Origin of the sequence: Paraglaciecola sp. MB-3u-78, assembly GCF_002835935.1 — a bacterium.
Taxonomy (GTDB): Bacteria; Pseudomonadota; Gammaproteobacteria; order Enterobacterales; family Alteromonadaceae; genus Paraglaciecola.
In genome coordinates this window covers 173,014-230,684 of record NZ_PJCF01000013.1, presented here as the reverse complement: position 1 = coordinate 230,684, position 57,671 = coordinate 173,014, and the positions used below count along the sequence as shown (strand labels likewise).

The 57,671-nt window shown below is 41.5% G+C and carries 51 protein-coding genes and 2 pseudogenes (2 of these 53 only partly in view); 30 read left to right on the top strand and 23 right to left on the bottom strand.

What is annotated here, in order from left to right; all coding sequences use genetic code 11:
- Together CXF95_RS24905 and CXF95_RS24900 are read right to left on the bottom strand one after the other, a co-directional pair.
- On the bottom strand, window positions 1-222 hold the 5' portion of the coding sequence (locus CXF95_RS24905; RefSeq protein WP_101201189.1) for a hypothetical protein. 480 nt of this gene lie to the left of the window's left edge; 222 of the gene's 702 nt are visible here — the first part of the coding sequence; its start codon is at window positions 220-222; its stop codon lies off the left edge, out of view.
- Window positions 209-553: a PadR family transcriptional regulator gene (locus tag CXF95_RS24900; RefSeq protein ID WP_101201188.1), complete on the bottom strand. Its 345-nt coding sequence runs from the start codon at window positions 551-553 to the stop codon at window positions 209-211. Before CXF95_RS24900 ends, CXF95_RS24905 begins: the two co-directional genes overlap by 14 nt.
- 648 nt (window positions 554-1,201) lie before the next feature.
- Here CXF95_RS24900 and CXF95_RS24895 point away from each other — a divergent pair.
- The 4 genes from CXF95_RS24895 to CXF95_RS24880 all read left to right on the top strand — a co-directional run bounded on the left by CXF95_RS24895 (window position 1,202) and on the right by CXF95_RS24880 (window position 6,748).
- Window positions 1,202-2,443 (top strand): site-specific integrase, encoded by a 1,242-nt coding sequence (locus tag CXF95_RS24895; RefSeq protein ID WP_101201089.1) that lies wholly within the window; start codon window positions 1,202-1,204, stop codon window positions 2,441-2,443.
- Entirely contained in the window at window positions 2,440-3,420 is a 981-nt protein-coding gene (locus tag CXF95_RS24890) for a tyrosine-type recombinase/integrase (protein ID WP_101201090.1), read from the top strand. Before CXF95_RS24895 ends, CXF95_RS24890 begins: the two co-directional genes overlap by 4 nt.
- Complete coding sequence (locus tag CXF95_RS24885; protein ID WP_101201091.1) at window positions 3,408-4,424, top strand: tyrosine-type recombinase/integrase; 1,017 nt, start codon at window positions 3,408-3,410, stop codon at window positions 4,422-4,424. The genes CXF95_RS24890 and CXF95_RS24885 overlap by 13 nt, the downstream gene beginning before the upstream one ends.
- Before the next feature lie 395 nt (window positions 4,425-4,819).
- Complete coding sequence (locus tag CXF95_RS24880) at window positions 4,820-6,748, top strand: EAL domain-containing protein (protein WP_101201187.1); 1,929 nt, start codon at window positions 4,820-4,822, stop codon at window positions 6,746-6,748.
- A 716-nt stretch (window positions 6,749-7,464) separates the two neighbouring features.
- On the opposite strand, the gene CXF95_RS24875 is transcribed toward CXF95_RS24880, so the two are convergent.
- The 3 genes from CXF95_RS24875 to ccoG form a co-directional block, all read right to left on the bottom strand.
- On the bottom strand, window positions 7,465-8,073 hold the full coding sequence (locus tag CXF95_RS24875; RefSeq protein WP_101201186.1) for a thiol:disulfide interchange protein DsbA/DsbL: 609 nt from the start codon (window positions 8,071-8,073) through the stop codon (window positions 7,465-7,467).
- A gap of 102 nt (window positions 8,074-8,175) precedes the next feature.
- Window positions 8,176-8,799: a thiol:disulfide interchange protein DsbA/DsbL gene (locus CXF95_RS24870; protein ID WP_101201185.1), complete on the bottom strand. Its 624-nt coding sequence runs from the start codon at window positions 8,797-8,799 to the stop codon at window positions 8,176-8,178.
- 278 nt (window positions 8,800-9,077) lie between these two features.
- Window positions 9,078-10,517: a cytochrome c oxidase accessory protein CcoG gene (gene ccoG, locus CXF95_RS24865; protein WP_101201184.1), complete on the bottom strand. Its 1,440-nt coding sequence runs from the start codon at window positions 10,515-10,517 to the stop codon at window positions 9,078-9,080.
- Between the two features lie 188 nt (window positions 10,518-10,705).
- Between ccoG and CXF95_RS24860 the strand changes: the two genes are divergently transcribed.
- Window positions 10,706-11,959, top strand: a complete 1,254-nt coding sequence (locus CXF95_RS24860; protein WP_101196919.1) for a DDE-type integrase/transposase/recombinase — start codon at window positions 10,706-10,708, stop codon at window positions 11,957-11,959.
- A 231-nt stretch (window positions 11,960-12,190) separates the two neighbouring features.
- On the opposite strand, the gene CXF95_RS24855 is transcribed toward CXF95_RS24860, so the two are convergent.
- Together CXF95_RS24855 and CXF95_RS24850 are read right to left on the bottom strand one after the other, a co-directional pair.
- The gene (locus tag CXF95_RS24855) at window positions 12,191-12,412 is read right to left on the bottom strand and encodes a hypothetical protein (RefSeq protein ID WP_101201183.1); all 222 of its coding nucleotides are present in this window, start codon (window positions 12,410-12,412) and stop codon (window positions 12,191-12,193) included.
- Window positions 12,413-12,441: 29 nt separating this feature from the next.
- Window positions 12,442-12,981 (bottom strand): annotated as a pseudogene (locus CXF95_RS24850) (IS1595 family transposase); the annotation flags it as partial.
- Between the two features lie 64 nt (window positions 12,982-13,045).
- Between CXF95_RS24850 and CXF95_RS24845 the strand changes: the two are divergent.
- A protein-coding gene (locus CXF95_RS24845; RefSeq protein ID WP_101198285.1) for an IS3 family transposase occupies window positions 13,046-14,214 on the top strand; the annotation gives its coding sequence in 2 pieces (ribosomal slippage) (window positions 13,046-13,292 and window positions 13,292-14,214; 1,170 coding nt in all).
- Between the two features lie 31 nt (window positions 14,215-14,245).
- Here CXF95_RS24845 and CXF95_RS24840 read toward each other — a convergent pair.
- Window positions 14,246-14,665 (bottom strand): annotated as a pseudogene (locus tag CXF95_RS24840) (transposase); the annotation flags it as partial.
- Window positions 14,666-15,105: 440 nt separating this feature from the next.
- On the opposite strand from CXF95_RS24840, the gene CXF95_RS24835 reads away from it, so the two are divergent.
- The 4 genes from CXF95_RS24835 (at window position 15,106) to CXF95_RS24820 (ending at window position 17,343) form a co-directional block, all read left to right on the top strand.
- Window positions 15,106-15,498: a hypothetical protein gene (locus CXF95_RS24835; RefSeq protein WP_101201181.1), complete on the top strand. Its 393-nt coding sequence runs from the start codon at window positions 15,106-15,108 to the stop codon at window positions 15,496-15,498.
- Between the two features lie 147 nt (window positions 15,499-15,645).
- On the top strand, window positions 15,646-16,026 hold the full coding sequence (locus tag CXF95_RS24830) for a hypothetical protein (RefSeq protein ID WP_101201180.1): 381 nt from the start codon (window positions 15,646-15,648) through the stop codon (window positions 16,024-16,026).
- A gap of 722 nt (window positions 16,027-16,748) precedes the next feature.
- The gene (locus CXF95_RS24825) at window positions 16,749-16,997 is read left to right on the top strand and encodes a type II toxin-antitoxin system HicA family toxin (protein ID WP_101201179.1); all 249 of its coding nucleotides are present in this window, start codon (window positions 16,749-16,751) and stop codon (window positions 16,995-16,997) included.
- 13 nt (window positions 16,998-17,010) lie between these two features.
- Entirely contained in the window at window positions 17,011-17,343 is a 333-nt protein-coding gene (locus CXF95_RS24820; RefSeq protein WP_232788028.1) for a type II toxin-antitoxin system HicB family antitoxin, read from the top strand.
- Window positions 17,344-17,585: 242 nt separating this feature from the next.
- Here the strand turns inward: CXF95_RS24820 and CXF95_RS24815 are convergent, their stop codons facing one another.
- Window positions 17,586-17,873 carry a hypothetical protein gene (locus tag CXF95_RS24815; protein ID WP_101201177.1) on the bottom strand — a complete coding sequence of 96 codons (288 nt, stop codon included), beginning with the start codon at window positions 17,871-17,873 and terminating at the stop codon, window positions 17,586-17,588.
- 250 nt (window positions 17,874-18,123) lie between these two features.
- On the bottom strand, window positions 18,124-19,899 hold the full coding sequence (locus tag CXF95_RS24810) for a bifunctional UDP-sugar hydrolase/5'-nucleotidase (RefSeq protein ID WP_198556695.1): 1,776 nt from the start codon (window positions 19,897-19,899) through the stop codon (window positions 18,124-18,126).
- A 712-nt stretch (window positions 19,900-20,611) separates the two neighbouring features.
- On the opposite strand from CXF95_RS24810, the gene CXF95_RS24805 reads away from it, so the two are divergent.
- From CXF95_RS24805 to CXF95_RS24795, 3 genes are all read left to right on the top strand, one after another.
- Entirely contained in the window at window positions 20,612-20,971 is a 360-nt protein-coding gene (locus tag CXF95_RS24805; RefSeq protein WP_101201175.1) for a type II toxin-antitoxin system RelE/ParE family toxin, read from the top strand.
- Window positions 20,964-21,254, top strand: coding sequence for an XRE family transcriptional regulator (locus CXF95_RS24800; protein WP_101201174.1), 291 nt, complete (start codon window positions 20,964-20,966; stop codon window positions 21,252-21,254). Before CXF95_RS24805 ends, CXF95_RS24800 begins: the two co-directional genes overlap by 8 nt.
- Window positions 21,255-22,157: 903 nt before the next feature.
- Window positions 22,158-23,621 (top strand): carbon starvation protein A, encoded by a 1,464-nt coding sequence (locus CXF95_RS24795; RefSeq protein ID WP_101201173.1) that lies wholly within the window; start codon window positions 22,158-22,160, stop codon window positions 23,619-23,621.
- Between the two features lie 413 nt (window positions 23,622-24,034).
- Here CXF95_RS24795 and CXF95_RS24790 read toward each other — a convergent pair whose 3' ends face one another.
- The 3 genes from CXF95_RS24790 to CXF95_RS24780 form a co-directional block, all read right to left on the bottom strand.
- On the bottom strand, window positions 24,035-24,292 hold the full coding sequence (locus CXF95_RS24790; RefSeq protein ID WP_101201172.1) for a hypothetical protein: 258 nt from the start codon (window positions 24,290-24,292) through the stop codon (window positions 24,035-24,037).
- A gap of 96 nt (window positions 24,293-24,388) precedes the next feature.
- A complete protein-coding gene (locus CXF95_RS24785; RefSeq protein WP_101201171.1) occupies window positions 24,389-25,285 on the bottom strand; it encodes a LysR substrate-binding domain-containing protein in 897 nt (298 codons plus the stop codon).
- Between the two features lie 320 nt (window positions 25,286-25,605).
- Window positions 25,606-26,730 carry an ISAs1 family transposase gene (locus tag CXF95_RS24780; protein ID WP_101197148.1) on the bottom strand — a complete coding sequence of 375 codons (1,125 nt, stop codon included), beginning with the start codon at window positions 26,728-26,730 and terminating at the stop codon, window positions 25,606-25,608.
- 153 nt (window positions 26,731-26,883) lie between these two features.
- On the opposite strand from CXF95_RS24780, the gene CXF95_RS24775 reads away from it, so the two are divergent.
- Window positions 26,884-27,990, top strand: coding sequence for a hypothetical protein (locus CXF95_RS24775; RefSeq protein WP_101201170.1), 1,107 nt, complete (start codon window positions 26,884-26,886; stop codon window positions 27,988-27,990).
- Between the two features lie 16 nt (window positions 27,991-28,006).
- Complete coding sequence (locus CXF95_RS24770; RefSeq protein WP_101201169.1) at window positions 28,007-28,504, top strand: hypothetical protein; 498 nt, start codon at window positions 28,007-28,009, stop codon at window positions 28,502-28,504.
- A gap of 8 nt (window positions 28,505-28,512) precedes the next feature.
- Here the strand turns inward: CXF95_RS24770 and CXF95_RS24765 are convergent, their stop codons facing one another.
- The gene (locus CXF95_RS24765) at window positions 28,513-29,103 is read right to left on the bottom strand and encodes a hypothetical protein (RefSeq protein ID WP_157828238.1); all 591 of its coding nucleotides are present in this window, start codon (window positions 29,101-29,103) and stop codon (window positions 28,513-28,515) included.
- A 274-nt stretch (window positions 29,104-29,377) separates the two neighbouring features.
- Between CXF95_RS24765 and CXF95_RS24760 the strand changes: the two genes are divergently transcribed.
- The 5 genes from CXF95_RS24760 (at window position 29,378) to CXF95_RS24740 (ending at window position 34,767) form a co-directional block, all read left to right on the top strand.
- Window positions 29,378-30,754 carry an IS4 family transposase gene (locus tag CXF95_RS24760; RefSeq protein WP_101198336.1) on the top strand — a complete coding sequence of 459 codons (1,377 nt, stop codon included), beginning with the start codon at window positions 29,378-29,380 and terminating at the stop codon, window positions 30,752-30,754.
- Window positions 30,755-30,938: 184 nt separating this feature from the next.
- On the top strand, window positions 30,939-32,063 hold the full coding sequence (locus tag CXF95_RS24755) for an ISAs1 family transposase (protein ID WP_101197148.1): 1,125 nt from the start codon (window positions 30,939-30,941) through the stop codon (window positions 32,061-32,063).
- 857 nt (window positions 32,064-32,920) lie between these two features.
- A complete protein-coding gene (locus CXF95_RS24750; protein WP_101201167.1) occupies window positions 32,921-33,178 on the top strand; it encodes a hypothetical protein in 258 nt (85 codons plus the stop codon).
- A 493-nt stretch (window positions 33,179-33,671) separates the two neighbouring features.
- Window positions 33,672-34,052, top strand: a complete 381-nt coding sequence (locus tag CXF95_RS24745) for a CidA/LrgA family protein (RefSeq protein WP_157828237.1) — start codon at window positions 33,672-33,674, stop codon at window positions 34,050-34,052.
- A 1-nt stretch (window position 34,053) separates the two neighbouring features.
- Window positions 34,054-34,767: an LrgB family protein gene (locus CXF95_RS24740; RefSeq protein ID WP_101201165.1), complete on the top strand. Its 714-nt coding sequence runs from the start codon at window positions 34,054-34,056 to the stop codon at window positions 34,765-34,767.
- A gap of 51 nt (window positions 34,768-34,818) precedes the next feature.
- On the opposite strand, the gene dld is transcribed toward CXF95_RS24740, so the two are convergent.
- From dld to CXF95_RS30920, 3 genes are all read right to left on the bottom strand, one after another.
- Complete coding sequence (dld, locus tag CXF95_RS24735; RefSeq protein WP_101201164.1) at window positions 34,819-36,522, bottom strand: D-lactate dehydrogenase; 1,704 nt, start codon at window positions 36,520-36,522, stop codon at window positions 34,819-34,821.
- A 62-nt stretch (window positions 36,523-36,584) separates the two neighbouring features.
- Window positions 36,585-38,195: an L-lactate permease gene (locus CXF95_RS24730; RefSeq protein ID WP_232788027.1), complete on the bottom strand. Its 1,611-nt coding sequence runs from the start codon at window positions 38,193-38,195 to the stop codon at window positions 36,585-36,587.
- Entirely contained in the window at window positions 38,134-38,289 is a 156-nt protein-coding gene (locus tag CXF95_RS30920; protein ID WP_232788026.1) for a hypothetical protein, read from the bottom strand. The genes CXF95_RS24730 and CXF95_RS30920 overlap by 62 nt, the downstream gene beginning before the upstream one ends.
- Before the next feature lie 199 nt (window positions 38,290-38,488).
- Here CXF95_RS30920 and CXF95_RS24725 point away from each other — a divergent pair, with 199 nt between their 5' ends.
- Window positions 38,489-39,394 (top strand): LysR family transcriptional regulator, encoded by a 906-nt coding sequence (locus tag CXF95_RS24725; protein ID WP_101201163.1) that lies wholly within the window; start codon window positions 38,489-38,491, stop codon window positions 39,392-39,394.
- Window positions 39,395-39,460: 66 nt separating this feature from the next.
- Here the strand turns inward: CXF95_RS24725 and CXF95_RS24720 are convergent, their stop codons facing one another.
- On the bottom strand, window positions 39,461-40,588 hold the full coding sequence (locus CXF95_RS24720; protein ID WP_101201162.1) for a DcaP family trimeric outer membrane transporter: 1,128 nt from the start codon (window positions 40,586-40,588) through the stop codon (window positions 39,461-39,463).
- A gap of 454 nt (window positions 40,589-41,042) precedes the next feature.
- Between CXF95_RS24720 and CXF95_RS24710 the strand changes: the two genes are divergently transcribed.
- Complete coding sequence (locus CXF95_RS24710; RefSeq protein WP_101201160.1) at window positions 41,043-42,188, top strand: alpha-hydroxy acid oxidase; 1,146 nt, start codon at window positions 41,043-41,045, stop codon at window positions 42,186-42,188.
- 188 nt (window positions 42,189-42,376) lie between these two features.
- On the opposite strand, the gene CXF95_RS24705 is transcribed toward CXF95_RS24710, so the two are convergent.
- Entirely contained in the window at window positions 42,377-44,098 is a 1,722-nt protein-coding gene (locus tag CXF95_RS24705) for an amidohydrolase (protein ID WP_232788025.1), read from the bottom strand.
- 448 nt (window positions 44,099-44,546) lie between these two features.
- Here CXF95_RS24705 and CXF95_RS24700 point away from each other — a divergent pair, with 448 nt between their 5' ends.
- The 6 genes from CXF95_RS24700 to CXF95_RS24675 all read left to right on the top strand — a co-directional run bounded on the left by CXF95_RS24700 (window position 44,547) and on the right by CXF95_RS24675 (window position 50,910).
- Window positions 44,547-45,845: an amidohydrolase family protein gene (locus CXF95_RS24700; protein WP_101201159.1), complete on the top strand. Its 1,299-nt coding sequence runs from the start codon at window positions 44,547-44,549 to the stop codon at window positions 45,843-45,845.
- A 125-nt stretch (window positions 45,846-45,970) separates the two neighbouring features.
- The gene (locus CXF95_RS24695) at window positions 45,971-46,402 is read left to right on the top strand and encodes a DUF3859 domain-containing protein (RefSeq protein WP_101201158.1); all 432 of its coding nucleotides are present in this window, start codon (window positions 45,971-45,973) and stop codon (window positions 46,400-46,402) included.
- A 62-nt stretch (window positions 46,403-46,464) separates the two neighbouring features.
- Window positions 46,465-47,622, top strand: coding sequence for an iron-containing alcohol dehydrogenase (locus CXF95_RS24690; protein ID WP_101201157.1), 1,158 nt, complete (start codon window positions 46,465-46,467; stop codon window positions 47,620-47,622).
- 267 nt (window positions 47,623-47,889) lie between these two features.
- Window positions 47,890-48,498: a glutathione S-transferase family protein gene (locus tag CXF95_RS24685; RefSeq protein ID WP_101201156.1), complete on the top strand. Its 609-nt coding sequence runs from the start codon at window positions 47,890-47,892 to the stop codon at window positions 48,496-48,498.
- A 175-nt stretch (window positions 48,499-48,673) separates the two neighbouring features.
- Window positions 48,674-49,303 carry a DNA-J related domain-containing protein gene (locus CXF95_RS24680; protein ID WP_101201155.1) on the top strand — a complete coding sequence of 210 codons (630 nt, stop codon included), beginning with the start codon at window positions 48,674-48,676 and terminating at the stop codon, window positions 49,301-49,303.
- A 380-nt stretch (window positions 49,304-49,683) separates the two neighbouring features.
- Entirely contained in the window at window positions 49,684-50,910 is a 1,227-nt protein-coding gene (locus tag CXF95_RS24675) for a threonine/serine exporter ThrE family protein (protein ID WP_101201154.1), read from the top strand.
- A gap of 300 nt (window positions 50,911-51,210) precedes the next feature.
- On the opposite strand, the gene CXF95_RS24670 is transcribed toward CXF95_RS24675, so the two are convergent.
- From CXF95_RS24670 to CXF95_RS24660, 3 genes are all read right to left on the bottom strand, one after another.
- Complete coding sequence (locus CXF95_RS24670; protein WP_101201153.1) at window positions 51,211-52,215, bottom strand: YhdH/YhfP family quinone oxidoreductase; 1,005 nt, start codon at window positions 52,213-52,215, stop codon at window positions 51,211-51,213.
- A 123-nt stretch (window positions 52,216-52,338) separates the two neighbouring features.
- The gene (locus CXF95_RS24665) at window positions 52,339-52,809 is read right to left on the bottom strand and encodes an FKBP-type peptidyl-prolyl cis-trans isomerase (RefSeq protein WP_101201152.1); all 471 of its coding nucleotides are present in this window, start codon (window positions 52,807-52,809) and stop codon (window positions 52,339-52,341) included.
- Between the two features lie 70 nt (window positions 52,810-52,879).
- Window positions 52,880-54,187 (bottom strand): MFS transporter, encoded by a 1,308-nt coding sequence (locus CXF95_RS24660; RefSeq protein ID WP_101201151.1) that lies wholly within the window; start codon window positions 54,185-54,187, stop codon window positions 52,880-52,882.
- A gap of 1,021 nt (window positions 54,188-55,208) precedes the next feature.
- On the opposite strand from CXF95_RS24660, the gene CXF95_RS24650 reads away from it, so the two are divergent.
- Window positions 55,209-56,252: a metal-dependent hydrolase gene (locus tag CXF95_RS24650; protein WP_101201149.1), complete on the top strand. Its 1,044-nt coding sequence runs from the start codon at window positions 55,209-55,211 to the stop codon at window positions 56,250-56,252.
- Window positions 56,253-56,266: 14 nt separating this feature from the next.
- Here the strand turns inward: CXF95_RS24650 and CXF95_RS24645 are convergent, their stop codons facing one another.
- A complete protein-coding gene (locus CXF95_RS24645) occupies window positions 56,267-56,719 on the bottom strand; it encodes a cytochrome C (RefSeq protein WP_101201148.1) in 453 nt (150 codons plus the stop codon).
- A gap of 187 nt (window positions 56,720-56,906) precedes the next feature.
- Here CXF95_RS24645 and CXF95_RS29730 point away from each other — a divergent pair, with 187 nt between their 5' ends.
- Window positions 56,907-57,671: the 5' portion of a hypothetical protein gene (locus tag CXF95_RS29730; protein WP_157828236.1), read on the top strand. The gene runs 594 nt beyond the window's last position; only the first 765 of its 1,359 coding nucleotides appear in the window; the start codon lies at window positions 56,907-56,909; its stop codon lies beyond the right edge, outside the window.

Sequence of the window (57,671 nt, the reverse complement as noted above, 5' to 3'; positions counted from 1 at the left end):
TGTTTTCACCATTGCATTTTGACCATCCCAAATTGCCAATGCGGTTTGTCGTAGTAACCAGTTGGTTGACTCTTGATTAGTTTGTTGACGCTCGGTGTATTCTTCTTCCATATCGCCAATAAGTACGTCACGGTATATAGGATTTGCTAATCGAGACAATAACCACGTAGCTACTTTGGGCATTCCAGTGCTTTGTTCTTCACTTGAATTAGTACTGTTCATGACTCTCACCTCCTACTGTAAGTACAACGCCATGCCACATGCTATCCATGGCTCGCTTAGCGTGTTTGAGCGCTGTTTTACCTTCGGCAGTCACAGAAAAAAATCGTTTAGGTCTTCCGCCACGCTGAGCGGTTGCCTCTCCAAGTTTAGACACGACCAAGCTTTTTTTCTCCATTCGATCTAGAGTTGAGTACAAAGCTCCTAGCGCAACATCTCTGTCTATCTCAGCCTGTAAAAGCTGACGAATAGCTGCGCCATAGGCATTGGATTCTAATCGCAACAATGCGAGCAATACGATGTGTTCAAATTCACCTAACGTTTTTTGATTCATAATTACCTCCTAAGATTTCCTGCAATGTAGTTTTTTAAGGAGACTTTGCAAAAGCTATTACTACATTGTAGTAATTTGAAGGCATACATAGGTATATCAAACTATACACGCCAAAATAGACGATATATTCTATAAAAGCTGAAACCTCATATCTTTTGAGATAAAAGGAAAGAAAACTCATTCTCAATATTAGAGGAATATAAGTCTGCGGTGTGCTAGAACCAGACCCAAAAAATAGTGAGAACTAGTGTCTCCAATTCGCTCATTCCAGCGTTTGAAACTCGCTTTTCGAATGTCTGCAATCTTGGGCAAAGGAGTCGTTCGGCTAAGGTCAGGTTTGTCGGAAAACTTGCCACTAGGATTCCGACCGATAGCATCCACAAATATCAAAAAAGTTAACAATATATTCAGTTTGGGCTACGACCGTTCCTCGCTCATTGGAGCCATTCGCTGAGCGTCGCAAATGTGCCACTATGTACAGCTATACATAGTGGCACCTATGCACAGAAGCTAACTATGTATAGTTGTTGTTTTTGAAAATCCAAGACTCTCTATTCTATTGGGCTTCAGGCAAGGCCATGACCCATTAACTTGACATAGTTTTACCCGTATTCTGAAGTGGTAATCCACCCACCTCAGGAGACTGAAATGAACCCCAACTATCACTCAACCACTTGGCTTCTTGAAAGCCAACTGGCGGCATACGTTGACGCTTTCAAGCGTCGCTTTACGGAAGGTCGCTACGTCCCTACAACCGTTGACAATTACTTAGCCAGCATTGCCCACTTCGCTCACTGGTTAACTCAATCTGGAATCGATATTCATGGAATCGATGAACAAATAGTTCATCAGTTTCTTTATGAGCACCTGCCGCATTGCGACTGCGCAAGTCGGGTATACCGTGTTCGCAGAACATTACAAACTGCACTCAACCATCTTCTCAGCGTCCTACGCGCAAATGCAGTCATCGAAAAGCCGGCAATTGGCATGACGCCAGCAGATGAGGAATTACGCCGCTTCGATATGTATATGAGCCATGCTCGAGGGCTTGCGCCAAGTACGTGCCGACAGCGCCTTCGAGTCATTGCGCGTCTGCTGCTTGATAAATTCGCAAATAACACTGTGATAATTTCCGCGATGAATCCCGATGATGTGCGCAAGTTTGTCGCGAAGCAGAGCGAGTTGTGCAGCACCCCACTCAGTATTACTCCCACCATCTCGGCATTGAGTGGGTATTTTCGCTATCGCGCTACGCAAGGCGATCCAGTCCATCATCTAACTGGGGTTCTATGCCGCCCAGCTAAGTGGCAACTTGCTTCGTTGCCAAAGACGCTCAATAGCGTCGAGATCGAATGTTTGATTGGGTCACTTGAGCATGACGGCCCATCTGCACGCAGAGCTGCGGCCATCGTGCATTGTGCGTTGGGTCTTGGGCTGCGAAGTGGCGAAATAGCCAATCTCGGGCTAGATGATATCGACTGGCGTGCTGCCACCATTGCACTGCGAAGAACCAAGGGTTGCCGCGAAGATGTCATGCCTTTACCTGCAGCGATAGGTCGCGCCATTGCCGACTACCTAAGACTTGAACGACCACAAACCTCCAATCGTGCTGTTTTTGTGCGCAACATCGCTCCGCGCGATCAGGCAATTAGTCATCATCTAATCAGTAAAACAATACGACAGGCGTTTGCGCGAGCTGGTCTGCCGCACACACGGCCATACCTTCTGAGACACACGATGGCAAATCGTTTGCTCGAAGGTGGTAGTTCGCTCAAGGAAGTAGCGGATGTTCTGCGACATCGCTCGCTGAATACAACGATGATTTACGCCAAGCTCGACAGTAGAAATCTCGCTGCGGTCGCGCTACCTTGGCCAGGGAGCGCATTATGATTACCCACATTACGATGCAAATGCACGCAACCAATTACCTTGAAGAACGTCGCCGGCTTGGTTTTGATCTGCGCTCGGTAGGCTATTCTGTCAATAGTTTTGCAGGCTATGTTGACTCTCTTAATTTAGAGGGGCCACTGACCATCGAGGTCATGACCGCTTGGGCACAGTGCGACAAAGGAAATAGCGGCAATCCCAAGACATGGGCGCGGCGCCTGGGCAAGTTACGTCCATTTACCCGTTACCTGCAACAATTTGAACCGCTTACAGAAGTGCCTAACGACTTCACCTTTGGCCAAACCGGGCAGAGGCCAGCACCACATATCTATATTGAGCAGGAAGTCATCGAATTGCTGGCTGCAGCACGTAGTCTCGGCCCGTTCCCTGGATTACGAGGTGCAACCTACGAAACACTGTTTGGCTTAATGGCTTCGACAGGACTACGTGTTTCAGAAGCAGTAAATTTACTGGAGACAGATGTTGACCTGAAGGCGGGTATGCTGATTATCCGGATGACCAAGTTCGCCAAATCACGCTATGTGCCGATGCACCCGAGCGTGGTCAACGTACTCAGACGTTATCAATCCTTACGCAATTTACACATTGAATTTACCGAAGAAATGCCTTTCTTTGTGGGCACTCGCGGTCGTCGTAAAGGTCATTGTTTGGGATTGCGCCAGGTACATAGAGTCTTTGCGGGCTTGCGCGATCAATTAAAATGGCTCAATCGCGGCACTAACGATGCCCCTCGCATTCACGACCTGCGACACACATTTATCGTTAATCGCGTGATGCTTTGGCATTCTCAGGGCGTGAATGTCGATCAGCAGATGCTGGCATTGTCCACATATGTGGGGCACGCAAAGGTAACCAATACCTATTGGTATCTCAGCGGTGTACCGCAACTCATGACCGTGGTGGCAAATAAATTTGAAGCGTTTACGCAAATGCAGGGAGGTGAGCCATGTCTGAAATAATAGCGCCACGCTCTGTATCATTTGCATCCTTGATTCAGCAATTTTTTACCGAGTACCTGGTAAAACAGCGTGCAGTGAGTCCACGTACTATTGCTTCTTACCGGGATGCGATGATGTTGTTTCTGGATTTCGCGCATGAACGTTTGGGCAAGTCTCCGACAGCACTTAGCCTGTCGGACTTTGATCCGGATTTGATTCTGGCATTTCTGGATCACTTGGAAATTGACCGACACAATTCGGTTCGTAGTCGAAACCTCCGGCTGACCGCGTTACGTTCATTCCTGAAATTCGCGGCACGGCGTGATGTATCCTCTTTCTACTTCATCGAGAGTGCGCTGGGTGTACCGATGAAACGTTTTGAACGACCGATGCTTGGATTTCTGTCGCGCGAGGAGATGTTGGCAGTGCTGGGTCAGCCAGGCGATACATGGACATCCAAGCGTGACCATTTGTTGTTGACTTTGCTATACAACACCGGAGCGAGAGTCTCGGAAATTATCGGCATACGTGTCTGTGATGTTGTTTTGGATGTAGCAGCCTGTGTACACCTACTCGGCAAGGGACGTAAGCAACGCTCAACACCTTTGTGGAAAAGCACTGTTCAGGAAATTCGGGCTTGGCTTAAATACAACCCAACGTTTGGGAGGGATGCTGCCCTGCTGCCAAATCGTGCTGGACACGCAATGACACGCGGTAACGTATCGCAACGCCTCAATATCGCAGTAGTCAAGGCGACCGAGAAATTCAGCAGCTTATCCAAACGAAGTATTTCGCCGCACACAATTCGGCATACGACTGCAATGCATTTACTGCAATCAGGTGTCGATTTTAGTGTGATTGCGTTATGGCTCGGGCATGAAAGCATGATCACCACCCATCGATACGTAGAGGCAAACTTGGAGATGAAAACGAAGGCGCTGGCAAAGCTTCAAGAGCCCGATACAAAAATGCATCTCTATCATCCCGCAGATGACGAACTGATGCAGTTCCTGCAGTCGCTGTAAAATTATGTACAGTTCGCTACCAGCAGTGTCTAGTAGCGTATGGGGTGACGGGCAAAACTATACATAGTTAGCTTCTGTGCATAGGTGCCAAAAGCCGACATAAGGTTCTAGTCTAGAAAAGGCTTAAATCGACCTATAGCTGTCGTAATAGAATTCAAACTATCAGACTATATTGAGCGCAAAATCATCATACGATTAATCAAACTTGACTGACGGCAATGAGCGAGAAGCGGACGGTGGGAGGTGCTTGTTTTGAATTCTGAATTACGTTTCATTTTATCTATATCACGTTGACTTATTTTGTATGAGCATAATCAACGTTTGTTATTTTCACATTCCTTGCTAAAGTTCAGGCTCATCCCCGTTTAGTTTGCATTCAAGGTTAACGCTGTAATATGACCCTGTCGATCCGCTTTAGATATTTACTAGCCGTATTTCTGTTGGCAACGTTGGCCACCGCTTATTGGTTTTGGTTGTCGAAAATAATTATCCAACACGACCAAGATGCACAAATTATCAATGTATCCGGTCAACAGCGAATGTTAAGCCAACGGATCGCGCTGCTATCCAATCGAACTGATAAAGCAGGTGAAATCGATGTTGTTAACAAACAGCTCAAGGACGCCGTCACAACGTTTGCCAGTAACCATAATAAATTGACTAACGTAAAGAACATTTCAGATGGGGCTAAATCACTCTACTTCGGTGAAATTCAATTAGACGAGCGCTCTAAGACCTTGATCAATGTTGTGAGCAGTTTCATCAAAGGCTTGACGTCGCGAGAATCTCTCGTCCAACGGATTGCCGAGGTGGACACCGGCAGGCTCCTATATGATTTGAATTTGGTTGTTAGTGTCTTTGAAAACGATGCTCAAAAACGGGTTAGCTCGTTTTATCAGATTCAAACGTGGCTATGGGCGCTCACTATGATTTTGCTTATCCTAGTAGTGTTGTTTATTTTTGAGCCAATGAAAAGACTCATTACGCGACAAATTAGCGATTTAAAGCTCGTTGCTCATTACGACTTATTGACTAATCTACCTAATCGAGTGCTACTCGCAGAGCGCTTAAGCCAAGCAGTGAACCACTGTCAACGTCGCAATCAATCATTAGCCGTTGCGTTTATGGACTTAGATGGCTTCAAAGCCGTCAATGACCGCCACGGCCATAATGTGGGGGATGAACTACTCGTTGAAGTGGCACAGCGCATGAAAGAGGCGTTACGTGAAGGTGATACGCTGGCACGTATTGGCGGCGATGAATTTATTGCTGTCATTGTTGATTTGGAAAACATTGAAGATAGTGAGCCTGTATTAAAACGACTACTAAAGGCCGCTGCTGCTCCTGTTAATTTGGGTGATGCTGCACTGCAAGTTACAGCGAGTATTGGTGTCAGCGTTTATTCACAAGAAGACCATGTAGGTGCAGACATTCTCATGCGTCACGCAGACCAAGCCATGTATGTTGCTAAGCAAGCAGGTAAAAACCGTTATCATTTTTTTGATGCCGCACAAGATAATGCGAGCAAGACACACGGGCAAAGTATAGGCGATATTCGTTCAGCGTTGGATAGACGTGAGTTTTTACTGCACTATCAACCCAAGGTAAATATGCACACTGGCGAAGTGATAGGCGCAGAAGCTTTAATTCGCTGGCAGCATCCTGTCCGTGGTTTAGTCCCACCTTTAGAGTTCTTACCCGCTATAGAAGGCCATGCCGTTAGTCTGGAACTGGGTGAATGGGTCATAAATACCGCATTGAGCCAAATAAACCAGTGGCGAAGCATAGGAGTAAACCTAGCTATCAGTGTCAACATTAGTGCCTATCAACTACAACAAGTTAACTTCACAACTCGCTTAGCAGATTTGTTGGCAGCACATCCCGGAGTGCCCCCGCATTGTTTAGAATTTGAGATATTGGAGACCAGTGCGTTACATGACATCAGCCAAGTGTCTGCGACCATGAATGCATGCCATGAGCTTGGCGTACGCTTTGCTTTAGATGACTTTGGCACGGGGTATTCATCACTCACCTATCTCAAACGCCTGCCAGCGTACTTGATTAAAATCGACCAGAGTTTCGTGCGAGACATGTTAGAAGATGCCGACGATTTAGCGATTGTTGAAGGCGTAGTTGGTTTAGCTAAGGCATTCCGGCGTGACGTGATTGCAGAGGGAGTCGAAACCATCGAACACGGAGTAGCACTGCTGAAACTGGGCTGTGAGTTGGCGCAGGGTTATGGCATTGCTCGACCCATGCCTAGTGGTGATATTCCAGAATGGATCTCTAGCTGGAAAGCGGATGATTCTTGGCAGGCTAACTGACTTGACGACTGTTCCTCACCATAAGTGACCTTGTAGAGAAGTCGTGTATGTCCGCTTAATGGGACATGGCCGACGGATAGAGGAAGGTGATGTTGAAGGGTTTTAGCAGCAAAATACAGCAATGGAATTCTTCGTTCGTATGTCTGCTATGTCGGAACACCTGCCACTAGGATTCCGACCGATAGCATCCACAAATATCAAAAAAGTGAACAATATATTCAGTTTGGGTTACGACCGTTCCTCGCTCAAAGGAGTCATACTGTCAATTTCATCGACCGTCTGCTTTCTGCTATTTGGGATCGTTCATTGAAAGACCTACGAATGACCGTTGGCACAAAACAGTCAGAAAGTTAACATCTTTATTGTAATGTTTGTGACTCTAAAACAACAATATTGTTGTCTTGGGTCCAAAGTTAACAACGCTATTAATTTGCTGCTGTTTCTAGGTTCGCCCATTTACGGGCTCAAAGTAGTATTTTGTTAATAACTTTATTGTTCTCCCACATTCTGTCTAACTAACAACTAATTAACTGATCAGTTTAATATGCTTTTGGGGGATATGACGTTGGTTAAAAGAATAAAATTACTACCACAAAGATGCACAGAGGAAAAAACAAACAAGATGTTGAATCTTTTCCTCTGTGAAGCCTTAGCGCTCCTTTTCTCTGTGGTGATAAGCTTTTATCTTTTAGCTCGTAGCCCGAAGACCGGCGTTGTTACTTCTGTGTAACTAACCAGCTGATAAGCTCAACAGATTGATCTGGGGTCATATCGCGGGTGAATATAGCCTGATATTTTTCATTGATAATGATGGTAGGTACACTTCTTACACCCCGAGCAATTTTGTCGTTTTTGGTAACTTGACTACGGATCCCAAAACTAGAAATCATTTTTTCTAGCTTGACTGTGTCTGATCCTGTCGCTGCATAAACTGCAAGGATGTCAGCTTTGCTGGCAATTTTTGTTCTTTTTTGATGGATAGCATTAAATAACGCTTTATTGAACAGCACATCGGTTTTTAGTGCTTTTGCAGCTAACATTACGGCTGTTGCATCATTCTGGGTGTCTTTAGATGTGCTGCCATTAAAATTTACATGTACCTTTTGAAAGGGAACGTGTGCGGGTAGGGCGCGTTTAATCTGCGGCACTATGGTTTCAAATGCGTTACAAGCGGGGCACCAAAATGAAAAGACCTCTTGCACTTTAGGTGTCGCGCTCGCCTCTTTGGCGATCACTTTATAATGAGTACCTTCTTGCCACTTGGCTTGGGCTAAAGAATTGAATGAAACTAAACATAAAAACACCATTAAACATGACCGGCGCATAAAAACTCTCTTAAAGTTTATTTATCAATTTTGAGGTTAAAAAGGAAAACGCCAGTTGCTAAACAACTGGCTCAAGGACTGATTATATTTACGAAAATGTAATTATTTTTTGTTTGATAAGAATACAATCAAATCAACCATCTCGTCTTGTTTCATATCGCGAGTAAAGGTAGCTTGATATTTACCATTTACAATAAAGTTTGGTACGCTACTAACGTTTTTCTTGTATTCTTGAATAGTCTTATTATTCATCTTTAACCTACTATTTACGCCAAAACTAGAGATCATTTTGTCAAATTCTTCTGGCTCTACACCATTTACCAAAAAGATATTTTTTAAGTCTGAAAGACTTGTTATAGCCGAGCGGGATTCATGTATATTTTTAAATATGGCTTGATTAAGCTCATCTGCTTTATTCAACTCTCTGGCTACCATCATTGCTTTAGTGGCATCATCTTGAATGGCTTTGCTGGTAAAGCCCATAAAATTCACATGTACTTTTTTGAATTCAACATCATCAGCCAGTTTGGTTTTCATGTTTTTGACTATAGGTTCAAAATTAAAGCAGTGTGGGCACCAAAATGAAAAGAATTCTAATACTTCTTTTTTCTCAGTAGCTTGGTCATCAATGACATTATAATGTGTACCTTCTCGCCACTTTTCCTGAGCACAAGCATTGAGCGGCAGTAATAAAGCCAAACTGAGTAACAATAATATTTTTTTCATAACGTCTCACAACTTATTTTCAGAATTATGAGCAGATTAACATAGCTACCCAAAAAATCCGATAGGACTTTGTAAAGCAATGTTAATAGAAGTAATAATTTTAAGAAGTTATAAAAAAGGTCGCAACTAGTGCGACCATTATAGGATATCGCATTATTTAGAAAACCTAACTTAATCCCACTCTAAACAAGTTGAGTCAGCACTTGGATTATATATCATCACTTAGAATCGACAACTCGGTCTTTAGTGCAATGTGAGCTCCGAAAAATTAAAAGTACTCACAAATCAGGGTACAAAAATTTACTTATTTCTTGTACCTTCACTGGGGCGTTTTCAGCATCAACTGATTCAACTCTGAAGCTAAATTCAGTGGACTCTTGAGTTAATTTATTTGGATTGATTGCGATGCTTAGAGGTAAATTAAATACTTCTCCTCCTGTAACTGTTACTTCATCTTCACCAATATAAGTGTGCCCTTCAAGATTATCTATGTATATATGATAGCGTTGTGTGCGCTGAGATTTATTCAGAATTTTTAAAGTAAATACATTCTCAATAAGTCCATAACCTGTTTCCCGGTACATAGGAACTCTGTCTTTTATAATGTCTATTTCCAAAGGTTTTCTAGATGCAATTTCGAATACCAACAGCCCCAACATTAATAATAAAACAATGCCATAGCCGATTAATTTAGGACGAAATATTTTTGTCTTACCCCCTGATAATTCTGTTTCTGAGGTAAAACTAATCAAACCTTTGGGGTAGTTCATCTTTTCCATTACACCATTGCAGGCATCTACACAGGCTCCGCAATTTATGCATTCATATTGCAAACCGTTGCGAATATCTATTCCAGTAGGACAAACTTGAACACATAGGTTGCAATCAATACAATCACCTAAGCCTTTGGCTTGATTCTCCTCATGGCTGACTTTTCGTCCTCTGGGTCCCCGTTGTTCTCCACGAGAGGTGTTATACGCAACGGTAAATGTGTCTTTGTCGAACATTGCAGATTGAAAACGTGCGTAGGGGCATATGTGGGTACACATGATTTCGCGCATCCATCCGGCGTTACCATAGGTGCAAAAAGTGAAAAATAGCACCCAAAAGACTACCCAAAAACCACTTGAAAAAGTGAAAAATTCTATAAATAAAAGGTCAATTGGTGTGAAGTAGCCAACAAAAGTTAAAGCAGTAAGTAAAGCAATCCCAACCCAAGCAACATGTTTAAGGCTTTTGCGCCACAGCTTGTCAAAGTCCATTTTTCTTTCATCTAGCTTCATTCGTTTGTGGCGACTGCCTTCAATTTTTTCCTCAAACCAGATATATAAAAAGGTCCAGGTAGTTTGCGGGCACATAAAACCACACCAAACACGACCAGCAAATGTGGTGACAAAAAATAGTGCAAAAGCGGCCACTATTAAAATCCATGCCAATAACGTCAAATCTTGTGGCCATAGTGTTAAGCTAAATATAGTAAAACGCTGTGCACCAAAATCAAATAACACAGCTTGGCTGCCATTAAAATGTATCCAAGGTAGAAGTGCAAAACCGCCTAAAAAAAACAGTCCAAAAAAGCGACGTATATTTTCCAACATGCCTGTGACCGCTCGCACGTATATTCTGCTGCGAGGAGTATAGGAATTATCATGCTTATTTTTATCTGGGCGGTGTACTTTTACGGGTGAGATGTTTTTTACGGGAATTCGCTCACTCATTGGGTGTCCTTGGTATATCAAAAAAAGTAGATGTTGAGAGTTCAACATGCTGATAACGTTAAGAGTATATCAGCATGTTAACTACCGTGCTTGATCCAGCCTTGTCCAATATGAAATGAGTCTTAACTAATTGCGTGTTTCCAAAATGAAATGCGTCTAAAGACTTAAATTCTGTTCATGATCATAAGATGCAAGCGATCATGAATATAGAAAACCTCACCACTATTGAAGAGCTTGAACGCTTTATTCAAGGTAACCAAGCCGTCGCCTTTACCGTTTTAGGTGATAAAAATCAGCGATATCAATTCATTCAAAAAACATTGATAAAATTTCGCTATATCACGTTAAAAAAAACCGACAAAGGGATCGTCAATCAATACCTTAAAAAGGTGACAGGCTACTCGCGGCAGCAACTCACTCGATTGATAAAACAATACAAGGACGTCGGCAGAATTAACTGGCAACCTTGCCGAACTAACGGCTTTTCAACCATTTACAGTACAAAGGATATTAAGCTACTGGCTGAAATGGACGCAAGGCATGATGATATCTGTGGTCATGCCACTAAAAAGCTGTTGGAGCGTGCCTACAATACGTTTGAGCAATCAGAATACCAAATGCTTGCCACTATCTCTGTTTCACATTTATATAACTTGAGGCACTCTCAAGGCTACCAAAAACAACGCAGACACTTCACAAAAACACAATCAAGACAAGTGCCTATTGGCGAACGGCGTAAACCTCAACCCAACGGCGAGCCTGGCTATATTCGTATTGATACCGTGCACCAAGGAGACCTAGATAAACAAAAAGGCGTGTATCATATTAATGCAGTTGATGAGGTGACACAGTTTGAGGTTGTTTGCTCAGTTGAACGTATTAGTGAGCGTTACCTCATTCCAGTACTAACGCAAATGATGGCCGCATTTCCTTTTATTATCAAAGGGTTTCATTCAGATAATGGCTCTGAATACATCAACAAACACGTGTGTAAATTACTCACCAAACTTGAAATAGAGCTCACTAAATCACGCTCAAGACACTCAAACGATAATGCCTTAGCAGAAAGTAAAAATGCATCAATTGTAAGAAAACAGTTTGGTTACACACATATTCCACAGAAATGGGCACCGTTAATCAATACGTTTAATTTAAAATATCTTTACCCGTATATCAATTATCATAGACCTTGTTTCTTTCCTGAAGTCACCACTGATGATAAAGGGAAACAACGTAAAACTTACCCTTACAAAAGTATGATGACGCCCTATGAAAAACTAAAATCTTTACCCAATGCCAAAACATATTTGAAAGCAGACTTTCATTTTGAAATACTAGATGAGCAAGCTATGGAAATGACAGATAATGCTTGTGCTGAATTACTTCAAAAAGAACGTAATGAATTATTTAACCAGATCTTTGAACAGAATAAACGAGCCTAAAAATTTACTTACTTAAGACTCATTTGTTAATTGGAATATACTCCCGTGGTGACAGCTGTATTTGCGGGTAGGTTTGTGGTTACTTATTTGTGGTGTTCATGAGATTTGCGAAATATTTGTCGTTAAGGTGAGTAAGTAAGCAGACCTTTGGTGCTGAACTCTGGATAGGAAGATGCGAAAGGCCTTGCCTCAACATATACTATGTTCAAGCATCATTGCGATTTTCGTGTGTCATGCGCCAAAGTCAAAATCTCTTTGGATGGTGAAATCATCAACCATAACTTGCTCTAAAGCTTCGACTGGCGGTGCTCTGGTATTGTTATCAGTGATGGGTGAGCCTTGTTTGTCTATATACGACAATATCTTGTGGATGATGGCAGGTTCAATTATACAGGCAATTATCGTCACATTATGCCTTTGACATTTTTCACATTCGGTAAAAGGGCTATCCATTTAGAGCAACCAACCACTAGATGTAGTGTTTATCTACTTTTGATTTTTTTGTAAGTGAGCGGTTTAGTTACTATTGATTGTTCGAGTAATCGATAAAATAATAATCCTCTAGAACGAGACTTTCTTCTATTAAACCTGAATGTATACTCATCCAAGTAGTAATCTAATTGTTTAGGCTGAACAGCACCTTGATAGGTTCCCAATAGCCAACGTTTCAATAAAGAAGCAACTCTGTGAACCCCAGGCATAGTTTCATGAGCTGGTTTATCTGAGCCAAGGTGAACTGTTTTCTTTCTTGAATGCCCCATCTCATTCAATGAGCTATAAGCTTGTGACCCATCAGTACAGATTTTACAGTTAGGTTCAATGACATCACTTATGAATTGTTCAATATTCTTTTTTGTTGCTCTATCTACCTGTCGTAATCTGATGCGACCAAATCCTTTTGGCTCTAATAACTCTATAGCAATTAGAACAACAGATTTTGTTTTATCTTGTTGATTTTCAGTGGAAGTTTTATGAACTATTCCACCAACGAAAGTTTCATCTACTTCAACAATACCAGATAATGACGTGGTTAACTAGATCCGACTACCTCAGTTAAGACATAATAAGCTTAACTGGAGATAGATAATGACAGCACGTAAGAAATACTCAAAAGAATTTAAATTGGATGCCATCGCATTGGTGGTAGAGCAAAAATACAGTCGAGTCGAGGCCGCTAGGAATTTAGGCCTCAGTCCTCAGATACTCGGTCGTTGGCTCAAAGAGGCCGAAGACGATGATGGTCATGCTTTTCGAGGTAACGGCACCCTGACACCCGAACAAGCCGAAATCCGCAGCTTGAAGGGGCAAGTCAAGCGTCTCGAAATGGAGCGTGAAATATTAAAAAAAGCGACGGTCTTCTTTGCCAAAGAAACGAAGTGAAGTATTCGTTTATTACCCGATATAAGAAGACCTGGCCTGTGCGCTTAATGTGCAGGCTGCTCGGTGTACAAAGTAACAATTATTACAGTTATCAGAAGCGTCAAACGAATAAACCTGATGATCTAACGCATCAAGAGATGCTGGAATGGGTAAAGGATATCGCCAAGTTCAGCGATAATACCTATGGCGAACGACGCATTCAAAAAGTATTGAATGCGCTGAGCTTTCCTGTGAGTCGCAGGAAAACAGCCCAATTGATGAAAGAAGCAGGCGTGTGGGTGCGGTATAAAAAGAAATATAAAGCCACCACCAACAGTGACCATAAAAAGCCTATTTATGACAATGTACTTAAGCAAGACTTTGTAGCACAAAAGCCTGACCAAGCTTATGTGCAAGATATCACCTACGTTTGGACATCAGAAGGCTGGTTGTATTTAGCTGTGGTGATTGATTTATATTCACGCAAAGTCGTGGGTTGGAGTATGAGTTCAAGAATGAAGGCCAGTTTAGTCTGTGACGCATTAACCATGGCGATATGGCAACGACAACCGAAAGCAGGATTGATTGTGCATTCAGATCAAGGCGTACAGTACGCCAGCAAAGCTTATCGACGCCTTATAAAGACATATGGTTTTGTAGGGAGCATGAGTAAAAAAGGATGTTGCTGGGACAATGCTGTAGCAGAAAGTTTCTTTGGAAGCCTAAAACAAGAGCGGGTGCATTGGCGCAATTACTCAACACGATTTAGCGCCCAACAAGATATATTGAATTACATGACCATGTGGTACAACAGCCATAGACTTCATTCGTACTTGGATTACCAAAGTCCTAATGACTTTGAAAGAGAAAACAATGAATTACAAAAAGTAGCTTAACTAAGGTGGTCGTATTAGGTTGACCACGTCATAACTTATCTCTTTCTGGGTTTACCATAGCATGGCGTAATCTATGCAGTATTGTCCAAGCCGTTTGGTAACTACCAAGTCCAAGTAAACGTTGCATACCAAGCGCACTGACTCCATTTTTCTGATTTGTTAAATACCAAACAGCAGCAAACCAATTTTTTAGAGGGGTTCTGGTCTTATCAAAAATAGTACCTGCTGTTACAGAAGTTTGCTTACGGCATTTAACACATTTAAATTTATTTTTTGGAAGACTATATGGAACACTTTCGCTAAAACAGTTTGGGCAAATAAAACCATTAGGCCAGCGAAGTTTTTTTAAATAACTTAGGCATGATTGTTCATCGTGAAAGCAGTTCATAAACTGATCCCAGTTTTTAGGGTAATCAATGCCTGCTTTGAGTGATTTGGATTCTTTGCTCATCACTACATATTGACACTGGTTGCTCTAAATGGATAGCCCTTATGTTTATACAGTATAGGTGTGTTTTTTTATTGTCGGTATGCGGAACTTTATAGTGCAAAGATATGGGCATTAGTGGTTGAAAAACTAATTAGCCGAATTAGCTAACGTCCGCTATAGGTCGTTTGCTGCCCTTTTGGGCTGCGAACTAGACTGACAAATTATCGCGAAAATCAGTTTAACTGTAGTGACTCCGAATGGTGGGTATTGGCACTCAGGCGACAAACAGCTTCGAGCGATATATAGTCATACGACGGAATGAAAGGCAATTGACACCTTGGCGCCCATCGCGTGCTCTGGACTTTACAATCATACAAGGTAATCTAGCTTGCTAAGTTGTCGACCTTGTAAGTTCGCACTAGTACACTGTTAGCATACTCAGCCAATAGATAGAGGAAGTCGTGGAGATTTTTACACTAGAAATATCTTTTCCTTTTGATTCAGAATACGAACCTTGGGTACGGGTAGTTGAAGTTAAAGAAAACTTTAGCCTTGGGCAATTGCATGATTGTATTCAAGAAATAGTGGCGTTTGATAATGATCACTTGTATGAGTTTTATATCGGTAAAAATAGGAGAAATAAATCCGGCGCCATTTCAGAGGATACGAAGCTGAATGAAATATATCCTATGACTGGGTTCAAGCTTTATTACCTATTCGACTACGGAGATAATTGGCTTTTCCAGATCAAAAAATCAAGAAAACGTGTTGCAGAAGATAGTAAAGTAAAATACCCGAGGATTGTTAAGTCAGCTGGTATTAATCCAGAGCAATATCCAGAATATGAAGAGTAAAAGTACTAACAAGGCTGTCAATCGGACATTTTTTGCTTCGCTCCGTTTTGGGGTGGCTTCGCCACTTTACCCCAAAACTCCACTACACAAAAATGTGCATTACAGCGGCGTTAGGTGCCAGTGTAAACTCAAGCATTCGAGACAATAATGGATAAATATGATCCTGCTAATCCAATAGGTTCAGAAGAATGGTTAGCACTAGATGAAGCTAAACAAATAGAATTGGTTCGTGACTTTCATGCAGAACTAGATCTTGAAATGCCAGTTGATGCTTTGTCGATACATTTATCCATTCATGTAATAGTTGAGAATCAATTAGCGATGGGTGTTGAGCTGATACCTGAAACAATCGCCAAACTTACAAGACAAGGCTTGAATCGCCATGAAGCAATCCATGTTATTGGAGCAATACTATCAGAAGATATTTTTGACCTCGTAAAGGGTAATATTGAAGAGTTTTCGCCAACTAAGTACAGGAGAAGGCTTGAAAAAATTACAGCTAAAAGATGGCTAAAGGGGAAATATTAAAATTAGCCCCTAACAAGAATTTAAAGCAGGACTGCTAACAGTTTGCTCAATTCCGCTTCGCTACACATTTTAGCAAACTATTATCCGTCCATTAAATAGGCGTTAACGACCGTCCGCTTTTGAATAGCGCCATAGATTAAAACGAAAATCCCTCGACTGTCCGCAATGGTGGTAAACGAGATCGTCAAAACCAGTTTTTTCGAGCCACCGCTATGGCCGCTCATAGCACAAAGTTCTCCGTAAGGTTTCAGCTCGACTGTCTGCTTTTAGGCTGTGAGTTCAATCGGTCAATGCAGTCCATCTGAACTTCCGCAAATGGCTATCTGCTGACCTTAAAATCAAGCAATAACTAATGTCTCGATTGCGCACGAAGTCTCTAACGCTTGATGAATATAAGCGAAAATTTTGCAACCACTTGGATTGTTTTAGCTGATGAATTGGCCTTCTTTATGTCAATTAAGATTTTTATAGTTACGGTCTATGGCAGGTACACCCAAAATAGAACGTCGAGTATCCACCAATACGTTTTATCTTAAGCGCCTTTCAAAAAAAGTTCTTCATATTCTTAGAGCATCAAATTACAAAAAACTTAAACTTGTAACAATTCAACATAACAAGATAAATAAAGATTTAGGGCAGCCAATAAATCTTAAGAGCAACTATATTTAGTTGCATTTAGTACGTATTATGATAGACTGAGCGTATATGGTTTAGGGATTAATATGAGCAAACAAGAAAAACTAATCGCAAGGTTTATGGTCGCGAGTACCGGCTTTAAATGGACAGAATTAGTAAAAATGCTTAAAGGGCTGGGGTATTGCGTTATCGAAGGGAACGGCTCTCGAGTTAAGTTTGATAATGATAATCCTGAGCAATTATTAAATTTGCATAAGCCGCATCCTGGAAATGAACTGAAAGAATACTCTGTAAAACAGATCAGAGAAAAACTGAAAGAATACAAGTTAATTTAATGAGAGTCATATTATGAAGATGTTAAAACATAAGGGATATTTTGGCTCAATAGAGGCTAGTATCGAGGATAATTGCTTATTTGGTAAATTGGAGTTCATTAGTCCTTTAATTAATTATGAAGGAGAAACAATCGCGAAACTTGAGGCGGCATTTAAAGAGGCTGTAGAAGACTACCTGTCGGATTGTGCTGTTAATGCTGTTGAACCTGCAACGCCTTGTAAGGGCTCGTTTAATGTTCGCATTGGCCACAAATTACACTTAGCGGCCATGGTCGCCGCAAAAGAAAACAATGTTAGCTTGAATGATTTTGTTAAACGACAAGTTGAAAGCGGTATTAATCATTAGTTTTTGCGCTGCTTTCGGCCCAATCTGATCAGTCTACGATAGGTACACCCTATATGTACTATTGGACTTAAATAAAGATTTAACGGACAGCTAGCCGAACTAATCAACGAACGGCCCTAATTAGCAGATTGCGAACAGTGAAGGAATGTATCGTATGACTCCTTTGAGCCTAATACCGGACAGTCAATGCTCGCTGGGAGAGTTATCAAGTCTGCCAATAACCGGACTGTCAGGTTTTATTCCTAAATTGCAAATGCGAACGCTTTGCTGCCACCACTCGGTAAAACCGCTACACCTCGCTGTGAATCTGCAACTTGGTTTCGAGGTGCATGACAGCCGGCGCAATGTGCTGCACCGTAAAATAAGTATTTACCTCGTGCAATGATGTCAGGATCAGTGCTTGCTGAAATAACAGGATACGGCGCTTCGTACTGGGGTGCTTGGTTATGGTAAATAAAGGCCACTGCAACAAGTACAGAAAACAGTAAAATTGTGCCAAGCCATTTGAGCGTCTTAAGAATAATGTTCATAGTCGTTGTTTTTGTAACATCAGTCGCTTATCAAGAATTTACTGTGAATTATTAAATTAAGCAAATCTAACTACTAACTTCCTAATTACTTGGCAAAAACAAAAATTGATATCTAAACCAAGTTACCAAGTTAATTACAATGACTACAACTACAACTCTATTATCACATTGTACTTGTTGATTATGCTGGGACTGGGTACTTTATTATTTTGGGTGTCTAGGTTATTTTTCAGCCCCTCTAGTTGTCGATTTAATTCAGTCTGGTGACCCTATCTTGTGACCCTGGAGCAACGGGTGAATTAAGCCCGAAGTACGTTACCAGCGCATCGAGATCAATTTCGCCACCAAGTCTATTCGTACCTTCTTTAAGAACAGAGAAATTATCACCACCTTCTGCTAGGAAGCTGTTTACTGTTACCCTATAGCTTGAAGTCAGATCAATTGGAAAGCCATTGATGACAATAGAGGCAGCATCAACTCGATCCCCTTCAACCGCATTAGCGTCCCATACATAGGTAAAACCATTGGACACCTGTAAAATTCGCGGAGAGCTCTGACCTACCCATTGTTGCTCTAACAAGGTGTCAATCTGTTCACCTGTTAAACTCATGGTTACAAGACTATTACCAAATGGTTGTGTTGAAAACGCTTCGCTAAAAGTAACTTCACTGTCAGCCTCGGGTCCACTCGTCAAGAAAAGAAAGTCATTGCGAATACCACCTGGATTCATGAAAGCGACTACCGCGTCACCAAAACCAACCAGTGCAGTCGACTGCAGTTGGGCGTCGGCGATGATATCACCAAGTGAGGATTCGCCTGCTATATTGCCTTCTCTTAGAATATCGGCGGTAATCGAGCCAATAACGGAATTAGCGAGTGTTTCAGAGAGAGCGTCGTACTTGTCTATGAGCGATGTTACCGCTGAGTCAGGAACAATACCTTCCTGCAGATTTGGTCTATTGTTGATTGACATTACAGTCATATCATTACTATGACGGTCTAATATTACGTCGATTTCGGTGAATAGTCGACCGCGATTGTCCGCCATAGTCACCCATTTCCCATCAATTTCACAGACAAACTCATCGTTGGTGTGTCCAGTGATAACTAAGTCGACAGCATAATCTAATAGCGGAACGATATCTGCTATGGGTCCGGTCAATCCAGAACCACAATCATTAAGCCCGCCATCAGATCGCCCGCCTTCGTGCAGCAGAACTACGATGGCCTCAATATTATCCTGCTGAAGTATAGGAACAAGCGCGTTTACCGTATCAACTTCATCCTGAAAAGAAAGTCCGACGACACCAGTAGGTGAAACGACTGTCGGCACTGCTTCTAAGGTCATTCCTATAAACGCTACCTTAATACCTTGGTAATCACGTATAGAATACGAAGGGAAGAGCGTCTCGCCTGTTGCATCAACAACGACGTTAGCTGACAAAAATTCAAAATCGGCTCCTAAAAATTCGTCACCGTCGAAATCACCATCAACGGGATGGCTACCACCATTCTGCATACGCAGTAATTCGTCAGGGCCTTCGTCAAACTCATGGTTGCCTAAAGCGTTGATATCTAAACCTATCAAGTTCATTGCTTCGATCGTTGGCTCATCATGAAAGAGTGAAGAGACAAGTGGCGAGGCACCGATCAAATCCCCTGCGGATACGAATATAGAGTTATCCGCCAAAGATTTTGCAGCCTGTATGTTGGCCGAGAGAAAGTCCGCACGACCTGTCCCGCCAAAGCTGCCCGATGAGGTAGCGATATTGCCGTGAAAATCATTGATGGCTAGTATTTTAAGTTCAACTTCATCAGGAAACGCTTGTTCGCAATTTCCGGCTATGTCGCCATGGGCAAGATGGGCTTTCATAGCCTTATTATTTATGTTCAGAGTATGGTAATTAGACGGGTCATCAGGCGGTATATGACACACCTCCATTTTTGTATTACCTTTAGCGTTTGCCGTGGTGGTTGTATTCAATAAAGTACTGACCAACAATAATATTATATAGCTGTATTTCATTATTCTCATCCTTTGAGAGAAAGGTGTTAAAGGAAACTGCTAGCGGGTGTTTGACCTAGACATTATAGTTAATGTTTTTTCTTTACACTTAAATCTGTGTTTTTAATTTGCAAGTTATTAAAAAATCAATGAATTACATATTGTTTGTTATTGATACTCTGTATAAATTTCAACTAATACGGCGAAACATAGCGATTTTTTACTTCCATATTGACATCTATTTTATATTCTTAAGGGAATGAAAGTCGGCTATTTATCGTCTATTACTCAACCGTTTTTACGTAATTCAGAATTCAAGACAAGCACCTCCCGCTGTTGTGCAAAACAGTAATAGCCTTGACAGTCTTCGACTGTCCTTTGATCGCTCAAAACGGAAATAAACGAAAAAAATTGCTACGTCCGGTTTCTTGGGCATAGCAGTCATTTGAGAATTAAATCAGGCAGCTCTGAGCCTAATACCGGACAGTCGAGTGTTAAACCTGAAGGAGAACTTTGTGGCAATTTTGTTCATTGAATTTAAGCGGATTTTGCGACAAAACTTACCAACAGCGGGTTTAACATAGTTGTGCGAGTTTCAAACTTTGATATGTTGATGTATGGAGCGTAATCATTTTTCCTAAGTTAAGCACTTCCCTTCAAACTTTATGTTAAATTTCAATTGACGAAGTGTACCAAAGATGGTACTTTCTTGTGAGGTGAGAATAATAACTATATGAAAAAAAGAAAGTCACACAAAAGAGTTTGTGCAAAGTTTTATAGAAGTCGTGGTGGTAGTGAGCCCGTTAGAGATTGGCTACTGGGCTTAGCAAAAAAAGACAGGGTAGCAATTGGTACCGATATTCAGACTACTGAATATGGCTGGCCAATAGGGATGCCTACATGCAAACCGATGGGAAACGGTCTCCACGAAGTTAGAACTGATTTGTCAAATAACCGCATTGCTCGGGTCTTATTTTTTATTCATAACGAACATATGATTCTGTTACAGGGATTCATTAAGAAAACCCAGAGTACTCCTAAACAAGATTTAGATCTGGCCAAAAAACGCAAAAAGGAAGTGGAAAATGAGTAATAATATTCATGTCGGTTCAAGTCTTGATGATCTACTCGAAGAGACTGGTGAGTTATGTGAGGTTAACGCTGTTGCCATAAAGCGCGTAATTGCGTGGGAGCTCAGTGAAATGATGAGAGTGCAGCATATATCTAAAGCAAAAATGGCGCTCAGGTTAGAAACAAGTCGTTCTGCACTTGATCGCTTACTCGACCCTACAAATACATCCATTACGTTGAATACATTAGATCATGCAGCCCGAACTATTGGTAAAAAAATAAATATTGAATTAGTTCCAGCTTAGGGACCTTCTGTCCCTGTTTTGCGTGTGAAATAGCGCTTTGTGTACGAGTATATTAATATTTGAAACTCAGTTCTGCTTAATAAACTGAATAGCGGGATTTGTTGTGCCTGGACTCCAAATAGCACAAACAGGTCGGATTCGATCTGTTTAAAATCCAAACTCGATTGAATTAAAACTTGAGATCGCGAATCGTGACCTCAACTTCCGATTATTGGCACCTTCCAGCCAAACAACGGCGCCAATAATAACAAAAACCTTAAGTCAGCTATCAGGCATTTTTGACTTTTACCAAGATTACTCAACGGCTCCTATTTTCAATCGCTTACCAGTCACGTTTTATTCAATCGTATGACCGGTTTTCGCTCAAAGGGACTAAAACACCATAAATAGCTACGTCCGCAATCTTGGGCTAAGCAGTCGTTCGGCTACGACTACTCGAATAACCGTTCCTCGCTCATACCCGTCTATCATAGTGAGTCAGAACTTACTATTTTCAAGCATTAGATCGAGTATGAGCTATTACAGTTAACAAGACATAGATTTTAATTGAGTCATTGTTACCTTTGGCGAACTCATATTTACCTCTGTTATTGACTACTTTTATCTATCCACTGCCGTTTTCATTTCTCTGAGCAGCGAAGCGCTTTTTCACCTATCTACTATTTTCTAGTCACTATTTACTGACGATTTCTTTCCTCTGTGAAGCGCCGCGTTCTGTGTGGTGAATAATCTTTTGTTAGTCAAATTTTAATGGTCGGTTTTTTTGATATTTTGTTGGGGTCAACTTTGTTACTCTGCCGCCATAATTTTGGCCCGCTGATAAGTCATTCGGCTAAATCAGTTAATGAAGTGTGGGATTGTTGCGCTTTATCACGCATCCCCTAACCAGAGATATACGTAGTTATGATCATCTTTTTTATCTGTATCACCATATTGTTCCTCGGTTATAAATTTTATAGCCCCTTTGTTGAAAAACAAGCTGGGATCGACCCCACTATTGCTACTCCACAAAGTCGTTTCAGTGAGGGCGTAGACTATGTGCCTATTCATCCTGTTCGGGCTTTTTTAATTCAGTTTTTAAATATTGCCGGTGTAGGGCCGATTTTTGGTCCTATACTCGGCGCGATTTATGGGCCAGTCGCATTGGTTTGGATTGTGATAGGTAATGTATTAGGGGGGGCGGTTCACGATTATTTCTCAGGTGTGATGAGCATTAAAGAAGACGGTAAAAGTCTGCCTGAAATAGCCGGGCACTATTATAACATCGTATTTAAAGGGGTGATGTTGCTCTTTACCGCTATGTTGTTGTTCTTTGTTGGCGTGGTTTTTATCATGAGTCCAGCAGGTTTATTAAGTAACCTAGACGCATTTCAAGATACCTTTTTGGCAGACAATACGTTTTGGGTGCTGGTGATCTTGGGTTACTACTTTTTTGCTACCTTGTTACCTATTGATAAAATCATCACTCGGTTTTACCCTATTTTTGGCTTATTGATGATAGTCATGACTGCAATGATCGCCATTGCGCTATTAATGGATGCGCCGCACCTACCGATAACAGGTGACTTTTTTGCTTATTTTACAACCGATCATGCCCACGATTTTTTAGCCCCGAATCCAGACGGATTACCTGTTTGGCCGCTATTGTTCATTACGATAACCTGCGGTGCTATTAGTGGTTTTCATTCCACACAGGCACCTATTATTGCCCGCTGCTTGACCAATGAAAAATACGTTCGCCCTGTCTATTACGGTGCGATGATTTGTGAAGGTGTTGTTGCTTGTGTTTGGGCATTAGCGGGTATTGCGGCTTTTCCTGAGGGGTACGCCGGTCTTAAATCCATGCTAGATGCTGGAGGCCCAGGTTTGGTAGTCAATCATATTGCCAACAGTTATTTGGGTGTGTTTGGGGGCATTATGGCGATTGTAGCTGTGGCTGTATTCCCCATTACATCGGGTGATACTGCGTTTCGCTCACTGCGTTTGACTCTCGTTGATGCATTCAACATTCCCCAAAGCATTCGCAATCGATTGTTACTTGCCGTGCCTATTTTGACCATAGCGTATTTTATGACCAAGCTTGATTTTACGGTGATTTGGCGTTACTTCGCGTTTTCAAATATGCTGTTGTCGACCAGCGTATTGTGGTTGGCAACTAAGTATTTATTTGACCGTGGTACGTTTCATTGGATTGCTAGTATTCCAGCGGTGCTGGCCACAGGTGTAACCGTTTCCTATATTATGACAGCGGCAATTGGTTTTAATTTGTCTGCTGATTTTGGGCGTCCAATCGGTGCCGCTGTTGTGGTGGTTGGTTTGGTCTTATTGGTGTTTATGCATAACAAACATAAGTCAGTAGCGGCTTAGACTTTAATCTAAGCATGGGCTGCGGGTACTGTCATTGATGGCGGTCGCAGGCTTTTTTCAAATGAAATCCATTTTATCTAACTGCCTTTTTTCATCAGTGCTAAAAAGTCAGCTACGAGTGATAGTGTCATCCAAGATAAGGGATTTTTGCTGTTGCTAGATATTACGATGATTTGTCATTCTTTGACAATATTTACAATGGGTCCATGTAAATAGCTATTTACAACCTGGCTGGTGGAAGACTAAGTGTGTCTGATGCAGGTATCTGGGTAAATTGATTTGAGCCTAGTGCGTTTCTCTATAGCCAATGTTCAAGCCGCATATTTTGGTCAAGTGACCCATGCAATACCTTGGGTAATCAAAGTGATTTATGCTTACCCAAGGCACCTTATCTGCGCGTCGACAATAGGCATTTACGCTGCCCTGCATATTGTTTGCTGAGTTTGTTTGTCCTTCATGACTAAATGATGAATTTCAGCCGTTTGTTTCATGCTTTCAATCCTGCCACTAACATAGCCTGCAATACTTAATAAGCCAATTATCAGCATAGGGTTATAAACCAATGCCTGAATAATAGAAATGGGTGTGAAAAATCCATAACTTACAACGGCTAACATTGCCGCGATACTTACCCAACGAATGGTTTCAAATGTCATAATTTTGTTGTTCATGATGCTAACTCCTCAGTTGTTTGAGCACTGACTATAGTGAAGGGTTAGATGACACACAAACGTAAAATATTCGTGTTATAGGTGAATTTGGTTCATCTATAATATTGCGGGACGCTTCACTTGCTGTTTAAACCAGCGAAGAAACACACTTATATCTTGGCGCTGTTTATCTTGGGGTAGATAGACTGCATAACAGGATTGCTCGAACTGTATTTGTTCTTTAAAGGGTTTGACGAGTTGTCCATTTTTCAGAGTCGAGTTTTCTAGGGGCAGGGCGCCAAGTACTAAGCCAAGCCCTTGTTGGGCTGCCTGAATGACTGCATCGTATGAGCCACAACTCAAACTTGACTGCAATTCAAGTCCAGTTAGTCCAACATTTTCGGCCCACGTAGACCAGGCATCTTCAATATTAGATAGTTTGATCAGTGGTACTTGGGGTATTTGGCTCACACTGGTGAGTTTGTATTTTTGTGAAAATGCAGGAGAACACATGGGGCTGACTTGTAAATCGAATAATTTTTCAGATATTACCCCCGGCCAATCACCCTTACCAAGGCGTAAGGCGATATCAAACTCATCGTAATGCAGATCAACCAACTCAGTACTGGTTTCAATACTCAATTTAATCTCAGGAAAGGCATGCTGGAATAAACTCAAGCGAGGAATAATGATATTGCTTGCTAAGGTCGAAAACGTGGCGATACGTAAAGATTGTGAATTATGCTGTTTTTTAAGTTGCATAGTACCTTGATCAAGTTTCTCGAATACCTCTTGAACCACAGCCAGATAACTTGTTCCGGCTATTGTGAGTTTGACTCCACGAGCTTGGCGCGTAAATAGCGTGGTCTCTAGGTTTTCTTCCAAGGCTTTAATCTGATGACTGATCGCCGAAGGCGTTAGAAATAATTCTTCTGCAGCTTTTTTAAAACTCAAATTACGACCGGCAGCTTCAAACAGGTGAAGCAGATGTAGCGGTGGTAATTTTCTGGCCATCGTTATTTATGCTTCCTAAGGTTAGTCTCACCCTGCTGATTACCGGTTGATGACAATGGTTTTTTCGTGCACTTTGCAGTAACTATAAACTAATTGGGGTCAGGTTTGTAAACTAATTGGGGTCAGGTTTGCATTAAATACCCATAACATCTTCGCAGGCATAACCTGCTTAAAAGCTGTCATTTATTGAGAATGCTGCCTTACGGAAATGGGCACTATTTTAGGGACCTGCTCGTCCCCTGACCTAAAACACGAGTTATAACACCACCGAGAAACCCCTTTTTGTTCCAATATTCTGCACAATATACAGGGCAATCGCATTAAAATATTTGTAGCAGTTTCAGCAAGTAATCATTATCCCAACCTGCCATTTGCCGCTTAATCTTAATACCTACCTTATTATCATTATCTGACGTTAATAAATTCAAAGATATGTGGCGTAATATTGCCATGTTTTGATCTGCATATCCTTGACGAATTCGACAATGATCTTCGTCAAATGCCATATCTAATCTCCAGTGAAGATTATTCTCTACACCCCAATGAGCACGTACATAGTGAGCAAATTTCTCTGCATCGTTATGCTTAACGCTACTAATAAAGTATCGCGTTTCTTCTGACCATTCGTTCGCAAGAAATCTTCTTGATTTGACGCTAACAATACTGGCAAGGTGTGGGTGAGTATGATGCTCAGTAAGCCAGTCAATTCGGTTGCAGGAAGTCACTGTTCTTTCTTCAATACGGCCATGCCCTGAATCAATACTCTTATAAGTATTTAACGTGCCCTCATAACTTTTAGGGGTATTTTCAAAGAATAAAATCACATCATCATGTAGGGTGCTTTGATTTCCTTTCAGTGCGGTTAAATAATCAGCGCCTTTACTCACGATCAGTTCAGCCGATTTCTTTTGTGTGTTTAATGCATCGGTTGTGATGATACTGCCTGTGATGTCTAAGTTTTTGAGTAGGGAAGGTAAGGCGGTTATTTCATTCGATTTTTCATCAACTTTCACTTGTCCAAGTGCCAGCTGATTATCATGTGACCATGCGCTAACCATATAAATAGCTGATTTATTAGATGACTTATCATGAGTGCGTCGAAGGCATTTACCGTCAATAGCGATCACATCGCCCGTGACATTTTTTACTATCTCTTTGATCCAGCTAGAAAAACAGGTTTGAAATTGCTCAGGATCAATTAAGGAAAAAATACGTCCCAAAGTATCATGAGACGGAATACCATTTTCTAGGGATAAATATTGTTCAAACCAAGTGCGTTTAATGTTGGCAAATTTTTCAATGGCAACCCAGCCATCACAGCCACAGATAACGGCACATAGGGTAATAAAAAAGATGTCATCTAATTTATGTAATTGTTTTCTTAGAAGACGAGGATCTTCAATGTCTTTGAAATGTTCGATAAGTGTGGGCTTGTATTTGGTCATATTACGTCGCGTAAAGCGAAGTAATAGATCAAATTAGGGGATCTGTGTCAAGCCATTTTTAATGCGATTGCCCTGGCACAATATAAGACATCTATTGTCCTATTAGACGGGATATGAGATCATCCAAATTGTTTATAATTTAGGGAAGAATACATGTTAAAGCGCTTGCTTATTTGTTCATGCGTTATGGCATGTCCACACAGTGTGAATTCGAAGGAAGCACCTGCCTACCAAATCGAAAATCCGTATCCCAATTTAGCCATTCACTTGTTTGGCGAGGCCCATTATTATTCAGAAGATATGAATGGCAAAGGTGATGTAGTGTCGGGTCAACAGGTCGGCCATTTAATATCGTCACTGAGTGATCACCTCACAATTTTTTCCGAAGTGACTCTTACTACAAAATCATCCAAAACAACCACAGATGTGGAACGTTTTATTGTCCGGTATGATTTTTCTGATAGGTTCAAGCTCTCATTGGGTAAATACCACACGCCATTAGGATACTGGAATTCTACTTATCATCATGGGGCATGGTTACAAACCACAATTGATCGACCGCGCGTGATGAAGTTTGGCAGCCAAATCATACCAATTCACTTTGAAGGTATTTTGCTGGAAGGCGCTGTGCCAGTTGATTCACTGAACTTTGGCTATCGAGCTGGAGTGGGTAATGGCCTTCATAATAACATTTCCGTGCAGGGTGGACACCACGATGTAACCCAAGGTGATAATGCAATTACGTTACAAACTTACATACGTTCTAGTGCGCTTCCAGGGCTAGAATTTGGTGCGAGTTATTATCAGGACACCGTGAATATGGAAGAACAAGAAGACCATTCGTCTCCCGAACATTTACCTAATATTAAGGAATCGATAACTGGATTTCATGTGGCATTAGAAAGGGAGGAGCTTGAGATTGTGGCTGAGTATATATATTGGGATCATCAGCTGGATAAGGGAGGAGAGTTGAGCAATACCGGTAGTGGTTATTATATTCAGGTGGCACGTCGGTTGGATGGCCAATTTGAAAAGTTAAAACCCTACCTACGATTTGATAAGATCAGTGCTAATCAAGATGATATTTTGTTTGCAAAAGACCAGTCATTCGAAAGCACAACTTTGGGATTGCGTTATGACATTGCCGATTATACGACGTTAAAAATGGAATATCGAAATGAGCAGGTAAGTAAGAATAAGCGATATAACAGTGTTGCTCTGCAGTTGAGTATCGTGTTACCTAATTCATTAAACTTATAATTTCATGGAGAATATTATGAAGCCGCAACGCCACGCAATAATTAAGATACTTGCATTTCTTGTGCTAAGCAATATCTCTGCTTTGGCATGTGGAGCAGCACAAGAACTTGTTGGACCATTAGCCATTATTACCCACCCAGATACCAATGTGGATGAATTAACTCAGGACGAAGTCGCTAGAATATTTTTGGCCGAACAGCAATTTTGGCCGGATAATAGTCGTATCACGCTGCTTATTCGTGCGCCTGTTTCACCTGAAAGAACTTTCGGGCTTAGGCAGATATATCAAATGTCTGAAAAAGAGTTTCGCAAATATTGGATAACCAAGATGTTCAAAGCTGAAGTCGCTTCAGCACCTAAAGTTATGTACAGTTTGAGTATGGCGATAAATTTAGTTACGGCCATTCCTGGTGCAATTACCTTTGTACCTCTTTCACAAGTCCCCGTGAATGCCAAAATTTTGAAAGTAAATGGTAAATTTCCAGATGACAAAGATTATGAATATAGGTTATAAATTATTAACTAATTTTTAGAATACAGCTCAACCTGCAATCGTAATATTTCGTTCACCTGATCATAGGCTGCTTTTAATTCAGACTCAGCTTCCAGGATGCTATTTAAGTAACGCACAGAGCTGTAATTCAAAGCTCTGGTGTTCTCTGCCAGCTCATACGTATTTTTCACCACCTCTGACAGCCCATCATTGTGGATAGTTTCTACACGTTCTTGTAACCCATAGGTTAATGAGAGTGCGGCCACCAGTTCAAAATTCATATGGGTTAATACTCCGGCACTGACTGCCGTATCCCAAGTGCTTTTTCGCAATAATGCCAGTTGGATGGAGCCGATCATTTGCTGAAAATCTTCTATTCCCAAAGGATGGTTATTTTGTTGTGTGTTAACGATGACATCTCGCACCCCCAATATATAAGGGTAAGAACTGTCCACCCATTGTTGGTTGTATCCAACTTCTCGTTGAAAGGTTAAGAGAGATTGATGAACCAAATTTCTATTTTCTTGGTCGTTGTGCCAGCTGTTGATCGCCAGAGCACATAATATACTGAACATAATAAGGGCAGATTCAAATATAAATCGTCCAATCCAAGACTTCATTGAACCGCGGCTATTTTTAGCTTTATCTAATGAAATCCGTCCTAATTTTCGTAAATATATGAGCATGAATATTTGTAAAAATAATAATATCTATAATGAACGTTAGAATAACAGAATTTAAATTGACTACGACCCGAATGGCGCTTAATTAAGGATATATTATTTAATAAACAAATGGTTAAGTTAATTGTTTATCTAAATAAAAACCAAAAAAGGCAGAGAGTCCTGTAAAATATTTTCACCACAAAAACGTTCACAAAAGCTCTCTACCTCAATGTCCATTATCTCCCAATTTTATCTTTCTCAACAGTCAAAAATTAAAAAATACGCAACAAACATCACAGCAACCGACTTTCTTGAGTTGTTGTACAATGATGAATGGCTTTCAATAGTAGAAGAGAATATCCCCGAATACAGGGAGCAAATTTACACGCCCATGCAAACATTATCTATGTTTATGGCTCAAGCTCTAAGTGATGATCGTTCTTGCAGTAAAGCTGTTAATGACCTGATTATTCAAACCCAATCACAAGAAAATTCGCGAACAATCAGCCCCAATACTGGAGCGTACTGTCTTGCCCGGCAGAAATTACCTTTAGCTTTGTTAACTCAGCTTACCGTTAAAGTGGGTAATAGTATTTCTCAAAATACTCCCCCTCAATGGAAATGGTTTGGCCGGTCTGTTCGACTGATTGATGGTACGACAATATCAATGCCGGACACTGAAAAATCACAGGTTGCTTACCCACAACCAAAGAATCAAAAAGAAGGGCTAGGTTTCCCTATATGCCGGTTACTCGCAGTAAGTTGTTTGCACACAGGTGTTATCCTTAATGCATCAATAGGACCTTGTAAAGGTAAAGGAAGTGATGAGAAAAGTTTGCTTCGTAATGTACTCGATACCTTTAACGTTGGGGATATAGTGGTAGGCGATGCTTTTTTTGGAAGTTATTTTTTATTGGTTGAAATGATGAACAGAGGTGTTGATGTGCTGTTTGAACAACTAGGCCCTCGCAAATTAATGACCGATTTTGGAAAAGGTATCGCGTTAGCTAAAAAAGACCACTTAATCGATTTCAGTAAACCTAAAATAAAACCAGATTGGATGACTCAGAAAGCCTTTCATGAAGCACCTGAAAAAATTACCATTCGAGAATTTAAGGTCGGTCAAAAAACGCTTATTACCACTATGCTAGCTGCAAAGGAGTATCCTAAAAAAGAGCTAGGTGCGTTGTTTAAACAACGTTGGCATGTTGAAGTCGATTTTAGAAACCTCAAGACGACATTAGGTCTGGTTGTACTGAGTTGTAAAACACCTGAAATGTGTCAAAAGGAGATGTGGGTGTACTTTTTGGCCAATAATCTAATCCGGTTATTAATGGCGCAAGCCGCCGTTGAGCAAGACTTACTACCAAGGCAACTGAGTTTTAAACATACGGTACAAATATGGAACACGTATTTTTTATTGGAAAAAGCGTTGGATGCTCCGATGTTTGCCTTGATAGCAAAGCGGCTCGTAGGCAACAGACCTGGAAGGATGGAGCCCAGAGCCATCAAGCGGCGACCCAAACCCTATAAGTTATTGATGATCCCTAGGTCTGAAGCCAGACAAGATATTATGAAGAATGGTCACCCACAAAAGATGAAGTAACTATTTGATATCATGTGATTTTATCCTTAATTAAGTGCCATTCGACTACGACCCCTTTTATCCCCGACCCCTTTTATCCAGAAGAGTCAAGCTATCACCACAAGGCGGTCAGGGCAATCGCATTAAAAATGGCTTGACACAGATCCCCTAATTTGATCTATTACTTCGCTTTACGCGACGTAATATGACCAAATACAAGCCCACACTTATCGAACATTTCAAAGACATTGAAGATCCTCGTCTTCTAAGAAAACAATTACATAAATTAGATGACATCTTTTTTATTACCCTATGTGCCGTTATCTGTGGCTGTGATGGCTGGGTTGCCATTGAAAAATTTGCCAACATTAAACGCACTTGGTTTGAACAATATTTATCCCTAGAAAATGGTATTCCGTCTCATGATACTTTGGGACGTATTTTTTCCTTAATTGATCCTGAGCAATTTCAAACCTGTTTTTCTAGCTGGATCAAAGAGATAGTAAAAAATGTCACGGGCGATGTGATCGCTATTGACGGTAAATGCCTTCGACGCACTCATGATAAGTCATCTAATAAATCAGCTATTTATATGGTTAGCGCATGGTCACATGATAATCAGCTGGCACTTGGACAAGTGAAAGTTGATGAAAAATCGAATGAAATAACCGCCTTACCTTCCCTACTCAAAAACTTAGACATCACAGGCAGTATCATCACAACCGATGCATTAAACACACAAAAGAAATCGGCTGAACTGATCGTGAGTAAAGGCGCTGATTATTTAACCGCACTGAAAGGAAATCAAAGCACCCTACATGATGATGTGATTTTATTCTTTGAAAATACCCCTAAAAGTTATGAGGGCACGTTAAATACTTATAAGAGTATTGATTCAGGGCATGGCCGTATTGAAGAAAGAACAGTGACTTCCTGCAACCGAATTGACTGGCTTACTGAGCATCATACTCACCCACACCTTGCCAGTATTGTTAGCGTCAAATCAAGAAGATTTCTTGCGAACGAATGGTCAGAAGAAACGCGATACTTTATTAGTAGCGTTAAGCATAACGATGCAGAGAAATTTGCTCACTATGTACGTGCTCATTGGGGTGTAGAGAATAATCTTCACTGGAGATTAGATATGGCATTTGACGAAGATCATTGTCGAATTCGTCAAGGATATGCAGATCAAAACATGGCAATATTACGCCACATATCTTTGAATTTATTAACGTCAGATAATGATAATAAGGTAGGTATTAAGATTAAGCGGCAAATGGCAGGTTGGGATAATGATTACTTGCTGAAACTGCTACAAATATTTTAATGCGATTGCCCTGACAAGGCGGTGATAGAAGGTCCAAGGCGTTTAACGCATTAAAAATCAAATGATTTCTATTTTTCAATGAACCTGACCCTGAGGGATCCCCACGAATATCATCTGATGTTAGCTGTCATTATTCGTGCTTGATGAGCAATCTTATAAAGAGATATTGCAAAATAATCACCATTCAACCTGATCCCATCGATTATGAGATCGGGATAAGCCATACCGTCCAGTACCACTATGATTGCGCCTATCTTCGTTGAACTTGCTCACAATAGCGCGCTATTCCCTCACAAGCTCGCCTCGATAAACGCAATAATAGCAGCACTGGAATCGTTCAATGTCTTCGCAAACTAATTGTCAGCATCTAACATATTGTTTTTATTGTAATTACTTCTAGGGACCCGGCACGTCCATACATCGAGTTCAGGTTAAATAATTGATCTGGCGGCTTATGCTCACCTCAATACAAAAAATGACTAAGTCGTCGAATTATTACCCCCAAAAAGTAGAGGGCCACCTCAGATAAGTCTGTTTGAATAAAAGCAGTTCATCATAATAAACCAAAGCAATATTCAAAACTGGTTTGCACAACAGTGGGAGGTGCTTGTTTTGAATTTTGAATTATGTGAAAACGTTTGAGTAATAGACGGAAAATAGCCGACTTTCACTCCCTCAAGGATATAAAAGAGAGGTAAATATGGCAAATATGAGGCATCATTCGCCTTTAATTTATAATTATTTACCAAGATTACCCATGGTAATTCTTCAGTAAATTACTATGGCTTTGCCGGTGATGCTGTTCCAGTTGGAATGTTAATTACATTGTCGGTTTTTATTTTACACAAGGAGCATCAATGTCGAATGTTTTTTCTGAAAATCTGCCTGCAGCAATTGGTGATGGAAAGTCCAAAGAAACCGCATTTCATTTTAAAAATGCAAGATCTAGTCAAGAAGCAATGAAGTTATGCTACCGATACCTAGAAAAAATTGGTTATAAAGTTAACCTTGCAGATAAACAAAATGGAGGTGTTGAAAACGGGTATGCTTTTGATATTTGGAAAACAGATGTCGGTACTATTTGGTTTAAAATTCCTTTTTTCCAAGGATTCTAGGAAAACTCCCAAGATGTATAAACTACTTGGGGTCAGGTTTGCATTAAATACCCATGACATCTTCGCAGGCATAACCTGCTTACAAACTTTCATTTATTTAGAATGCGGGCTAAGGGAATTTGGCACTATTTTGCCATTGTGTGAATAAAACTATCATCGTTTTTGGATTTCTCTCAGATCAGGAGACGTAACTTCGTAGATACTTATCGTCATTCTTTGACAATGTTTACAATGTCTATGTAAATAACTGAATTGTGCTCTAGTAGGGAATTAACAGAACAGTAATGTTAATTTTAAGGCTGCGTTTTTACATTAACTCCGACATTGATAATTTCCTCATTGCCTAGCTCATGGATAGCGTTTATTATTGATTTCTTCTTTAATAACAAAGAGTTTAAAGTCGACAACTCAAAGAAAGGGACTCATTATTTCATCATCATCCCCCCAAAGCGCAGCATCTAAATTCAGCTTTATGAAAAACCTGAGTCAATTTTTGATAGGCCTTTTTTTTCTGAGTATTTTATTTTTTGTAGCTAAATATCTGCTACTTCTGGTTAACATAAATGTTCCACCTGCTTTGCTGGGTATAGCCGTTTTGTTTTGTGGCTTGTTATGGATTAAAGGCGTGCCAAAGGTCATTTCTAATGCAGCTAATCCCTTGCTTGGGCATATGTCTCTATTTTTTATTCCAGCCATTGTCGCTATTGTGAATTTTATTGACTTAATCGCGGCGTTTCCTTTGGCCTTGTTTTTTTCTATTGTGGTGTCGACATTAGTGAGTTTGGCTGTTACCGGTTGGATTAGTCAGAAATTAATGCACAAGTTGGATCCTGCAAATGTAAACCGTGATAAACCGCCAAGGGAGGGGAGTTAAGATGCTCACCTTTCTAAATGAGATCAATTGGCTGGCGACGCTGTTGTGGTTGATGGTCACGGTTATCATTTATATCGGCGCCTTGCATTTGTATAAAATAACCAAGCCTTTATGGTTTATACATCCAGCTTTACATCCGCTTATAGTGAGTACATTGCTGATTATATTGTTGCAATCATGGACCCATACCAGCGTTTCTGAATATCAAGATTACACTAATTTGCTATCTGCTCTTTTGGGACCCGCTACTGTTGCTTTAGCGGTACCCTTATATAAGCAACTTAATATATTGATGAAAATGAGCTGGCGAGTATTAGTGCCAATATCGGTTGCTGGGGTTTTATCACCGGCCTTATCTTGGACATGCCTATATTTACTTGATACACCCCTTAACTTGCAAATGACTATGTTAGTGAAATCGATTACCACGCCACTGGCTATGGATGCGGCGGGAGCCATCGGTGGCATACCTTCATTGGCGGCGGTTTTTGTTATTAGCACGGGAATTGTGGGCGCTATTTGTGGTCCGGCTTTGTTCGCGTTAATTGGGGTACACAATCAAGCAGCTCAAGGCACCGCTTTAGGTGCGGTCTCGCATGCAGTCGGTACCGCCCGAGCCATTTCAATTAGCGAGCAGTGCACAGCCTTCGCCTCTTTGGCCCTTTGCGTGAATGGTATTGCCACTTCTTTGATTCTGCCTATATTATTTGGGTAAATTCTAGGGGGATTATTGACTTAAAGAGTCGGCTATTGTCATCATATTTGTCTAGGCACAACAAGCGCAATTGCGTTTGTGTTTATCCATTTTACCTATACCAGGATTAAAGCGATTGGTTGGATCCAGTTTTCGGTAGAATTCCTGTAATGGCGCTTCCGCTTTATATAAATGCCCAACGTTATGCTCAGCTGGATATTTAGCGCCACGAGTGTCCAGTAACGCTAACATTTGCTGTTTCAAAACGTGTGCATCAACGCCTTTTTTTAATACATAATCCTGATGGAATACATGGCAGAAAAAATGGCCATAGTACAAGCGCGTTTCGATTTGTTGACTGATACTCTCTGGCAGTTCTTCCACCCATTGATCATCGTTTCTGCGCAGCGCTATATCTAATGCCAGAATGTCACCCAACTTTTTACTGTTAAGCGTCTGGTATCTTACTGCAGCTCCTGCGGCGGCGAATCTATGTAAATAGGCCTTACTGGCTTCATCTGCTGTACACTCAAAAAAAGCCCCTTTTTGAGGCTCATGGGTGAAAAATTGTTGTAAGTATGTTCTGGCTTCATCTATCCCCGCATCACTCATTTTTAATATTAGATGATGCTCGTACTTATCATGATATTGCAGCATACGTTTAGGCAGGTGCTGCGGAAACACTTTACTCAATCCTTGCATCAATCTGTCTGAAAGGTATTTGGGCAAAAACGAAACCTTGTTGAGCACTGCATCCATTCGACCTTTGATAGCAAACATCTTGGGTAATAAATCTGTACCTAAATGTTGCACACTTAAAAAGGTGTCTTTGCCATATTTTTGAGTGATCTCAAACGTATTGCGATGCATGTATTCACCCACTTCTGGAACATGCTTAAAATCAGACAGTATATCGCGACGAACTTTGGTAAGCGTGGCAGGATCATTTGTACCAAGGTAAAAAGTTTGTTCTTGCTTAGCTACTTCGAAGGTGTCTAGGCGTACGGCAAACACCGCAAGCTTACCGGCACAACCACTCGCCTCATATAATCTAGTCGAATCGGCATTAAAGCGACTTGGCGTGTCTGCATCTACCTCTCGTAACCGCTCTGTGTAATCAGATGCAGATGCTTTTTTGTCAGTGATTAAGCTAGGTAAGACGAAGCTTTCTGATTCAAGGTTTGACAGTATCTGCTCGGGTGAATCACCTAGATCAATGCCTAAGTGATTGACCAGCTGTAGCTTACCTTGTTCATTTACCCAGGCAAACAATGACAGTTCTGTATATGCAGGTCCACGTTTGACCAAAGCGCCGCCAGAGTTGTTGGCTACTCCTCCCACAATCGATGCGCCTAAACATGAAGAGCCAATAATAGAATGGGGCGCGCGGCTGAGAGGTTTTAAGGTTTTTTCTAAGGTGTGTAATGTGGTACCCGGTAAACCAATAATTTGCTCACCCTTGCCCAACACAATGAGTGTGTTCATGGCTAATGTATTGATTACGATGACATCCCTGTCATATTCATCGCCACTGGGTGTTGAACCTTCTGTGAGGCTGGTGTTAGCGGCTTGCATAACCATAATACAGTCAGCTTCAACACAGACCTGAAGCACTCGCCAAAACTCCACTAACGTTTGCGGAAATACAACCGCTAATGCGCTGCCGCCCCCTGAACGCCAGCCTTTGCGGTAATGTTCGGTGTGGCGTTTTCCGATCTTAATATAGTCCGTCCCAAGTAAGGCTTGAAGCGCTTCAACAAGTGCATGATTTGACATAGTTATTCTCCCTAATGCCATGTGACTTTGCCACACAGCAGACTCATATTTTTAAATATACCCTAACGCACCAAGGGACCAGTTATTTGCAAACCATATAAAGCAATCATCGCAATCCCGCCTGCACACACCACATAATACACTGTAGGTATCAATGTTTTACGCAGTGTTGCACCTTCTTGTCCGAGTAATCCAACCGTTGCAGAAGCTGCAACAACATTGTGAATGGCAATCATATTTCCTGCCGCTGCGCCAACCGCTTGACTAGCAATGATCAGAGTAGGTGAAAGGTTTAAGCTAAGTGCTGCTTCAAACTGAAACTGACTAAACATCATATTTGATACTGTATTTGAACCCGCAATAAATGCGCCTAGGGCCCCAATTGTTGGGCTGATCATCGGAAAGGCGCTGCCAAAAACATTAGCAAATAGCTCGGCACTGGCGACCGGCATACTGGGTATATCTGACAAGTTGACACCCGAGTTTATAAATAATCGCACCATAGGTATGGTAAAAATCAGCACGAATCCCGCGCCAAGTATTGTTTTACTGGAGTCTTTCATCGCGCCTGAAAGTGCCGCCATTTTTTTACCTGATTCACCTTGTAACATCGCGGCACACAAGGCCCCTATAAGCAGTAATCCGCCTGGTAAATATAAGGGGCTAAAGCCTGCACTAATACCTGTTTGCCCAAGAATATCAGAAAAATTAAGGGTGACGTCGGTTAGCAGTTCTTTAAAATCCGCAAAAACACGTGAACAGACTAACAGTCCTGCAACGATAAGATAGGGGACCCAAGCTACTACAACTGACATTTTAGGTGCCTCATTTATGTCATCCTGTTTAATGTTCAATTTTCCAAACCAAGACTCCAGCCATTCTGATTTATCTGGGAAGTCCCAGTGTTGTTTAGGCACTAGGAAACCTCTTTTGGCTGCGCTGGCCACAACAACCATGCTTACCAGACCACCCATTAATGAAGGGAATTCAGGCCCTAAGAAAATACCTGTTAATGTATAGGGAATAGTAAAAGATAGGCCTGCAAACAAAGCAAAGGGTAATATCTGAAGGCCTTCGCGCCAGCTGCGATTTTTTCCAAAAAAACGTGTCAGCATCATCGCCATTAAAACCGGCATAAAGGTACCTATAATCCCATGAATAATCGCCACTTCGGTGGTGATTAGTTGCATGAACTGCTCCCACTGTAATCCTTCAGTCGCAAGTTGTGCACCTATTACAGTTGAATCTAAGCCTTTATTGACACCAATTATAATCGGTGTGCCCACCGCACCAAAAGAGACCGGAGTACTTTGGATCATCATACCCATGAGTACTGCGGCTAAGGCTGGGAAACCGATTGCCACTAGTAGAGGTGCTGCAATAGCAGCCGGAGTGCCAAACCCTGATGCACCCTCAATAAACGTACCGAAACACCAAGCAATAATGATCGCCTGCACCCGGCGATCCGGTGAGACATGGGTAAAACCCTGTCTGATAACTTGAATCGCCCCTGTATGTTTGAGTGTGTTGAGCAGAAATATCGCTCCAAACACAATCCACATAACGGAAACGGTGATAATTCCCCCTTGTAGAATAGATGCAGAAACCCGTTCATATGACATGTTCCAAACAAATAGCGCTAAAATAATCGTTACGATTAAAACCACTGGCATGGCCTTTTGGGCCGGCCACTGCAATCCAAGCAACAACACAACCCGATATCACAATTGGAAGCAGTGCTAATAATCCTAGGGTTAACTCACTCATTCTATTCTCCAGGAGGGCATGACATTTATTACCCTTTTGTTAACTTGTTTGTTCGATGATAGTAGTTGTTAAGTTTGGGTTAACAAAACGTGACCGACTGTACTCTCGCTATTACATTTGATATATATGCATTAAAGACAATGTTTATTTCTTTTTTTGACATAATAAATGGGTGCAAAAGTAAAAAGTAGAGGGTGAAATGGTTAAAGCAGATGACATATTTTTATTTGTGAGGGTGGTTGATGAGGGCTCATTTTCTAGGGTTGCAGAAAAGCTTGAACTAACTAACTCAGTCGTCAGTAAGCGGATTGGGCGGCTTGAGAAAGAACTCAACGTGCAACTTCTATATCGCACCACGCGTAAGTTAAGCCTAACCGATGCGGGTCAAGCACTTTATGGTAAAGCGCGCTTAGCAAAGCTTGCATTGGAGGATGCTCAAGATGCCGTGACTGGTTACGGCGACGAAATTAGAGGGAAAATCAAGATCACTATGCCTGCGGTGTCCGCTGGTCTGGTTCTTAGTCACGCAACAGCAAAGTTTTGTCAGCACTATCCAGGGGTTGAAGTGGAAGTGTCTATCAGTAATGACTTTGTTGATTTAATTGACGATGGTTACGATTTGGCGATCCGTACAGCCCATTTAGAAGACTCTTCTTTGATTGCGCGCAGATTGATTGATTCACATTGGATAGTGTGTGCGAGCCCAAACTATCTGCGCCTAAAAGGTACACCTGTGATGCCTGATGATTTGTTACAGCAGCATTGTTTAATCTTCAAATCGGAGGGGACGGGCTCCGACCTATGGCAATTTCATATTAATAACGCACCTCATAATGTTCAGGTTCAAGGACGATTTCATACCAATAACCTCGATTCATTGCGACAAGCTGCATTAGCTGATTTTGGTATAGCGTACCTGCCAAGAGCATTGGTGCATGAGGAGCTGGTTTCAGGAAAGTTGATTTCGCTGTTAGCACAATACACCGGGAAAAAATTAGGGATCTATGCAGTTTACCCTCGCACTAGGCAGCCAGACAAAAAGCTCAATTTACTAGTTGAGCATTTCAGAACGGCTTTTCATGAGAAAAAAGACTACTTTTACTAATCGGCTCAAATTAAGGAAGGTTGATAACCCTTAAAGATAGATCCAATATTAAAAGCTGCAGTTAATCTAAAAGGCATATTTGGTTGAGAGCTGCAGATAGTGTGAATCAATCGATTCCATAGCTACGTCATCAACCGCGTAGTTACCAATCTCAACCCCCACATCTAGCTGTTTAGTAATGTTGTCAATAAAATTAATCCCCCAGTGCGAGCGTTTACGTTGCAATATGCCAGTCTCTGCAGCACCGTAAAACAAGGTTGAACGCAGTGTTTCACTCCAAAAATGACGATAGGCCATGGTAAAGGCGATCGTCTCTTCCACTTCGATTTCATCGGTTTGGGGATCGATCACAATATCTGGTGTCATACCCGCAGCAACGAAGCGGCCTGAACTACCCACAGTCACTTGAAAACGAAAATCGTCTTTATCTATGGTTTTAATTTTACCCGCAAGGTTAATGGCGATGGTGGGTTCATCGAGCCCTCCTTGGTCAATTTTACGTACTAAAGCGCCTATTGAAACTAATCCCCAATCGGCTGAATGATTATATCGAGCGACAAAATTGGGTAAAGCTTCATCGGGGTCGGCTTCATCACCAGACAGCCCAACCGCGCTTGAAGGTGCCCCAATGTCACCGTCTCCGTTCGTTTCAGTATTTTCGATAGCAAATTGCCAATTACCGTAAGAATATCGAATTTGTGTTTCGCGGGAAAACACCTCTCCTACGTGTGGTCCTCCAAAATCCAAAGATTCAGGCAATGCATGCAGAGGCATAAATGTGCTCCAGTTCTGCCCTACCATCCAATTTTTGTAACTGATATAGAAATGACGTAATCTTGGATTAGATGAGTTGCTGACCACTTCGTTGCCACCACCACCATACATATCAAATTCCACCACACCAGTGACATCACCATGGGTAATTTTGAAATTGAGGCGTGATTCCCTGACGTTGAATCCAGTATGAGAGGTCTCGGTCTTTTTACCTCCTGGAATATTGGCAATCCAATAGTCTTGGTAAGCAATATCACCATTGACATGCCTTACGTCGATTTTGGCATAACCACCCAGTGAAACTTTAGTGACTTCATTACCATTTTTGATATTCAGTAGCTCGACCGCTTGAGCACTACTGATGAGGGATAAACTAGCCAAGGTACTGGCTATTATTGAGTTAAAATGCATCGGTTTCATGGTGTTCCTATTTGTAACTGGTGTTAACGGTTTGTTAATTTTGTCTCGTTAGAAGGGCACAATCTACGGATGCATTCATTTAAGATAAACAGGCAAAAAGGCGAATGACTTTTTCCATAAATGACATAATCAATGGATAGATATGGGATATAGTGAGTGATGTGTGTAACCTTTGGTCAATCTAAAATGTGGACTAATGAAAGTGCATTTTTTTATTTTAGGGACTGTGCTGTCACTCAGTATGCGAAAGTTGGTGCGACTATGGGAAATTATGAATTTTTGATTATCAATATGATTTTCATGGTTTGGTTGCGAAATGCCGCTAAAAGTAACGATAAACTCTAAAATGTTGGTAAATTTAAGCACACAAAATAATACAACACTGAGATAGTGAATATTAAAGACGCCTGATGTTTGTGTACTCATTCTCTTAGAATTAACTTGGATACATATTATGCGATTGGCACAATGTCATAACTTTCACGATTTTAGAACCTTAGCCAAAAAGCGTGTGCCGGGCCCTATTTTTGATTACATAGACGGTGGCGCTGACGATGAAACTACTCAAAAACGCAACTCAAGGGCATTCGACGATTGTGATTTGGTTCCCAATGTATTGACGGGCGTAAAAGATATCGATTTATCCGTTACCGTCATGGGGCAAAAACTAGATATGCCGGTGTATTGCTCTCCAACCGCTTTACAACGACTATTTCATCATCAAGGAGAAAGGGCCGTTGCAAAAGCGGCTGAAAAATTTGGTACGCTGTTTGGAGTCTCTTCTTTAGGTACGGTAAGTATGGAAGAAATAGCCAAAGAAGTGAGTACGCCACAGGTTTATCAGTTTTATTTCCATAAAGACAGGGGATTAAATAATGCCATGATGTCACGGGCAAAAGATGCCGGCATACAAGTTATGATGTTAACCGTTGATTCTATTACGGGGGGCAATCGTGAGCGTGATTTACGCAGCGGATTCTCTATGCCATTTCGTCTAACATTGGGAGGGCTGATCCAATTTGCGATAAAACCTATGTGGGGGATTAATTATGTTACACACGAATCTTTTAAACTACCGCAGCTTGAAGGCCATGTAGATATGGGCAATGGTGCCAGTTCAATCGGCGATTACTTTACTAATATGCTTGACCCATCGATGGATTGGGACGATGTAGCAGAAATGGTTAAACGCTGGGATGGCGAATTTTGTTTAAAAGGCATAATGAGTGTAGAAGATGCTAAAAGAGCCGTGGATATAGGTTGTACTGGTATTGTCATCTCTAATCATGGTGGACGACAACTAGATGGTTCTCGTAGTTCATTTGATCAATTGGCTGAAATAGTCGAGGCCGTGGGTGATAAAATTGACATATTGTTTGATAGTGGAATTCAACGTGGCACACATGTACTTAAAGCCTTGTCACTAGGCGCTAAAGCCGTAGGTATTGGTCGAGGGTATTTGTATCCCCTTGCCGCTGCTGGTCAAAACGGTGTTGAACGGGCATTAGGACTGATGCGCGCAGAACTTGAGCGTGATATGAAGCTCATGGGAAAAACGTCTATAAAGGAGTTAACGGTTAATAACCTCAGATTTAGGTAAATATAGAACCAAAAATTTAAATAGATATTTGTTTTATAGTTATTTGATAAAACTAATTTGAACCTTTTGGAATTAGGCGGTATGAGGGCTATAAAAAAGCGTGATGCCAAATATAAGCGCATCAGACTTTTTATTACTTTGACAAATTCTTAACGTTTAAAATTGATACCCAACTTGCAAGAAACTGCCTATATTCTATTTTGATAAGTGATTTTTCCGCCTACTATGGTCATGAGGTTTTCTGATGTCAAAATATCCGCTTCTGGAACGCTAAGCCAATCTCGGTCAAGTATTGTGAAATCGGCATATTTCCCTACTTCTACAGAGCCACGAATATCTTCTTGAAATGCGCCATAGGCAGGCCATATTGTAAACATTTTAAGGGCTGTTTCGCGTTTTACAGCAAGCTCGGGATGCCATCCTTCTCCGGATGTTCCATCAAGCCTTTTGCGTGTCACCGCCGCGTAAAACTCAATCCGTGGATCTCCCTGTTCTACTGGCGCATCAGACCCACCCAGGATCATCAAACCGCGGTCAATCAATTGCTGCCATGGGTAAGCGTGACCAAGGCGTTTGGGACCCAGTCTATCGGGTGCAAAGTTAAGATCACCAATTCCGTGGCTTGGTTGCATAGACACCAGAATACCCAAACTAACTAAACGTTCTTGGTCTTGAGGTGGAATAATTTGTGCGTGTTCAAGTCTCCATCGAGGCTCAGCTACTGCTCGTTCAGATTTTGGCACCGCATTAAACGCTTCTTCGTACCAATCCAAAAGTTCACGAACCGCCCGGTCTCCAATCACGTGGGTTTCGATTTGAATCCCTTGACGTAGTGCTGCTCGTAAAATGGGATCTAGTTCTTCTTTGGTTGTGCGGTTCATAAATCCGTTATGATCAGCGTCCGCATAATTTTCAAGTAGTGCTGCACCGCGCGAACCAAGCGTGCCGTCGATATACACTTTAATACCGCGCAAATCGAACATGTTATCGGCTGTTGTTTCGCGGCCGCGCTCAAGCATTATCGCCGCTTCCATCACATTTGCTGCCGCATATATACGAGTAGACATATTTCCTGCTGCGTGAATTTCCTTGATGATTTCAACGTTAACGTAGGGCATTCCCGCGTCTTGGGTATTGGTCCAACCCACTTTGGCGTTTTCATACATGCCTTGCATCAGGCTGTCTTTTTTATATTCCCGTGTTTTTGGCGGAATAAGACCCCGAAAAATATTCATGGCAGTGGCAAGAATATAACCGTTTGGCGTGCCGTCTGCTTCACGCTCAAATTTTCCACCCAGTGGATCAGGATAATCTTTGGTTATGCCGGCAAGCGCCAGTGCCTTTGAGTTAACAAGGGCAGAAACGCCATCTGCACGTGGCATAAACAGTGGTTTGTCGGCAGTAAATGGATCAACGTCATGTCGTGTGAGAAATCTTTTTTCGTCGGTCCATTCCCGTTCAATCCAGCCACGGCCCTGAACCCACTCATTCGCAGGTACCTTTACTGCGAAGGTTTTAATGGCATCAACGGTTTCTTTCAGTGTTGTAATACCGAACAGGCTTAATGTTTTTGGACGCTGTCCAACACCTTCCACGTGTTGGTGGCTGTCGGTGAAACCTGCATAGACATATTTTCCCGCCAAATCCATTATTTGTGCTTCACCGCACATATATTTGGCAGCATTGGCATTTGATCCCACAAATATAATTTTATCTCCAAGCACTGCTGTTGCTTCAGCGGTCCACTGTGCGTCATTTGCTGTATATATCTTTGTATTGTGCAACACCATATCCGCGACGAGACATTCTGCCGCCATTTCTGCAGTGGACACGTCATTTTCAGCGCATGACATCAACAACAAACTAAGGCCTAGGGCACTGGTTATTTTTAACTTGTTTTTGAGATTCAAAATTTTCTCCTACAGAAGCCTTTTTAAAGAACAATAATCAGATATTGCTCCATATATGTACATGTTTTATGGTGGTTAGATTAATAGGATATAAAAATCATGCAAGCAGAAATGCATGTAAATTAACCCGCTAAATTAGTAGGGAAGCCATGTTGTTCCTCCTCCTAATAACGCATGAAAAATGACATCTAAAGCGAAATTGCCTTTCTCATCATTCAGTTTAACAATAAGAATAATGACTCTATACCCAACTGAATCGATGCATGTTGTATAGATCAAGGATGTTGTTTATTCTGCTTATACAAGGAAAAAAATATGCAGTGTTTAGGGTCATTATCACCTCATTACTGGGTTAATTCCTCAAGGTTTTGGAAGCATGAGAACACTTCTTTAAAGTTCCTGTAAACGTTTCTACCGTTAAATCACAATAATCAGAATAGGTACTAAGATGATCAAAATTATCAGCTTGTTGACATGTTTTTTTGCGTTTTGTATATCGACAGCGTCTGCTGACAATGTATGGGTAATTCATGCAGGAAGTGTGTTAGTGACACCAGGTGAAAAACCCTTGAGCAAGCAAACTATTGTGGTGCGAGATAATCGCATTGAGCGCATTGCAAATGGGTATATTCCTGCAGCGGATATAGACAACGGTGCCAAACTCATTGATTTAAAAGACCAGTTTGTATTACCGGGCTTAATGGATATGCATGTTCATTTATTGTCTGAGTTAAGTGCGTCAAGCCGCACCGATGCACTTTATGTCACCACTTCTATGGAAGCCCTTATGGGGGCGCACTTTGCGAATAAAACCTTGATGGCTGGCTTTACCACCGTCCGTGATCTTGGCGGTAATCCAGAAGCTATATATGCATTACGGGATGCCGTAGGCAAAGGATTAATACCCGGACCGCGTATTTTCGCAGCTGGTAGTGCCCTAGCTGCCACTGGAGGACATGGTGATATTGATGGTGTTAAACCAGAGTTGCTCAAGCTTTGGACTCCTGAAACCATTTGTGACGGTCCATACGAATGCCGCAAAGCCACACGTAATGCCATTAAAATGGGCGCTGATTGGATCAAAATCACCGCTACCGGAGGTGTTCTCTCGGATACTGCCACTGGTACAGATCAGCAAATGACTGATGACGAGCTAACTGAAATAGTCGTTACAGCCCATAGCTTAGGAGTCAAAGTGGCCGCTCATGCCCATGGCACTAACGGTGTTATTGCAGCCCTTAAGGCTGGTGTAGATAGCATTGACCATGGCACGTTTTCTGATGCTGAAGCGATGACACTTTTCAACCAAACCGGTGCCTACTTAGTGCCAACCTTATCACCTGGCGTTAAGCTTCCGTCAACGATGGAAGGAAATCCTTTTTTCACCGATGCTATCAAAGCTAAAGCCTACGCTGCCTCAGCGGCCGCCCAGCAGACCTTTCTGAATGCTTATAAAGCCGGGGTTAACATTGCCTTCGGAACCGACTCGGCTGTGACTCCACATGGAGAGAATGCCGATGAATTTGTTATGATGGTTGATGCAGGCATGTCAGCTGCGGATGCGATCCGCTCTGCCACCATCACCAGCGCTGAACTACTCGGTGTGCAGGACAAACTAGGTACCTTAGAAAAAGGAAAGCTTGCCGATATCATTGCAGTATCCGGCAACCCTTTGAAAGATATCTCTACCTTAAGGAATGTGCATTTTGTTATGAAGGGCGGCATGGTAATGAAATCGGCTGATTGATGCCGTTTTCCTTAACTGCAGAAAAATCTGCATTATCTACACTTTATGACTATCTGCCAGCAATGATAACAGTATTCAAGCGTGGGCATTTCTATCACTTAAAACATTGATTTTTTGGAGTTTAATTGTCTAAGTTACGTACATCTTTTGAGATGACCAGTTACGGTATTTATGAAAGCTGGGATGAAAAAAGTAAAAGCCTTCCAAAAATCAAAACGTTTACTACCCGTATCCCAATACAATTAGATATTGAATTTGGTTTTATTCTTAAGGCTAAAAAATCTAAAGGAAAACGCTTAGATTGGAGCATTTTTCATCCTGACGTACCCGATGAAAGTGGACATGCCATGCCGCCCTTTGAGGGAGTGGTATATATAAGAAATAATGATTGGGAATTTTATCTAGGTGACACAGTATGGGCACCTATTCACGATAAAATCGGAGATTGGCGAATGGTGATAGAGTTTGATGGCAAAGTCATTGCGCAGAAAACCTTCAGTTTATTAGTAGAACACACAGAGGGTGAGATCCAGTTCTGGAAAAAAAGAGGTTATTAGATTTAGTTGTGGATGATTTAACCGCTCTAGCTTAATTTTAGAAATAATCAGGAATCATAATCATGTTAAATTTTAGTTTTCAAAATACGACTCAAATCCGTTTTGGTGAAGGTCAAATAGCCTCGTTAAGTAAACAGATCCCTAGTGATGCAAAAATACTGATGACCTATGGCGGTGGCTCAATCAAAAGTAATGGCGTTTATGACCAAGTTGTTGCAGCTCTCGCCAAGCATACGTGGTTTGAATTCTCTGGCATCGAGCCAAACCCAAGTTACGATACGTTAATGAAGGCACAAGATATTATTAAAGAAAATAATATCGACTTTATTCTAGCCGTTGGCGGTGGTTCGGTGGTTGATGGTTCTAAATTTATCGCCGCTGTGGCGCTTTACGAAGGTGAAGATCCTTGGGATATAGTGAGCAAACAAGTACGTATTACCAAAGCGTTGCCACTTGCTTGTGTACTTACTTTGCCAGCAACCGGTTCGGAGTCAAATACTGGTGCGGTAGTGACCCGCAATGGTAATAAGCTACCCTTCGCAAGCCCTCTGGTTCGTCCTATTTTTGCGATACTCGACCCTGCGGTAACACTTTCATTGTCCGACCGCCAAATCGGTAACGGTGCTGTGGATGCGTTTGTTCACACTATGGAACAATACCTTACCTACAGCGTGAACGCTAAGGTGCAAGACCGTTTTGCTGAAGGACTATTGTTAACTTTAATCGAAGAAGGACCAAAAGCATTGGCCCCTGAAACGTCTAAAGACCTAGACGTGCGTGGCAACATTATGTGGGCAGCAACGATGGCGCTTAATGGTTTAATTGGAGCCGGTGTACCGCAAGATTGGACCACTCACATGATTGGACACGAACTAACGGGTACCCATGGTATCGACCATGCACGTACTTTGTCCATAGTATTACCTGCTGTGATGAAAATACGTAAAGAAGCAAAGCGTGAAAAATTATTACAGTACGCTGAACGTGTCTGGAATGTGACAGAGGGTGATGAAGATGCACGTATTGATCGGGCTATTGCATTAACCGAGCAGTTTTTTGAAAAGATGCAAGTGCCTACTCGTTTATCCCATGTTGATTTAGGTGTAGCGGATATAGATTTGTTAATCGAAAAACTAACGCGACACGGTATGGTGAAGTTAGGTGAACATAGCGCTGTTACACCTGATATCAGCCGAGAAATATTAGTAACTGCTCTTTAATTCGACCTTTGGTATAGGACAATCAAGATGACAATTGTAAATCAACATCATTCTACGGTTCAAAGTGTGCAGGTTAATCGCCAGTGGACATTCGCGACGCGTCCGGTGGGTGCGCCAACGTTAGGTAGCTTTCATCTTCGGGATGGCAAGATTATGCTATTTCCGATGGCGTCAACTTATTAAAACTAGGCAAAAACTTTGGCAAGCTTGTGATGCTCGTCGATCCTGACGAATTATAATTAATAACAACTTTTAAAGAGACATATTATGTTAACAGTACACCATTTAAATAAATCTCGTTCTAAACGCGTATTGTGGTTGTTAGAAGAGCTAGACATGGAGTATCAACGTATTGATTATCAGCGTGATGCTCAGACGAATTTAGCCCCTGAAAGCTTGAAAGCAGTTCACCCGCTGAGTAAAGCACCCATTATCGTTGATGGTGATATTACCTTGTGTGAGTCTAGTACCATAATGGAATACATTTTGGATCAAGACGTTGAAAAACGTTTACGCCCTGAAAAGGGGACCAAAGAATATTATCAATATCTGGAATGGTCACATTTTGCTGAAGGATCCTTGGCATTACCGGTGATGTTTAGGTTATTTATGGGCATGGAAACCCGCAGCGGCGACCAAAAGATGGACGGCTATATTGCTAAAGAAGTGGCTGTAGACTTTGGTTATATTGAATCTATTTTGGCTGAGCGGGAGTATTTTGCAGGCACTGAATTCACCGCTGCCGACATTATGATGCAAATCATGCTAGAAATTGCAGCTAGTCTTGGCTTGCTTAAAGGTCGGGATAACACCTTGGCTTATTTGGCAAAAGTGCAAGACCGCACTGCTTATAAGAAAGCGGCGAGCTTTGGTTAGATATTCAGACTGCAACGATCTTAATATCAGCTTACCAGTTGCAGACTTCATTCGTTTATTTGAAACCCGCTTTAATGGGGGGTTATCATGATTAAGGCGAAAAGGGGCAGCCATTTATGACCAGAGTCTTTAGATGAATGAACGCTTAGATACAAAGTTTGATACGGAGAGTTAATTGCCACACAAGTTTAACGAACTACAAAGATTACTAATCGATGCACTTGTCACCTTTCGATCACAGTTTGAAGAGGGGATCAGCGAGTATGACTTAATCAAGGCCTTAAAAAGTCCGCCTTACTTGGTGTTTGATGAGCATGCTCTGGGAGACGCGTTGATGATGTTTCAAACACACTTTGTGTTGTTTCACTGTCTTTATCAGTTGAAGAATCAATGGCGCGAACAAAAAATAGGGCAGTTAGACATTGGGCTGACGCGTATTACCTTACTCCCTATTTTGGAGTCTGCTGCCAATATTCAAACAGAAGACCCACTTGCTAACTACTACTTAGACTGGAGTAATTTAAGCGCTACCAATGAGAATGACGTGGAAGCCTTGTTAGACAGTTTTTGGCAAAAAATGGTAGGTTATGATCATCATGCCAAGCTCTCTGGATCGGCACTTGAACGAGCTTGTATTACGATGGAAATTGACGCGTTGAAGGATACTAATTTATCTGAACTCAAGCAGCAATATCGAAAACTACAACACGAAAACCATCCCGATAAAGGTGGCAGGAATGAAGTGTCTCAGTCGATATTACAGGCATACACACAGCTGCGTAAGCATATTACTGCCGGTGGTTAATATTGCTTTTTCATGTTTTATGACTGTCAGCATAGAAAATAGTCTTTGACGTTTTCATCTCGCATTCAAACCCCTTTTAAACAAAGGCTTTTGACATTGCTAACGGCTAATTTGCAATGGTGATGCCATGAAATACACTGTGTCCTGCTAATTTTCATTGCGCAAATTAAGCACATTTCCTCCTTAGACCATGCCGCAATATAGTCTTTTTATAGTGAACTTTATTCATTAGTTATTCTAATTGAAATAGTCAAAAAATGTTCATTGCCCCTAATGATATCTATCACTAAAATCCACGCCTTGATTATCACCTTTGTATATGCAAGTAGCTTTTTTAGCGCTCCTTGCATGACCTTAACTTTTGAAGTAGTAGCAGAGAAATGGACCAGTTAGAGTTTATCCAAATACGTCGTTTTATCCTTAAACTGGCTAAAATGTTGCACAAGTATGGCTCACCCTCTTTTCGTTTGGAAGCGTATTTAACTGAAATTGCTACGCATTTTGGTCTGCATGCATCCTTTATTTCTACACCCACCTCGTTAACTATTGTGTTATGGAGTGATGGTCACGAAGAGGAATATAACCATTCTGCACGCATGCAGCCGGGTGAGCTGGATATGAATTCCTTGTCTAGGACTGATGAATTAGCCCAAGAGTTGCTGTCTGGCGAAATCTCCCTTAATGAAGCCGATAAACGCTTGAACGAGATTGACGTCATGCCCAGTCCTTACGGCAAGAGCTTAACCGGTTTTGCTTTTGGCTTGTCTACCAGCGCATTTGCAATGTTGATGGGAGCCGGTTGGTCAGAAATTATGTATTCTGGTTTGTTGGGGGTAATGGTGTACTTGTGGACCCTATGGGCACTTCGTTCAAGACGGGTTAATTTGATGCTGGAGCCTGTGGCATCTTTTACAGTGGGCTTTGTGGCGTGTGCGATTAACCATTACTCATCATCAGGATTTAACATCTGGCTGATCATTCTTTCCTCTTTGATCATATTAGTGCCGGGTTTGTCATTGACCATGGGATTAGCTGAATTGTCTTCACGGAATATGGTATCTGGAACGGTGCGGATAATGGATGCCACCATGCAGCTATTTAAACTGTATTTTGGTGCTTTTTTAGGGGTGAGTTTGGGCTACCAATTATTTGATCAACAAGAGCTGGCAATGGCTGTCACCTTGCCTGTTTGGGTCAACTGGTTAGGCGTACTCATGCTTAGCGTGGGTCTGGTTGCTATCTTTCGAACTCGAATGAAACATGTGCATTGGGCAATCGCTTCCACCTTTATTGCCTATGGGACATCGACTTGGAGTTCAGGTTACCTTGAAAACGGACTTGGCGCTTTTGTGGGGGCATTTGCACTGGGGGTATTTGCGAATCTGTTTTCACGGATTGTTAACGCTCCCTCTACTATAGTGGCTATGCCCGGTTTAATTGTGCTGGTTCCGGGGTCAAAAACCTATATTGGATTGAATTTGTTTATCTCAGGCCAAGATATTATCAAAACCGATCATATTGGTCAGGAAACCTTCTTAATATTGATGTCTTTGGTGGCAGGGTTAATATTCGCTAACGTGGTGATGCCCACCAGAAAATCGTTGTAGTGGCTAGTGGCTAGTGGCTAGTGGCTTAGGGCGCAAACGAATAGAAGGATAATTTTGCTAATAGGTAAAGTGGAGCCTATACCAAGGGGAATACACTACTTCTTTGAATTGAGTTTTAGCATTTAATCACTCATTTTTTATCTCTTAATCCTAACCACCACACAACAACCGCTTTACGAGAGTAACAAGGTTGCATAATCACGACTCAAAAGTGGTAACTGTGACTATCGGAGGCAGCACACCATAGTGTATGACCCCGATAGTTTATGCTCTTCACTCATGCACTATAAATTTACTATTTTAACCTTGTAAATTGACCAAATAACGCCCCACAACCTTAGCCTGCATAAAGCGTTTCAGATATTCTGGGGTTTGTTCTAAGGATATTTCTTCACATAAATTTTGCAGATTCGGCAGCTTCATATCGCTAGCGACACGTTGCCAAATATGTTGTTTATCACTAAGTGGGATATATACCGAGTCCACACCGAGTAACGACACACCTCTGATAATAAAAGGAAATACGGTAGAGGAAAATGAATCAGAAGACGCGAGTCCACATGCGGATACGCCGCCACCGGATTTAATTTGTTTTAAAAGGTTACTTAGATAGTCACCGCCTAAGGTATCTATTCCATGAGCCCATCTTTCTTTTCCCATTGGCAGATCAGCTACTTCATTGAGCACATCACGATGCAATACTTCATCGGCACCAATAGACTTTAAATGCGCAGTTTGTTCAGGTTTGCCTGAAAAGGCTACCACGCTATAACCCAATTGCTTCAGGAGGGCGATACTGATACTGCCGACCCCCCCAGTTGATCCAGTCACCGCAACGGGGCCATCTTCAGGACGTGCACCCATTTTTTCTAGTTTTTGGACGCAAAGAGCCGCTGTTAAACCGCCAGTTCCGTAACTCATGGCTTCTTTTAAGGTTAAATTATCTGGGCGTTTAACTGCCCAGTTGGCGGGAATGGATATCATCTGACCTAAACCGCCTGGGGTGTTCATACCCAAATCATAGCCAAACATCACTACCTCATCTCCGGGCGAAAAGGTGCCTGACTTATCGCGCACAACAACACCTGCAGCATCTATCCCGGGAGTATGAGGAAAATGTGCGCTGACCCGTTTATTGCCGCTAGCAGATAACGCATCTTTGTAATTCAATGATGAATAGTGAACATTAACGAGTAAGTCATTTTCTGGTAAGTCACTCACTGAGCGATTGACTATATTCAAAGTAAATTGTTTATTGGCGGTTTCTTCTACCAGCAAAGCTTTAAAAGTATTGAGCTCAGACATAGTTGCAAGTTTCCTTGATGATTAGAGTGTTTATCACTGTAACAAATAGGATTTGTTACAGCTAGAATTGTTGACTGCCATCAAGCAGACTATCAGTCATCCCATTGACAGATAGCTACTTCATTATTGGATGTCTAAAAGTGCCACTTCAAAAATGAGTAACGAGCCTGAGGTTATTTTTCCCGTTGCTCTATTGCCGTAGCCTAATTCAGATGGGACGAAAAATTTAAATTTATCACCAACAACCATTAATTGAACCCCTTCGGTCCAACCTTTTATGACTTGATTTAAAGAGAAACTGATAGGTTCATCACGTTCTACTGAGCTATCAAATACTGTGCCGTCTAATAACGTACCGTGGTAATGGACTTTTACCGTTGTGCTTGCACTTGGGTGATCACTTCCTTCACCTTTTTGTAATACTTGATATTGCAAACCAGAAGCCGTTTCTATGACACCTTCCTTCGCTTTGTTTTTTGCTAAGAAGTCTTTTCCTATCGCAATATTTTCAACTGCTTCTTTTTTATTCATTGAGTTTCTAGCGAAGTAGAAAATCGTCAATGCAATGACAACCGCTAAAACAATAAATTTCATAACTCGTCCTATTAATGTTTGATGATGGGTATTCTAACACTCGATTCTTTTTGAGGGGGAGCATAATATGTCACATTTTCTCAGGCTTTTGCTGCTCTTGCTGCCCATGTGGGAAGTCTTCTGGTGCATACAGCACCTCTTCAGATTCTGGGTGCATGGGCAGTACATTCGGTGATGTGCGCACCATAGCCACGTAATGACTTTCATGGTCTTCGGGTATTTCAACAATACGTGAGCGAATTAATTGTATGATAAGCACCACGCTAAAAACGGCTAACACCATCAGATAATAAGCCGGTAGGGCGCCAGCGCCCATATATTCCAAAGCAAATCCAGCAACAGTGGGTCCAACAAAAGATCCCAAGCCGTAGATCATCAAAAGGCAGCTGGAACCGGCTACCAGATGATCTTTATGTATACGTTCCACAAGATGCACTACCGAAATAGGATATATAGCTAACACTAGGCCGCAAAAAATGGCTGACAATCCAGTAATTAGCCCCCGCTCAACTGCTAAATACTTAGCACACAGAGCCATAGTCAATGCCAACAGACTACCCAGTATAAAAGTAAATAAAATGACACGTCGACGATCCATTCGATCAGACCAACGGCCAACAGGGTATTGCAGCAATGCTCCCCCGAGAATAGAAAGGGATATAAAGACAGCAAGTTCATTTTCGGTATAACCTAGGCCGCTCACAAATATGGGTGTCAGGCCCCAAAATGGTCCCATAATCAGCCCTGATACTAAGCATCCCGTTACTGCAACGGGTGCGGCATCAAATACTTTTAAAATACTCATGGATGGCATATCAACATCCACATTCGGTTGTTGTAGTCTGGTCCAAGAAATTGGCATGATTGCAGCTGTGACAAGTAGGCTCGCGACTATGAAAAGTGTATAACCGGTGGCATTGTCAATCAGCAGAAGTTGTTGGGAAGCGGCAACCGCTAACAGGTTGATTAGGGTATATACGGAAAATACGCGACTTCTGTAGGCGTCCTGTGTTTGACCATTTAACCAACTCTCGACCACTGTATACATAGCAAATACCCCAAAGCCAGTAGCAAATCGAATAATTAGCCATGCGTAAGGAGAGATAACTAAGGCGTAAGCCAGCGTGCAACAGCCAAGTAAGGCAGTACAGAATGTAAAACAGCGGATATGGCCCATCCGCTTGATCATCTTCGAAGCCATCAAAGTCGCGATGAAAGCGCCCAAAAAATAGACCGAAGTGAGGATCCCTAAAAACTTACTTGAAAAGCCCTCTGCAATCCCACGAAGTATCAGCAGTGTGCTTAGTAAACTATTCCCCAATAACAGCAAAAATATAGCCAAAAATAAGGCTGTGATGGAAATAAGGATTGAACGCATGAGATTTCCGAGAAACTTTTGAGATGGTTAAAAAGGTGCAGTATAGCCGAACAAATTTTTACGTAAACAACTCTTTTTATGGATGTTGATTAAGGTTAGTTCATTGGTTTATAGACCCATTTTTTAGGGGGAAGGGTCTGTGAGGGTACCTCATGATTGATACCCAAATCAGTGTAGGGGGATTTGGTTTTGAGATGTTTTTTGTAGTGTATTCTATATATAGATCAAGGGCTAACGCTGTGAATGGCGATTAATATAACCCTATTTCATATGTTTATATTTTTGGTAGACCGATACCGGGGAGGGTATCTTCAGCAATTAATTATATTAAAAAGAGATAACGCTAAAAACAAGTGGTGGGTAATTGTTACCGTGTATTCGTTTTACCCAACTTTTAGCTTAAGAATAATATAGATAATGAGAGAACACTGAACTGCCAGCCTATTTTAGGCCACCCTGTACATTTAATTGGGAGAAATACCCAGATTCAATAAGCGGTCATAATTGAGGCGCGAATACCTGATTTTCCGTAGTGGCAATAATGGTCGTTTTACGACTACGCAGTCTTGCTCGAATATGAAAATGATATCGGGGCAATCTATGATCACGATAGACGACTTATTTATTTTAAATGCGTGGCCTGTTAGCCTTAAAAATTCACGAAACCTATTGAAATATTTGTTTTTCAACTCGTACTCCTTAGTTGTTGGGATTCTATATGCCAATGTAATATCTGGCATTATTAAGTCAATTGATAACACATATAGTTCATTATTCTGATAAATAAAATTTTCCATTGGATATTTTATACAAGAGATTAAAAACAAGATTGAGACAAGAGATTAAAAACAAGATTGAGCTTGAAGTGTCATCATGATGCAAAATGGGTTATTGGAATAGATTTTGGAGGATGACATAGGAAAAAGCATGACTTAACTGGTCTAGACTTGAGAGTTAACTCGTATCACCTAATCAATAATAGATAACCTGAACTCAGGTTAGTTAAGTATACAAGGGCAGTATGGATTCATTAACGCAAGCAGTATTGGGAGGTGCGGTTGGTTATGCTGTACTCGGTAACAAAGTGGGTCGTAAAGCGGCTATCTACGGGGCTATTCTGGGTACTTTGCCAGACTTAGATGTGTTTTTACCTTACGGAGGGGAAGTCGAAGCTTTCACTTTTCACCGAGGATTTAGCCATTCTTTATTAGTACATTTGTTAATCAGTCCGTTGATCGTATGGTTAATAAGCACATACGATCAAGGTGCAGCACAATTTAAGAAACACTGGTTTTGGCTGGTATTTCTGTGCTTATCCACCCATGGGATTTTAGATAGCTTCACGGTTTATGGTACACAATTGTTATGGCCTATCACTGAGTATCCCTTTGCTATCTCTAATTTATTTATTATTGACCCTGTTTATACCTTGCCTTTATTGATCGCTTTTATTGTTGTGTTGTTACCCAATATTAAGCCCAAACGTGCTTCTAAAATCAATCTGTTTGCCATAGTAATCAGTAGCCTTTATGCGTGCTGGTCTTTGGTGGCAAAAGTCTATATAGACAACACAGTAGCCATAGCTCTTAACGATAGACAGATAAAAGTTAATCATTATTTGAGTACACCTGCGCCATTATCCACATTGCTTTGGCGAATATTGATCATGTCGGATGATCAGTATTATGAGGGGTATGTGTCTGTTTTTGATTCGGCATCTGATGTGAGCTTAAGTGTGTATGACTCGTCAGACTATCTGCTCGACAATATTCAAGATGAATGGGGTGTGCAGAGACTTCAATGGTTCACTAAAGGATTTTATTCAGTCAAACAGGATGAACAGAATATTGTGCTATCTGATTTACGTATGGGCGTGGAGTGCAGTTATGTTTTTAATTTTATTGTAGGTAAGCAAACAAGCAATGGGATTGTTACGGGCACTTTTGAGAAGGTGAGTGGTCGGCCTGATTTGAGTCAATTAGGCAATATTTGGGATAGAATTTGGGATGCTTCAATTTCATTGGCTCCCCACAAAAAAAACGGAGTGTGTGTCACCAGTGAATAGTAATTGCCCCCTCATTACTCAATTTCATAGGGCCCAAAATACGTATATTCATAATGGGGTATCTTATAGTTAGGTTGTAAAAAAGTGACTAAATTGACTAGCTCAGTGACTGTCATCACATCATTAAAGACCAGCATTTTTGACACACCCTGCTGTTGGATAAGTGCAAGTGGGTAGTTGTGGGCTAGCTTGTGAGAGGGGTTAATGACCGAGGTGACCAGATCGGCATAGGTTTTAACCCGTGTTGAGGTGTCGCCTAATAGTACTGGGGGTTCAAATTGTTTGTTGACCATTTCATATGCAAATCCATCAAGATTATGACAGGCTAGGCACTGATAATTCATGAAAACCTTCTCACCCTCGACGGCATCTCCCTTGGGCAGACTAAAGCCTACCGGAGACTCAGGGCCAGGAACACAAGCTTGCAAACCAAGGATTAAGGCAATAGAAAACAGTAATTTATTCATATTTATGTCGCGTTTGTCACAGACCTAATGTAAGTCCCTCTAAGATAAGCGAATATCGTCGTTAATAAAGCTTCTAATATGTGGCTTATTGACGCACATCAAGTCCCGATAGAGTTAGACTTCTTCTGGTTAGCAAACCCTTCAATTTTGAGGTATTTTCCTTAGGTTAGATTTACGGTGAGTCATATTGAAACACACTAAAACCCATTCCCAATCTGAACGTCCAGAATCGGTAAGACCTGAAGTCGCCGCGGGCTTACCTGGTGCGCCATCAGCACTACACAAATATTTGCGTAAAACAGGTATCGACCCCGACAGATTATCCATCTTACATTTAGGCCGACCCGCTTATCTGCACAAGTATACAACCCCACCTTGGGTAGTGCGGATGGCTGTGGGATATCTGTTATGGATAGCGTTATTTCTTCTTGAGGTGTTTTCGATTGAGCTACCTCACTACCTTGAAGCCATATTTTCACTTGTGGTTGGACTGATTATTATTCAGGTGGCCTGCCAGGTTTTGGTGACTGCCACTGAGCGCTTTGCGGCGCGAATGGGGTGGACCCACTATGTGGCAGGGACAGCGTCAGAAATCCTGTCTACTTTGCCTGAACTTGTGGTTATTGGGTTCCTTGTGCCGGTGAGCCCTTTGACTGCCTTTATTGTTGCTATGATAACTATCTACAACAATGCCTTGGTGTTTAGTATTTATTCTTACTTTCTGCCAAAAGACTATAAAGGCAAATATCTGATGCCTAAACCCATTACAGATGCTGGCACCCAAGTGTTGATTGCTGGTGGTGCCTTGGGGTTGATTTTGGGCATTGTTATGTTGATTTTTTCTTCGAAGGGACACCCTAAACAAGCTTTTGACGCTATTGATTTGACTGTTATTGCATGTTTGCTGTTGGCCATTTTTGTAGTGTATCTCTATAAATTGGTAAGAGACCTT

What these genes read in the sequence shown, in the direction of transcription:
- CXF95_RS24710 (WP_101201160.1), top strand. Translation starts at nt 41,043, where the DNA reads ATGCGATTGGCACAATGTCATAACTTTCACGATTTTAGAACCTTAGCC.
- CXF95_RS24645 (WP_101201148.1), bottom strand. Translation starts at nt 56,719, where the DNA reads ATGAATAAATTACTGTTTTCTATTGCCTTAATCCTTGGTTTGCAAGCT.
- CXF95_RS24775 (WP_101201170.1), top strand. Translation starts at nt 26,884, where the DNA reads ATGTTAAAGCGCTTGCTTATTTGTTCATGCGTTATGGCATGTCCACAC.
- CXF95_RS24795 (WP_101201173.1), top strand. Translation starts at nt 22,158, where the DNA reads ATGATCATCTTTTTTATCTGTATCACCATATTGTTCCTCGGTTATAAA.
- CXF95_RS24720 (WP_101201162.1), bottom strand. Translation starts at nt 40,588, where the DNA reads ATGAAACCGATGCATTTTAACTCAATAATAGCCAGTACCTTGGCTAGT.
- CXF95_RS24650 (WP_101201149.1), top strand. Translation starts at nt 55,209, where the DNA reads ATGGATTCATTAACGCAAGCAGTATTGGGAGGTGCGGTTGGTTATGCT.
- CXF95_RS24785 (WP_101201171.1), bottom strand. Translation starts at nt 25,285, where the DNA reads ATGGCCAGAAAATTACCACCGCTACATCTGCTTCACCTGTTTGAAGCT.
- CXF95_RS24670 (WP_101201153.1), bottom strand. Translation starts at nt 52,215, where the DNA reads ATGTCTGAGCTCAATACTTTTAAAGCTTTGCTGGTAGAAGAAACCGCC.
- CXF95_RS24660 (WP_101201151.1), bottom strand. Translation starts at nt 54,187, where the DNA reads ATGCGTTCAATCCTTATTTCCATCACAGCCTTATTTTTGGCTATATTT.
- CXF95_RS24875 (WP_101201186.1), bottom strand. Translation starts at nt 8,073, where the DNA reads ATGCGCCGGTCATGTTTAATGGTGTTTTTATGTTTAGTTTCATTCAAT.
- CXF95_RS24820 (WP_232788028.1), top strand. Translation starts at nt 17,011, where the DNA reads ATGAAGATGTTAAAACATAAGGGATATTTTGGCTCAATAGAGGCTAGT.
- CXF95_RS24675 (WP_101201154.1), top strand. Translation starts at nt 49,684, where the DNA reads ATGGACCAGTTAGAGTTTATCCAAATACGTCGTTTTATCCTTAAACTG.
- CXF95_RS30920 (WP_232788026.1), bottom strand. Translation starts at nt 38,289, where the DNA reads ATGAGTGAGTTAACCCTAGGATTATTAGCACTGCTTCCAATTGTGATA.
- CXF95_RS24700 (WP_101201159.1), top strand. Translation starts at nt 44,547, where the DNA reads ATGATCAAAATTATCAGCTTGTTGACATGTTTTTTTGCGTTTTGTATA.
- CXF95_RS24765 (WP_157828238.1), bottom strand. Translation starts at nt 29,103, where the DNA reads ATGAAGTCTTGGATTGGACGATTTATATTTGAATCTGCCCTTATTATG.
- CXF95_RS24740 (WP_101201165.1), top strand. Translation starts at nt 34,054, where the DNA reads ATGCTCACCTTTCTAAATGAGATCAATTGGCTGGCGACGCTGTTGTGG.
- CXF95_RS24825 (WP_101201179.1), top strand. Translation starts at nt 16,749, where the DNA reads ATGAGCAAACAAGAAAAACTAATCGCAAGGTTTATGGTCGCGAGTACC.
- CXF95_RS24880 (WP_101201187.1), top strand. Translation starts at nt 4,820, where the DNA reads ATGACCCTGTCGATCCGCTTTAGATATTTACTAGCCGTATTTCTGTTG.
- CXF95_RS24870 (WP_101201185.1), bottom strand. Translation starts at nt 8,799, where the DNA reads ATGAAAAAAATATTATTGTTACTCAGTTTGGCTTTATTACTGCCGCTC.
- CXF95_RS24815 (WP_101201177.1), bottom strand. Translation starts at nt 17,873, where the DNA reads ATGAACATTATTCTTAAGACGCTCAAATGGCTTGGCACAATTTTACTG.
- CXF95_RS24860 (WP_101196919.1), top strand. Translation starts at nt 10,706, where the DNA reads ATGCAAGCGATCATGAATATAGAAAACCTCACCACTATTGAAGAGCTT.
- CXF95_RS24900 (WP_101201188.1), bottom strand. Translation starts at nt 553, where the DNA reads ATGAATCAAAAAACGTTAGGTGAATTTGAACACATCGTATTGCTCGCA.
- CXF95_RS24885 (WP_101201091.1), top strand. Translation starts at nt 3,408, where the DNA reads ATGTCTGAAATAATAGCGCCACGCTCTGTATCATTTGCATCCTTGATT.
- CXF95_RS24685 (WP_101201156.1), top strand. Translation starts at nt 47,890, where the DNA reads ATGTTAACAGTACACCATTTAAATAAATCTCGTTCTAAACGCGTATTG.
- CXF95_RS24730 (WP_232788027.1), bottom strand. Translation starts at nt 38,195, where the DNA reads ATGCCAGTGGTTTTAATCGTAACGATTATTTTAGCGCTATTTGTTTGG.
- CXF95_RS24790 (WP_101201172.1), bottom strand. Translation starts at nt 24,292, where the DNA reads ATGAACAACAAAATTATGACATTTGAAACCATTCGTTGGGTAAGTATC.
- CXF95_RS24855 (WP_101201183.1), bottom strand. Translation starts at nt 12,412, where the DNA reads ATGGATAGCCCTTTTACCGAATGTGAAAAATGTCAAAGGCATAATGTG.
- dld (WP_101201164.1), bottom strand. Translation starts at nt 36,522, where the DNA reads ATGTCAAATCATGCACTTGTTGAAGCGCTTCAAGCCTTACTTGGGACG.
- CXF95_RS24895 (WP_101201089.1), top strand. Translation starts at nt 1,202, where the DNA reads ATGAACCCCAACTATCACTCAACCACTTGGCTTCTTGAAAGCCAACTG.
- CXF95_RS24690 (WP_101201157.1), top strand. Translation starts at nt 46,465, where the DNA reads ATGTTAAATTTTAGTTTTCAAAATACGACTCAAATCCGTTTTGGTGAA.
- CXF95_RS24780 (WP_101197148.1), bottom strand. Translation starts at nt 26,730, where the DNA reads ATGACCAAATACAAGCCCACACTTATCGAACATTTCAAAGACATTGAA.
- CXF95_RS24760 (WP_101198336.1), top strand. Translation starts at nt 29,378, where the DNA reads ATGTCCATTATCTCCCAATTTTATCTTTCTCAACAGTCAAAAATTAAA.
- CXF95_RS24770 (WP_101201169.1), top strand. Translation starts at nt 28,007, where the DNA reads ATGAAGCCGCAACGCCACGCAATAATTAAGATACTTGCATTTCTTGTG.
- ccoG (WP_101201184.1), bottom strand. Translation starts at nt 10,517, where the DNA reads ATGAGTGAGCGAATTCCCGTAAAAAACATCTCACCCGTAAAAGTACAC.
- CXF95_RS24750 (WP_101201167.1), top strand. Translation starts at nt 32,921, where the DNA reads ATGTCGAATGTTTTTTCTGAAAATCTGCCTGCAGCAATTGGTGATGGA.
- CXF95_RS24800 (WP_101201174.1), top strand. Translation starts at nt 20,964, where the DNA reads ATGAGTAATAATATTCATGTCGGTTCAAGTCTTGATGATCTACTCGAA.
- CXF95_RS24805 (WP_101201175.1), top strand. Translation starts at nt 20,612, where the DNA reads ATGAAAAAAAGAAAGTCACACAAAAGAGTTTGTGCAAAGTTTTATAGA.
- CXF95_RS24665 (WP_101201152.1), bottom strand. Translation starts at nt 52,809, where the DNA reads ATGAAATTTATTGTTTTAGCGGTTGTCATTGCATTGACGATTTTCTAC.
- CXF95_RS24755 (WP_101197148.1), top strand. Translation starts at nt 30,939, where the DNA reads ATGACCAAATACAAGCCCACACTTATCGAACATTTCAAAGACATTGAA.
- CXF95_RS24725 (WP_101201163.1), top strand. Translation starts at nt 38,489, where the DNA reads ATGGTTAAAGCAGATGACATATTTTTATTTGTGAGGGTGGTTGATGAG.
- CXF95_RS24830 (WP_101201180.1), top strand. Translation starts at nt 15,646, where the DNA reads ATGGATAAATATGATCCTGCTAATCCAATAGGTTCAGAAGAATGGTTA.
- CXF95_RS24890 (WP_101201090.1), top strand. Translation starts at nt 2,440, where the DNA reads ATGATTACCCACATTACGATGCAAATGCACGCAACCAATTACCTTGAA.
- CXF95_RS24810 (WP_198556695.1), bottom strand. Translation starts at nt 19,899, where the DNA reads ATGAAATACAGCTATATAATATTATTGTTGGTCAGTACTTTATTGAAT.